Origin of the sequence: Nostoc sp., from assembly GCF_036919895.1 — a bacterium.
Classification (GTDB): Bacteria; Cyanobacteriota; Cyanobacteriia; order Cyanobacteriales; family Nostocaceae; genus Nostoc.
In genome coordinates this window covers 1-57,671 of sequence record NZ_JBALBW010000032.1, presented here as the reverse complement: position 1 = coordinate 57,671, position 57,671 = coordinate 1, and the positions used below count along the sequence as shown (strand labels likewise).

The 57,671-nt window shown below is 41.2% G+C and carries 47 protein-coding genes, 2 tRNA genes and 1 other annotated feature (1 of these 50 running past the window's edge); of the genes, 19 read left to right on the top strand and 30 right to left on the bottom strand.

From position 1 onward, the window contains the following. The 3 genes from V7K55_RS06170 to V7K55_RS06160 all read right to left on the bottom strand — a co-directional run. On the bottom strand, positions 1 to 69 hold the beginning of the coding sequence (locus V7K55_RS06170) for an SGNH/GDSL hydrolase family protein (RefSeq protein ID WP_334829245.1). 789 nt of this gene lie to the left of the window's left edge; the window shows 69 of its 858 coding nt (coding positions 1-69); it begins with the start codon at positions 67 to 69; its stop codon lies off the left edge, out of view. A gap of 108 nt (positions 70 to 177) precedes the next feature. Next, a complete protein-coding gene (locus V7K55_RS06165) occupies positions 178 to 1,602 on the bottom strand; it encodes an ammonium transporter (protein WP_442949070.1) in 1,425 nt (474 codons plus the stop codon). Positions 1,603 to 2,190: 588 nt separating this feature from the next. Beyond that, on the bottom strand, positions 2,191 to 2,514 hold the full coding sequence (locus V7K55_RS06160; protein WP_334829242.1) for a YnfA family protein: 324 nt from the start codon (positions 2,512 to 2,514) through the stop codon (positions 2,191 to 2,193). 266 nt (positions 2,515 to 2,780) lie between these two features. Here V7K55_RS06160 and V7K55_RS06155 point away from each other — a divergent pair, with 266 nt between their 5' ends. The 4 genes from V7K55_RS06155 (at position 2,781) to V7K55_RS06140 (ending at position 10,244) form a co-directional block, all read left to right on the top strand. Then, positions 2,781 to 7,460, top strand: a complete 4,680-nt coding sequence (locus V7K55_RS06155; RefSeq protein WP_334829240.1) for a GAF domain-containing protein — start codon at positions 2,781 to 2,783, stop codon at positions 7,458 to 7,460. Between the two features lie 245 nt (positions 7,461 to 7,705). Further along, positions 7,706 to 8,128 (top strand): DUF4363 domain-containing protein, encoded by a 423-nt coding sequence (locus V7K55_RS06150; protein ID WP_334829238.1) that lies wholly within the window; start codon positions 7,706 to 7,708, stop codon positions 8,126 to 8,128. Between the two features lie 317 nt (positions 8,129 to 8,445). After that, positions 8,446 to 8,727 carry a peptidase gene (locus V7K55_RS06145; RefSeq protein ID WP_334829236.1) on the top strand — a complete coding sequence of 94 codons (282 nt, stop codon included), beginning with the start codon at positions 8,446 to 8,448 and terminating at the stop codon, positions 8,725 to 8,727. 536 nt (positions 8,728 to 9,263) lie between these two features. Further along, positions 9,264 to 10,244 carry an RNA polymerase sigma factor, RpoD/SigA family gene (locus V7K55_RS06140; RefSeq protein WP_334829234.1) on the top strand — a complete coding sequence of 327 codons (981 nt, stop codon included), beginning with the start codon at positions 9,264 to 9,266 and terminating at the stop codon, positions 10,242 to 10,244. A gap of 311 nt (positions 10,245 to 10,555) precedes the next feature. Here V7K55_RS06140 and V7K55_RS06135 read toward each other — a convergent pair whose 3' ends face one another. The 4 genes from V7K55_RS06135 to V7K55_RS06120 form a co-directional block, all read right to left on the bottom strand. After that, the gene (locus V7K55_RS06135; RefSeq protein WP_334829232.1) at positions 10,556 to 11,194 is read right to left on the bottom strand and encodes a HesA/MoeB/ThiF family protein; all 639 of its coding nucleotides are present in this window, start codon (positions 11,192 to 11,194) and stop codon (positions 10,556 to 10,558) included. A gap of 8 nt (positions 11,195 to 11,202) precedes the next feature. Further along, the gene (locus V7K55_RS06130; protein WP_334829230.1) at positions 11,203 to 12,033 is read right to left on the bottom strand and encodes a hypothetical protein; all 831 of its coding nucleotides are present in this window, start codon (positions 12,031 to 12,033) and stop codon (positions 11,203 to 11,205) included. 136 nt (positions 12,034 to 12,169) lie between these two features. Further along, positions 12,170 to 12,225: a sequence feature (23S ribosomal RNA rRNA prediction is too short), on the bottom strand. 212 nt (positions 12,226 to 12,437) lie between these two features. Then, complete coding sequence (locus V7K55_RS06125; RefSeq protein ID WP_334829228.1) at positions 12,438 to 12,938, bottom strand: transposase; 501 nt, start codon at positions 12,936 to 12,938, stop codon at positions 12,438 to 12,440. A gap of 59 nt (positions 12,939 to 12,997) precedes the next feature. Further along, positions 12,998 to 13,384, bottom strand: a complete 387-nt coding sequence (locus V7K55_RS06120; protein WP_334829226.1) for a helix-turn-helix domain-containing protein — start codon at positions 13,382 to 13,384, stop codon at positions 12,998 to 13,000. A 237-nt stretch (positions 13,385 to 13,621) separates the two neighbouring features. On the opposite strand from V7K55_RS06120, the gene V7K55_RS06115 reads away from it, so the two are divergent. Further along, positions 13,622 to 15,622 carry an ATP-dependent nuclease gene (locus V7K55_RS06115; protein WP_334829224.1) on the top strand — a complete coding sequence of 667 codons (2,001 nt, stop codon included), beginning with the start codon at positions 13,622 to 13,624 and terminating at the stop codon, positions 15,620 to 15,622. Between the two features lie 81 nt (positions 15,623 to 15,703). On the opposite strand, the gene V7K55_RS06110 is transcribed toward V7K55_RS06115, so the two are convergent. The 6 genes from V7K55_RS06110 to V7K55_RS06085 all read right to left on the bottom strand — a co-directional run bounded on the left by V7K55_RS06110 (position 15,704) and on the right by V7K55_RS06085 (position 19,170). Continuing rightward, complete coding sequence (locus V7K55_RS06110; protein ID WP_334829222.1) at positions 15,704 to 17,137, bottom strand: vWA domain-containing protein; 1,434 nt, start codon at positions 17,135 to 17,137, stop codon at positions 15,704 to 15,706. Positions 17,138 to 17,399: 262 nt separating this feature from the next. Continuing rightward, positions 17,400 to 17,579, bottom strand: coding sequence for a hypothetical protein (locus tag V7K55_RS06105; RefSeq protein ID WP_334829220.1), 180 nt, complete (start codon positions 17,577 to 17,579; stop codon positions 17,400 to 17,402). Positions 17,580 to 17,692: 113 nt separating this feature from the next. After that, a tRNA-Leu gene (locus V7K55_RS06100) sits at positions 17,693 to 17,761 on the bottom strand. Positions 17,762 to 17,793: 32 nt separating this feature from the next. Next, positions 17,794 to 18,519: a hypothetical protein gene (locus tag V7K55_RS06095; RefSeq protein WP_334829218.1), complete on the bottom strand. Its 726-nt coding sequence runs from the start codon at positions 18,517 to 18,519 to the stop codon at positions 17,794 to 17,796. Between the two features lie 268 nt (positions 18,520 to 18,787). After that, positions 18,788 to 18,988: a hypothetical protein gene (locus V7K55_RS06090; RefSeq protein ID WP_334829216.1), complete on the bottom strand. Its 201-nt coding sequence runs from the start codon at positions 18,986 to 18,988 to the stop codon at positions 18,788 to 18,790. 112 nt (positions 18,989 to 19,100) lie between these two features. Continuing rightward, positions 19,101 to 19,170 (bottom strand) — tRNA-OTHER (locus V7K55_RS06085). Positions 19,171 to 19,661: 491 nt separating this feature from the next. Here V7K55_RS06085 and V7K55_RS06080 point away from each other — a divergent pair. Further along, on the top strand, positions 19,662 to 19,826 hold the full coding sequence (locus V7K55_RS06080; RefSeq protein WP_334829214.1) for a hypothetical protein: 165 nt from the start codon (positions 19,662 to 19,664) through the stop codon (positions 19,824 to 19,826). A gap of 7 nt (positions 19,827 to 19,833) precedes the next feature. On the opposite strand, the gene V7K55_RS06075 is transcribed toward V7K55_RS06080, so the two are convergent. After that, entirely contained in the window at positions 19,834 to 20,151 is a 318-nt protein-coding gene (locus tag V7K55_RS06075; RefSeq protein WP_334829212.1) for a hypothetical protein, read from the bottom strand. A 250-nt stretch (positions 20,152 to 20,401) separates the two neighbouring features. On the opposite strand from V7K55_RS06075, the gene V7K55_RS06070 reads away from it, so the two are divergent. Further along, positions 20,402 to 20,971, top strand: a complete 570-nt coding sequence (locus V7K55_RS06070; protein ID WP_334829210.1) for a Rieske 2Fe-2S domain-containing protein — start codon at positions 20,402 to 20,404, stop codon at positions 20,969 to 20,971. A 25-nt stretch (positions 20,972 to 20,996) separates the two neighbouring features. On the opposite strand, the gene V7K55_RS06065 is transcribed toward V7K55_RS06070, so the two are convergent. The 5 genes from V7K55_RS06065 to V7K55_RS06045 all read right to left on the bottom strand — a co-directional run bounded on the left by V7K55_RS06065 (position 20,997) and on the right by V7K55_RS06045 (position 27,750). Continuing rightward, entirely contained in the window at positions 20,997 to 23,780 is a 2,784-nt protein-coding gene (locus tag V7K55_RS06065; RefSeq protein WP_334829208.1) for a GAF domain-containing protein, read from the bottom strand. A gap of 649 nt (positions 23,781 to 24,429) precedes the next feature. Continuing rightward, on the bottom strand, positions 24,430 to 24,669 hold the full coding sequence (locus tag V7K55_RS06060) for a hypothetical protein (protein WP_334829206.1): 240 nt from the start codon (positions 24,667 to 24,669) through the stop codon (positions 24,430 to 24,432). A 330-nt stretch (positions 24,670 to 24,999) separates the two neighbouring features. Further along, positions 25,000 to 25,470 carry an N-glycosidase gene (locus tag V7K55_RS06055; protein ID WP_334829204.1) on the bottom strand — a complete coding sequence of 157 codons (471 nt, stop codon included), beginning with the start codon at positions 25,468 to 25,470 and terminating at the stop codon, positions 25,000 to 25,002. An 88-nt stretch (positions 25,471 to 25,558) separates the two neighbouring features. After that, complete coding sequence (locus V7K55_RS06050; protein ID WP_334829202.1) at positions 25,559 to 27,049, bottom strand: ATP-binding protein; 1,491 nt, start codon at positions 27,047 to 27,049, stop codon at positions 25,559 to 25,561. Beyond that, a complete protein-coding gene (locus V7K55_RS06045) occupies positions 27,046 to 27,750 on the bottom strand; it encodes a response regulator transcription factor (protein WP_334829201.1) in 705 nt (234 codons plus the stop codon). The genes V7K55_RS06050 and V7K55_RS06045 overlap by 4 nt, the downstream gene beginning before the upstream one ends. A gap of 147 nt (positions 27,751 to 27,897) precedes the next feature. On the opposite strand from V7K55_RS06045, the gene V7K55_RS06040 reads away from it, so the two are divergent. After that, the gene (locus V7K55_RS06040; protein WP_334829199.1) at positions 27,898 to 28,566 is read left to right on the top strand and encodes a hypothetical protein; all 669 of its coding nucleotides are present in this window, start codon (positions 27,898 to 27,900) and stop codon (positions 28,564 to 28,566) included. 255 nt (positions 28,567 to 28,821) lie between these two features. Beyond that, positions 28,822 to 29,601 carry an intradiol ring-cleavage dioxygenase gene (locus V7K55_RS06035; RefSeq protein WP_334829198.1) on the top strand — a complete coding sequence of 260 codons (780 nt, stop codon included), beginning with the start codon at positions 28,822 to 28,824 and terminating at the stop codon, positions 29,599 to 29,601. 368 nt (positions 29,602 to 29,969) lie between these two features. On the opposite strand, the gene V7K55_RS06030 is transcribed toward V7K55_RS06035, so the two are convergent. The 8 genes from V7K55_RS06030 to V7K55_RS05995 form a co-directional block, all read right to left on the bottom strand. Continuing rightward, the gene (locus V7K55_RS06030; RefSeq protein WP_334829197.1) at positions 29,970 to 31,583 is read right to left on the bottom strand and encodes an iron uptake porin; all 1,614 of its coding nucleotides are present in this window, start codon (positions 31,581 to 31,583) and stop codon (positions 29,970 to 29,972) included. Between the two features lie 128 nt (positions 31,584 to 31,711). Continuing rightward, complete coding sequence (locus V7K55_RS06025) at positions 31,712 to 32,758, bottom strand: Gfo/Idh/MocA family oxidoreductase (protein WP_334829195.1); 1,047 nt, start codon at positions 32,756 to 32,758, stop codon at positions 31,712 to 31,714. Positions 32,759 to 33,147: 389 nt separating this feature from the next. Beyond that, entirely contained in the window at positions 33,148 to 34,548 is a 1,401-nt protein-coding gene (locus V7K55_RS06020) for a sugar porter family MFS transporter (protein WP_334829193.1), read from the bottom strand. A 112-nt stretch (positions 34,549 to 34,660) separates the two neighbouring features. Next, complete coding sequence (locus V7K55_RS06015; RefSeq protein ID WP_334829191.1) at positions 34,661 to 35,659, bottom strand: ABC transporter permease subunit; 999 nt, start codon at positions 35,657 to 35,659, stop codon at positions 34,661 to 34,663. Then, complete coding sequence (locus tag V7K55_RS06010) at positions 35,656 to 37,212, bottom strand: sugar ABC transporter ATP-binding protein (RefSeq protein WP_334829189.1); 1,557 nt, start codon at positions 37,210 to 37,212, stop codon at positions 35,656 to 35,658. The genes V7K55_RS06015 and V7K55_RS06010 overlap by 4 nt, the downstream gene beginning before the upstream one ends. Positions 37,213 to 37,632: 420 nt before the next feature. Continuing rightward, the gene (locus V7K55_RS06005) at positions 37,633 to 38,661 is read right to left on the bottom strand and encodes an ABC transporter substrate-binding protein (protein ID WP_334829187.1); all 1,029 of its coding nucleotides are present in this window, start codon (positions 38,659 to 38,661) and stop codon (positions 37,633 to 37,635) included. 88 nt (positions 38,662 to 38,749) lie between these two features. Further along, positions 38,750 to 39,757 carry an ABC transporter substrate-binding protein gene (locus V7K55_RS06000; protein WP_334829185.1) on the bottom strand — a complete coding sequence of 336 codons (1,008 nt, stop codon included), beginning with the start codon at positions 39,755 to 39,757 and terminating at the stop codon, positions 38,750 to 38,752. 796 nt (positions 39,758 to 40,553) lie between these two features. Continuing rightward, on the bottom strand, positions 40,554 to 41,450 hold the full coding sequence (locus tag V7K55_RS05995) for an inositol oxygenase family protein (RefSeq protein WP_334829183.1): 897 nt from the start codon (positions 41,448 to 41,450) through the stop codon (positions 40,554 to 40,556). 633 nt (positions 41,451 to 42,083) lie between these two features. Between V7K55_RS05995 and V7K55_RS05990 the strand changes: the two genes are divergently transcribed. Then, positions 42,084 to 42,404 (top strand): hypothetical protein, encoded by a 321-nt coding sequence (locus tag V7K55_RS05990; protein WP_334829181.1) that lies wholly within the window; start codon positions 42,084 to 42,086, stop codon positions 42,402 to 42,404. A gap of 433 nt (positions 42,405 to 42,837) precedes the next feature. Further along, positions 42,838 to 43,209 carry a DUF3011 domain-containing protein gene (locus V7K55_RS27465; protein WP_442949069.1) on the top strand — a complete coding sequence of 124 codons (372 nt, stop codon included), beginning with the start codon at positions 42,838 to 42,840 and terminating at the stop codon, positions 43,207 to 43,209. An 18-nt stretch (positions 43,210 to 43,227) separates the two neighbouring features. On the opposite strand, the gene V7K55_RS27460 is transcribed toward V7K55_RS27465, so the two are convergent. Next, positions 43,228 to 43,362 (bottom strand): hypothetical protein, encoded by a 135-nt coding sequence (locus V7K55_RS27460; protein WP_442949068.1) that lies wholly within the window; start codon positions 43,360 to 43,362, stop codon positions 43,228 to 43,230. 189 nt (positions 43,363 to 43,551) lie between these two features. Then, on the bottom strand, positions 43,552 to 44,772 hold the full coding sequence (gene chrA / locus V7K55_RS05980) for a chromate efflux transporter (RefSeq protein ID WP_334829177.1): 1,221 nt from the start codon (positions 44,770 to 44,772) through the stop codon (positions 43,552 to 43,554). Positions 44,773 to 45,128: 356 nt separating this feature from the next. Between chrA and V7K55_RS05975 the strand changes: the two genes are divergently transcribed. Continuing rightward, the gene (locus V7K55_RS05975) at positions 45,129 to 46,883 is read left to right on the top strand and encodes an asparagine synthetase B family protein (RefSeq protein WP_334829175.1); all 1,755 of its coding nucleotides are present in this window, start codon (positions 45,129 to 45,131) and stop codon (positions 46,881 to 46,883) included. Between the two features lie 363 nt (positions 46,884 to 47,246). After that, positions 47,247 to 47,495, top strand: coding sequence for a DUF7219 family protein (locus V7K55_RS05970; RefSeq protein WP_334829173.1), 249 nt, complete (start codon positions 47,247 to 47,249; stop codon positions 47,493 to 47,495). A gap of 55 nt (positions 47,496 to 47,550) precedes the next feature. Here the strand turns inward: V7K55_RS05970 and V7K55_RS05965 are convergent, their stop codons facing one another. After that, entirely contained in the window at positions 47,551 to 48,582 is a 1,032-nt protein-coding gene (locus V7K55_RS05965; RefSeq protein ID WP_334829171.1) for a VOC family protein, read from the bottom strand. A gap of 199 nt (positions 48,583 to 48,781) precedes the next feature. Here V7K55_RS05965 and V7K55_RS05960 point away from each other — a divergent pair, with 199 nt between their 5' ends. The 6 genes from V7K55_RS05960 to V7K55_RS05935 all read left to right on the top strand — a co-directional run bounded on the left by V7K55_RS05960 (position 48,782) and on the right by V7K55_RS05935 (position 57,571). Next, positions 48,782 to 49,405, top strand: coding sequence for a DUF3859 domain-containing protein (locus V7K55_RS05960; RefSeq protein ID WP_334829169.1), 624 nt, complete (start codon positions 48,782 to 48,784; stop codon positions 49,403 to 49,405). 5 nt (positions 49,406 to 49,410) lie between these two features. Then, a complete protein-coding gene (locus tag V7K55_RS05955) occupies positions 49,411 to 51,189 on the top strand; it encodes an asparagine synthetase B family protein (RefSeq protein WP_334829167.1) in 1,779 nt (592 codons plus the stop codon). Further along, positions 51,177 to 52,445 carry a diaminopimelate decarboxylase family protein gene (locus V7K55_RS05950; RefSeq protein ID WP_334829165.1) on the top strand — a complete coding sequence of 423 codons (1,269 nt, stop codon included), beginning with the start codon at positions 51,177 to 51,179 and terminating at the stop codon, positions 52,443 to 52,445. Before V7K55_RS05955 ends, V7K55_RS05950 begins: the two co-directional genes overlap by 13 nt. A 134-nt stretch (positions 52,446 to 52,579) precedes the next feature. Continuing rightward, entirely contained in the window at positions 52,580 to 53,734 is a 1,155-nt protein-coding gene (locus V7K55_RS05945) for a hypothetical protein (protein WP_334829163.1), read from the top strand. Positions 53,735 to 54,350: 616 nt separating this feature from the next. Continuing rightward, positions 54,351 to 55,706 (top strand): cytochrome P450, encoded by a 1,356-nt coding sequence (locus V7K55_RS05940; RefSeq protein WP_334829161.1) that lies wholly within the window; start codon positions 54,351 to 54,353, stop codon positions 55,704 to 55,706. A gap of 101 nt (positions 55,707 to 55,807) precedes the next feature. Then, the gene (locus V7K55_RS05935) at positions 55,808 to 57,571 is read left to right on the top strand and encodes a lipoxygenase family protein (protein ID WP_334829159.1); all 1,764 of its coding nucleotides are present in this window, start codon (positions 55,808 to 55,810) and stop codon (positions 57,569 to 57,571) included. Positions 57,572 to 57,671 lie beyond the last annotated feature (100 nt).

Below are 57,671 nucleotides of genomic sequence, written 5' to 3'. Positions count from 1 at the left end.
CATTAGGATGCCGTTGGTTAACAGCGAGAAAAATGCCCAGATAGGGAAGGTTTTTGCAGAAGTAGACACGACTAGCGAAATTTACTAATTATTTGAATCAAATTTTAACGCTAGCGATCGCAAATCAGCCCAATTTTGGATTTTTCTTTCAATCCAAAATTGAATAACTCGGCCCTCCTAAATGGGACGATCGCCAAACTCGGAGTTGTAACCTTCTTCACCGTGTTCGTTGATATCCAAACCTTGCAATTCAGCTTCCTCTTTGACACGCAGTCCGACTGTAGCATCGAGAACCTTGAGAATAATCCACGTACCAACACCTGCGATCAGATAGGCAACGGCAATTGCTGCTAGTTCAACTCCCAATTCACCAAAATTACCACGCAGTACTCCGTCTTTACCTCCCCCGTTAACTTGAGTTGTGGCAAAGATGGCCGTTAAAATTGCCCCCACTGTACCACCAACCCCATGTACGGGAAATGTATCTAAAGCATCGTCAATTTGCAGCTTATGCTTGAAACTCACAGCGTAGAAGCAAACAAAGGCGGTGATGAAACCAACTAAAATCGCTGATAGCGGTGTGACAAATCCGGCGGCGGGGGTGATGCCGACTAAACCAGCAACGGCTCCTGTAGCTGCTCCCACAGCTGTCGGTTTACCTCGTAAAACTGCTTCCAAAATTAGCCACATTAAAGCTGCCGCAGCCGCCGCAGTATTGGTGGCAACAAAGGCTGTTGTTGCTAAATTTGTTGTTAAGTTCCCAGAAGTTCCACTGGCGACAGATAGGGCGCTACCAGCGTTGAAACCGAACCAGCCAAACCAGAGTAAGCCAGCACCCAGCAAGATGAAAGGAACGTTGTGTGGGGGACTAAGGCGATCGGGATGGGTTTTCCGAGGGCCAAGAACGATCGCTGCTACCAAAGCTGAAACGCCAGAACTAATATGAACTACTGTGCCACCTGCAAAGTCGAGGGCACCCAATCCACCGTATAAACCCAAGAATCCACCTTTCGCCCATACCATGTGGGCTAGGGGGGCGTAAACAAAGGTTGACCACAGCAGCACAAACAGACAATAAGCGCGGAAACTCATCCGCTCAACGAGCGCCCCAGAAATTAAGGCTGGGGTGATAATGGCAAACATGGCTTGATAAATCGTGAATGCCTGGTGGGGAATCGTTCCGGCATAAGAGACGACATCAGCATATTTGGGGTCTCCTGCTTTCAGGACATCTTCATAAGGCAGATGCGGCAAGTAGCCTTGAGTCTCTAAACCGACACCGTTCAACCCAAACCATTGCAACCCACCAATAAAGGGCAACCCTGGTGCAAAGGAAAGACTATAACCCCAAAGAATCCAGGTAACTCCCACGATCGCCATCAACACAAAGCTCATCATCAATGTGTTTAGGATATTGCGCGATCGGACAAATCCACCATAGAAAAACGCTAATCCTGGTGTCATTAACAGCACAAGTGCTGCTGAAATCAGCATAAATGCCGTATCTCCAGTATCAGCAGCAGGCACAGCCGCTGGTGTTTGGGCAAAAGCATTGCCCATCAGCGGCCCTCCCAAAAAGAGTAGGGTGATAACCCCAATCATCACAACTTTTTTCAACACTTCTTTTTCTTCCTAAACACCAATAATTTGTATACTTAACTACATTTGATTACTTCTGTCCGCACATTTTTGTCTTTAAAGTTACTTAAGTGGAGTTTTCTGGAAATGTTAACAAAAATATAATCCTGATTGTTAAAGCTAACTGGCAAAGTCTGTCATTTGTCATTAGTAAGGGCTTTAAGCCTGTTTATATTTCGTAACATTCTTGGGGGTTTTTCGCGCTAACTTACTTAGTTGCCAAGATTGAAATCAGGGTATGGTGTGAAATTTACATCTTTTTTTTTGAAGAATAGCATTTTATGGAACCGCTACAAAATCACCAATTTTTAGTTACCTACTGTTACAAACCAAGATACTTGTGAGACTTTACAATATTTGTGAATTCTCAGAGAATTTACATAAATATGTTGTGAATTATTTTGATATCTTTCGTACAAGCGCATTTTTACTTAAATAAATGCGCTTGTACGATTAGTTGCAAAAAAACTTTGCGATTTGGCGTGAGGTTATTATCTGTTTAAAAGGGAATAATATAAAAGTTATTGGTCGAAAATAATTTAGTACTTTTACTTAAGTTCTGGGTGCAAACATGATAATTAAAACACCTACCAAAGCTAAACAAGCTCCTATTAGCTCGTAGCGGTCTGGAGTTACCCCGTCTACCTTCCAACCCCAAAGCATTGCCATTACAATAAACACACCGCCGTAAGCCGCATACACTCTGCCAAAATTTGCCGATTGGAGAGTTGCAATCACCCCATAGAAGGCTAAAGCCATTCCCCCCAATATGCCCCACCAGAATGGCTTGTCTTCGCGTAACCACAACCAGATTAGGTAGCTACCCCCAATTTCAAATAAACCAGCCCAGAAAAAATACAGCAGAGACTTAATCATTACGATCGATTTTTTAATCAGGTCGAACTCAGTAAAATTACGCTAACGCTTTTAACTAAACTATTGTCATTAATTAAAGTAAGTTTGTTGAACAAATTGGTTACTGGGGACTGGCGACTGGCGACTGGCGACTGGCGACTGGGTACTAAGGAATGGGGAGAAACAAGATAAGGACTTCTTTTTTATTTAATAATTCCCCCTAACCCCCAATCTCCAGTCCCTAATCCCCATTCCCTAATCCCCCAGAATGTAGATAAGGCTTAAGGATGAAAGCACCATTACCTGATAACGAAGCACAGAGAATCGAGACGCTTTTGGAGTATAAGATTCTCGATACGCCACCTGAAGCCGCTTTTGACGACCTCACCCGTTTAGCATCGTATATTTGTCAGACTCCTATTGCCTTAATTAGCTTAATTGATACAAATCGCCAGTGGTTCAAGTCAAAAGTCGGCTTAGATGCTCTAGAAACACATCGAAATTTGGCATTCTGTGCCCATGCCATTCTACAGCCTGATGTTTTTGTTGTGCCTGATGCAACAGATGATGAACGGTTCGCCACCAACCCACTAGTAACATCTGACCCAAATATTCGCTTTTATGCTGGCGTACCTCTGACTAATCCAGAGGGATATGCGTTGGGAACCCTGTGTGTAATTGACTACGTACCACGCGAACTTACCCCAGATCAGATAGAGGCATTACGAACATTAGGTCGTCAAGTCATCAAGCAACTGGAATTACGCCGAAATTTAGCAAGTTTGGTACTTGCGACTAAAAAAGGCAAGCAGGCACAGAAGGTAAGCAAAGGATTTTTTAAAAAGATTGCGGCAGGTTTTGGTCTAGCGTCAGTAATTTTAGTTTTGATTGGTGTAGTTTCCTATCAAAATACAAGAGTATCTATTAATAATCGCAGTATAGTAAAAAATACTTATAAAAAAATCAACACCCTAGAAGAACTACTATCTCAGATCAAGGATGCGGAGACTGGGCAACATAATTATATTCTCACTGGCAAAGAAAATTATCTAAAACCTTATCAAGAAGCAGTTGCCAACATCGATCGAGAAATTGCCAAACTAAAAAATTTATCTACAGATCAACCAAACCAAGAAAAGCAGATTTCAACCCTTGAATCACTGATTACAGCTAAACTTGCTGAACTAAAACAGACTATTGACTTACGCCAAAATAAGGGATTAGAGGCGGCGTTGCAGGTACTACTGACAGATAAAAGTCAAAATCTCATGGATGATATCCGCAAGGTGAGCAATGAGATAGAGAATGAGGAAAGGGAGCGGCATCAGCAACTTTCACAAGCAGCAAAAGCTTGGACTCGCAAAACAACTGTGACAATTGCGATCGCTATTTGCCTAAGTTTTATCGTTCTTGTTGTAGTTTACTACTTTATCTATCGTGAAGTCACTGAGCGCAAAAGGACAGAAGAAACCTTAAATCATGAACGCAATTTTATCTCAGCAGTCCTTGATACAGCCAGCGCGTTGGTAATAGTTCTCGATTCTCAAGGGCAAATCGTTCGTTTCAATCAAGCTTGTGAGCAAATAACGGGTTACTCCTTCGATGAGGTGAGGGGTAGGTATTTCTGGAACTTGCTCTTACTTCCTGAAGAAGTAGAGTCAGTTAAAGCAGTTTTTGAGGAATTGCTAAATGGTAGAGGCTTTCTGGAGAAAGAGAACCATTGGGTAATGAAGGATGGTAGTCGCCGACTAATTGCCTGGTCGAATACCTTTTTAAAAGACTACGAAGGGTCAGTGGAATACATCGTTGGCACTGGTACTGACATCACCGATCGCAAGCGATCGCAACAGCAGCTAATTGCACAATATGCTGCAACCCGCGTTTTGGCAGAGTCCACAACGATCGGCGAGGCTACCCCCCAAATCTTACAAGGAATCTGTGAGAGTTTGGGATGGGATTTAGGGGAAATTTGGATGGTGGATCGGCAAGCAAATGTGCTGCGTCTTTTGGACATCTGGCATAAAGCCTCCCTTGAGGTGCAAGAATTTACAGCACTGAAACGGCAAACCACCTTTATAAAAGGAGTTGGACTACCTGGGCGTGTCTGGGCTAATTCTGAACCTGTTTGGCTTAGTGATATCGTCAAGGATCTGAATTTCCCTCACTTCCAAATCGCCGATCGAGTAGGATTACACGCCGCTTTCGGTTTTCCAATCCGCAGTGGTAACAAAATCTTCGGTGTGATTACCTGCTTCAATCGTGAAGTCCAACCACCCGATCCAGATTTAGCCAAAACGATGAATTCTATCGGTGAGCAAGTAGGGCAGTTTATTCAAAGGAAACAGGCTGAAGAGGAATTGCAACGCCAAAATTTGCGATCGCAACTATTCACCGAAATCACCCTTAAGATTCGCCAGTCTTTGCAAATCGAAGAAATTCTCCAAATTACTGTCGAAGAGGTACAAAAGATTCTCCAGACTGACCGAGTTTTGATTTATCAGCTTTTACCAGATGAATCTGCAACCACGATCACGGAAGCAGTAGTTTCTGGCTTACCGACAATCAAGGAGCAAAACATCTCCGGCCCATACTTTAGAGCAGAATATCTCCAGCAGTACTATCTACAGCAGTACCGTCAAGGACGGATTTTCGGGCTGGCTGAATTGGATCTGCTGGAACTCCAACAAAGCAATCTGGAATTGTTACAGCAGTTTGGAGTCAAAGTTAATCTGGTTGTACCCATACTTGTCAAAGACGAACTTCGCGGTTTGCTTATAGTCCATCAGTGTGATGATTCTCACCAATGGTCTAGTTTTGAAACCGATCTTTTGCGGCAAATAGCCGACCAAGTAGGTATTGCCTTAGCCCAAGCCCAACTATTAGCAGCAGAAACTCGTCAGCGACAAGAACTTGAAATTGCCCGTCGCCAAGCTGAATTAGCTTCTCAGACTAAAAGTGCCTTTTTAGCAAACATAAGTCATGAAATTCGCACTCCGATGAATGCTGTTTTGGGGATGACCAGTTTGGTATTAGATACTCCCTTAGACGCAGAACAGCGAGATTTTATTGAAACAATTCGGATTAGTGGAGACGCTCTTTTAAGTTTAATCAATGAGATTTTGGATCTTTCCAAACTGGAAGTTGGAGAGATGGCTCTAGAAACTCTAGATTTTGACCTATCTACTTGTGTTGAAGAACTGTTAGATTTATTGGCTCCCTCAGCCCATAATAAAGGATTGGAAATTGCCGCACTAATCGATCGCAATGTCCCCATCTACCTCAAAGGGGATGCTGGTAGACTGCGGCAAATTCTGATGAACTTGATGAGCAACGCTATTAAGTTCACTAGCAGTGGTGAAGTATTTGTGGAAGCAGAATTATCTTCCCTTTCCTCGACTACAGCCACCATTCATTTTGCCATCACTGATACAGGTCTTGGTATTAGCCCTGAAGACCAACGCAAACTCTTTATGCCATTTACTCAAGTGGATGCTTCTACCACTCGTAAGTATGGTGGTACTGGTTTAGGATTAGCCATCTGTAAACAACTGGTGACTTTAATGGGAGGATTAATTGGGGTAGAAAGTCAGATGGGGAAAGGATCTAAGTTTTGGTTTGAAGTCCCTTTTGCCAAGCAACTTGACCCTGTTTTACCAAAATGCGAAGACGGGCTTTTGAACAATCGTCGCTTGTTAGTGGTAGATAGCAATGCTACTAATTGCAAAATTGTCTACCATCAAGCTACTAGGTGGGGAATGCAGGTAGATCGAGTTGACAGTATTCCTGCTGCCCTAAAAGCTATTCAAGAAGCTTGTGAGCAGAGGAAGTCCTATGATGTCGTCTTGGTTGATATGCAGGTGCCTCAAACAAATGGCATGACTTTAGAAGAACAAATTAAAGCCAATTCTGCAATTGCTGAGATCCCTTTGATTGTGCTTACCTCTATCGATCAACGCGCTCAAGTGCAACGGGCGCTGAAAGTAGGATTTGCTGCTTATTTAGTCAAACCCCTTAAGCCATCTCGACTCCTTGATACTATTATGACTATTCTAAAAACTCAGCCGGAAGCGGAACAAGGGGCTAGAGACTTAAGGCTAGATGCTACTAAAGAAATTGTAAGTACAGAAACTTCCAGCATTCTTAATTCTTCCGTTAATGCCTCTACTAAATCTAAGTTAAGAATTCTCTTAGCTGAAGACAATTTAGTGAATCAAAAAGTAGCCTTAAAGCAACTCCAGAGTTTGGGCTACAAAGCTGATGTCGTTGCCAATGGCAAGGAAGTCTTGGAGTTATTAGAAAAAATTCCTTACGATTTGATTTTAATGGATTGCCAAATGCCAATTCTTGATGGTTTAGAAACTACAAAAGAAATTCATCGTTGGCAAAAGGATATTTTTGCTCTGCGTCGTCGTCCTGTGGTAATTGCAATGACGGCTAATGCAATGAAAGAAGACGAACAAATGTGTCTCAATGCAGGAATGGATGACTATCTGAGTAAGCCAGTATTTAAAGAAAAATTAGCTGCGACTCTAGAGCATTGGACAGGTGTGATCTGCTCACAACAAGAAGCAGTTGTGTATGAACAGACAGTTACCAGCACAAACAAAGGCACTGTTGACCTAGCAATTGATTGGGAACACTTGCATCGAATATCGGGAAATGACGCAGAATTTGAATTAAGTTTATTGCAAGTATGCGTTGAAGATATTAAACCCCGTTTAGAGATAATTATTGCAGCGATCGCGGCTGATGACTTTGGACAAATTGTGCGAGAAACTCATCATCTCAAAGGGGCGAGTACCAACATTGGAGCCAGAGGTATGTATCTAGCGGCTGACAAACTAGAAAAATTAGCTTACCATCAACAGCTTAGAGATGCTAATAACTTAATTTTAGAGTTAAAAGAATTTGTCAACTCCATTGAAGATTTTTTAATAAGAAGTAATTCAGGAGTCAGGGGTCAATAGTTTTGTTTTGCATGAAGCAGTAGTGGATATATTTTATACCTGGCTTACTTGGAAACTACTGTAAAATGCAAAAACTGCCTTGATATATACGTACCAGGATAATATTATACAAATGTTTCCAAGATTTTCGTAAAAAAATCTGCATCTAATCTTCCAATATCTCCAGCAACACTAGACGACAGGTTTGCTGATATAGTAACTGATACCGTCGGTACTTGACGATTTATCATTATTCAAGAGGTCTTATGAAACGCTTAATCTACATCATCCCTGTTACCGCAATTGGTTTACTGACATTGGTCGGATGCAACAGCGATCAAAAATCTACTACCCAGACTCCTGCTACCACTGAAACAACTGCGGCGACAACAGGATCAAAAACTCCTGTTGCTACACAGGGAGGTTTTGATACTTTGGTCGGTGTAGTTTCAAGTACAAAAACTGCGGTTCAAGCTGGAAAATTTGATATAGCTCAACAGGAATTTAATAAGTTTGAAAACGCTTGGTCTAAGGTTGAGGATGGTGTCAAAACTAAATCTTCAAAAACCTATAATGTAATCGAAGATACTGCGACCCAGGTGAAGGGTTCGCTGAAAGCTAAAGATAAAGCGAAATCTCTTAAAGGGTTACAAACGCTCAACACAAATATCGCCACGGTTTCTAAGTAATATCATGTCCGCTAAATTACCCATAAGAAAAGAACCCCACCCCTTAATCCCCTCCCCGCAAGCGGGGAGGGGAGACAAAGTTATGCTTTGGCGGGGTGGGGTTCTTCGGGTCTAATAAGCAATCAAGCGGACATGATATAAGAAGTGAGAACCACGAATTAGCAGTTTTTTCAACGAAGATCGGCGAGAATCCGACTCTTTTAATGGATGTCCAACGATAGCCGCCCGCCGATTTAGTCATTAGTCAAAAGTCATTGCTACTAATGACTTTTGACTAACAATATAATGACTTTGATTTTCCCAGGAGATTTTGGATAATGCGTTCATTTCGCAAATACCACCGGACTCTAGCGATTATTTTGGCTTTACCGCTTGCTTTAACATTATTAACTGGTATTGCAGTTACGCTGGTAGGTGAATGGTCAGCTAACCTTGGAGTTCCTCGTAGTCTACTGCTTTCGATTCATCGTGGTGAAATCTTCGGTTTAGAGGGAATCTACCCGATTTTGAACGGACTAGGGCTATTGGGGTTGTTGGTTACTGGATTAAGTATGACTAGTTTGTTTGGTAAGAAAAAGCCAAAATCTGGAAATAATTAGTTAAGAGCGATCGCAATCTTTTAAAGTATAAAAACAAGTAAGTTCCCCTGCGATCGCAAAGAATCCAAAGGAAAAATCAATCAAAAAGCCTTACTTTTAACATACATCTTTTTTCCCCTCTTGCAAAAGCTACTTTTGCAAGAGACTCCATAAGTTGCACCCACAAGGAGCAATGAAATATTTCCTCTCCCTGCGCCCGATTCCCTCACTAAATCGAAATTCCATAGAATTTGGACAGACATAACTTTTTCAATTCTTTGACAAGCTCCTGTCACATCAAGCTCTTAATTTTAAAATATTAGTCTTGGCGAAATAATAGTTATACATGACAAGAATCAGAAAATATTTCCCAATTCTTTACTTTTACCTTTGAAAGTAAAGTTGCAAACCGATTGCACTCATAAGTAAAGTTAGCGCCTTAATTATCAAAAATCAGAATTTCAGTCTAATTTCATTTCTGAATGTCATACTAATTATGTCAGATTGAAATTTCTTTCCCTCTAAAGCAACAAGTATTTCTCAAAGTTCAAATAACTATGAATAATCTATCTTACCAGCCTCTAAAAAATGAAAAACCTTTATCTACTGTTGATGCAGTGCGGACTTATCTTCACGAGATTGGACGTATACCTTTATTGACTAATGAGCAAGAGATTAATTTTGCCAAGCAAGTTCAAAAGATGATGGCTTTACTGGCTGCAAAAGAAAAATTAGCTATTCAATTAAAACGTCAGCCAACACAACAAGAGTGGATTGAAAATACAAATATCGGTGAAAATTCACTGCTGCAACAGCTAGCTCAGGGACATCAAGCCAAGCAGAAAATGATTAAAGCTAACCTGCGGCTTGTAGTATCTATTGCTAAAAAGTATCAAAGACATAACCTAGATTTTCTCGACTTAATTCAAGAAGGAAGTTTAGGTTTAGAGCGAGGAGTTGAAAAATTTGACCCTACGAAAGGATATAAATTTTCAACTTATGGCTATTGGTGGATTCGTCAGGCAATTACACGAGCGATCGCCGAACAAGGACGTACTATCCGCTTGCCTATTCATATTACAGAAAAACTTAACAAAATCAAGCGGATTCAACGCGAACTAACTCAAAAGTTAGGTCGTACTCCGACAGCAGTTGATATCGCTGAAGAACTATCTTTAGATCCAAAACAAATTCGAGATTATTTACTCTTAGCACGTCAACCTGTCTCGCTAGAATTACGAGTTGGCTCAGAAAAAGATATAGAATTACAAGATATGTTGGAGGATGATGGACTGTCTCCAGAATTATACGCTGACCAAAAATTTCTCCAACAAAATCTTCAAACTTTATTGTCAAAATTAAATCCCCAACAACGAGAAATATTAACTTTACGTTTTGGTTTAACAGATGATAATGAACTTTCTTTAGCTGAGATTGGTCAACGTATGGGTATTAGTCGAGAACGAGTGCGACAGATAGAGCAACAAGCTTTGGGTAGTCTAAGAAGACATAAGGATAAGATACACAGCTATCTATAGTAATCCGATTTGATTCCTGTTCGCGTAGCGTGGCGTAGCCATAATTATCTGCGTAGGTAGGGAACAGGGAATAGGGAACTCTTAACAGAAAAGAAGGGTATAGATGTGTACTGAATCTTGTTCAAAAATCAAATCTGAGTCCTATAGCTAATTTCGTAATTCGTCATGACGCTCGTTCGCGCCAGCGTGCCGTAGGCAAGACTCGCTAACGTAATTCGTAATGGGGATTTATACCCTGCGACAAAACTTACTGCTTGTTAGTTGCTCTTTAATTAAACTCGCATAATTTTATAAATTCTGATAATCGCAATCTATAAAAATAGAGATTGAACAGTCAGATCCTTCTGGGTAATGCTGAAGTTACGCTGTTCTGCTGTGGTAATGAATGAAACGATCGCCTCACACGCCACAGCAACAGTTAACATCACCAGGTTTCGCGCCAACGGATAATCACAGACATCATCATTCACTTCAGAAGGAACGCGATAAACGTCATTCCAAATAACTTCTGCATAATCAGCCGATAGTCCAGCATGAAGACAAGGTATGCTTAATTGTTCAGCATAATCTTTCACTGCTTGACGTGCCACACTATTATCAAAGACATCGACAATTAACTGGCTGTCTTTGAGTAATTGAGTTGTATTTGCTGGTGTTAACTCCTTTGTCTTAGCATCAACTTTAGTACCAATTGCTCGGTATAAATTGTTTGCCAAAATCTTCGCCTTGAACGCTCCCACATCAGAACGGTAGTAAGGCTGAGTTGAAAGGTTACGTTCTTCAATGCGATCGCGATCTATGACTGTAAGTTTATCAAAACCAGACCGAGCTAAGTTTTCTGCAATGTTAGCTCCTAATGCCCCAGCACCACAAATGGTTACAGGATAGTTTTTCAGCTTTGTCATTACAGCATTGGTGCGGTAAAGCTGTTCGTGAAAAAAGATGCTCATTGTTCTCACTACTCTTGTTGTTCTATGACAGCCACTAAGGATTGCAAGTCAAAATCGCGATCGCGTCCACTTAGGCAAATACCAGAACTAACAACAGTCAAGTCAGTTTTAGCGATCGCACTACTATGGCGAACCCCATCAGCAGTTGTCCAATCGACTGTCCAGTAGTCGCTGCGATCGTGGAATTGGTTTAATTTACCGCCGCCCATTTGCAATGCCTTTCTCAATCGCTTTTCATCCTGTTGGGGTTGAGTAAATCCCTCAATGCGCCGAGTTGCTAATTCATACACAGTGCGGATTTCTGGAGTCATGCCTTTGAATTGCAATTCGTCAGCCGGAATGAGTTGCTTCATTGCAGATTGCAGAGTTTCCACAATTACCGGATCGGTACGACGATCGATTTCCTCGAACCAGCAAGACTGTCCGTTCCATCGGGCAATGATTTGGTCAAAGGCGATACCCTCAGTAACTAAGTGGACTGCGATCGGCTTAACTACCTTCAACCGTTGACGCACATCTGCTTCATTCGCAGGGTATGCCAACCAAGTTTGTTTTTGCAGTTGGTGTGCTAACCGCAGCCGTATTTGGGGAAAGTGTTGCAGGTATTCGGCAATTTGAGGAAAGTCTGCTTCTTCTACAACCGTTGCTGTTTTCTCATCCACAGGCTGAAAGATGCCCCAACCTTCAAATTTACTAGGCTTTGGCGTGAAGGTGTAAACCATCCCGGCTACTCGTGTGCGAACTCGTCCACCTTTGACACAGGGTGCAAGGAATTGGGTGGTATGTAACTGTGCTTCTGCGATCGCAATTTGGTTGATTAGCTTAAATATATTAGTCATAACTAATACTCTTTTTCAACAGAATGCTATAGATGCAATTCCAGAAACCGAAATGAAATCTAAATTACGAATTACGAATTAATGTGCGTGCAAGTTGGTGGAGCATTGCGTGTTCTCAGTTACTAGAGGGACTCCTCTGGTGAGTTGTTACACACTCTTTAAAGGATGGCTGCTTTTAAGCCAACTTCCCAGGTTCTTCGCACTCCCGGTTCACACACGCCCACTGTATTTGACAGTGTTACCTTCCTCTCGTACTAGTATGTAGGCTCCACAAGTTGGGGCACGCAGGATATTTATATAATACAATATACTACATAAATTTGAATAGATGAAAAGAGAGATTTTGGAGTAGAGCGATCGTTGCTACTTCATGCTGTTCATCAGTATTACAGCACTTACGGCTGTTATGAGGTACAGTAGCAGCAACTAGTAAACCAGTTTCTTAAATGTTGAGGATTTATTAATTGGAGTGCAACTGAGATTAATTTATCAACCATTTCTGTTGTAGTTGGAGCAAAAGTGCGTAAAAAAGATTTAAGTTGTGACCACCATAATTCAATTGGATTAAAATCGGGGGAGTATGAGGATAAACAAATAACTTTCGCACCGACAGCTTCAATCATTGGCACAATTGAATCTAGTTTATGTGCAGATAAATTATCCATCACCACCACTGCTCCTGACCATAAATTTGGCGCTAAAAACTTCTCAATAAATAATTCAAATGCAACACCATCCATTGAACCATTCATCGTCATTAATGCAACTACTTTTTTAATACTAATTGCTCCAATTACTGTAACTTTTGATCCACGGTAGAAGGGGTTAAGAGAGTAAGCTCTTGTTCCCATTTGTGAACGGGCATGAGTCCTCGTTAACCCAAGTAGGACACCAGTTTCATCCAAAAATACTAAGTTTTCTGGCTCTATATGTTTGACATGCTCCCAATAATCTAATCTTAAATTTAGGACTCAATAGTCCCCGCTTGAGTACTCCGCTTTGTTTTTTTTTTACGATTTAATCCTAATTTCTGTAACGCCCGACACATTGCACTTTGACCTACCCAATTGCCAGTCTTGTCTGCAAAGAATTCACACAACTCTATCAATGTTGCATCTGGATGTGCTTCAACTAATTCCCTTAAGTCTACTTCAGCATTTGTTAAATGACTAAATTGTGGTTTCCCTCGCGGCTTGGGTTCTAAATTTCCTTCAAGTTTTTGTTGCTTTACAAGCTTTTGCACTAAACTCTTTGAGACGGAAAATATGTTAGCTACTTTCCTGATTGAGATGTTTTTTTGAAGATGTGCTGCAACTATTTTTTCTCGAAGCTCGACAGAGTAGGACTTCATTTAAAGGTATTTATACTTTAATTTACTGTACCTCATAATAGACGCAAGTGCTGTAACTGATTGAGTTAAGCGATCACTCGCATTTTCGTAACACATACAACATTAAAACTACATCCAACAAGCTCAGTTACTGAGTAACATTTATTATATTTCAAAAAATAGTACATATATACTTGTTGTCAGTTTTAGATTAGACTACACTAAGACTGTGGTAATTTATTGAAGATTAAAGACCTAATGAAAGTAAGTAGTTTGGAAATCAAAAATGTAAAAAGTTTTCAGGAAACAACAATACTTTGCTTTGATACCAAGTTCAATATATTAGTTGGGCCTAATGGTGGTGGAAAAAGTAATCTTTTAGACATTATAAATATAATTTTACGAAATTTCTTTTTGATTACCTATAAAATAACTTCTCACAGAGACGAGTATAACTATTTTGAGAATATTCACCAACATTCACCATTTCAACAAATAAATACAGCTTTAGAAAAGTTCATAGGAGATGTTTCAGATTCATATATAAAAATAAAATTAAAAATAGAGAATCAAGATATCAATAATATTATACTTTTGAAAAAACATAAGGAAGATATAAAGACAGCTTTATCCTCTTATCAAGGAAATTGGTTAACCCAAGTAGATGAAATCGAGCAATGGGATTTAAGTTGTATCTCTCCAAATCAAGAAGTTACGTATTCTATTAGAAATAATACTATTGAAGATCTAAGCTATGGAACTCCAGAGCATATATTTTATAGATTTTTGTGTTTATTTCAACTATTTATGATAGCTGCAAAAAAAGTTAATAATATAAAATTAAGTCCTAGATATGTTTACTTCTCGCCCTATAGAGGAGAAACACAGCTAAATCTTCAAGCTAGCCTGTCAAGTGAAAATTACTATGATTTATTAGCAAATTATTCTAGTACAACATCCAAGACCTCAACCTCTTTAATGAAGCTTTCATCACTTTATTTTGCTGAAAAGAAAAGATTATATGAGAATTCTGCACTAAATCAAGGTTATCAGGATAAGTGGAATAATGATGAGGAAGTTAAATTAGTAACAAAGTATTTAAGTAAACTAGGATACTCCTGGGATTTAAAACTCAAAGATGCAAACAAAAATATTTATGAGATTACTTTAAGTAAGGAGGGAAAAACTTTTGACATAACACAAGCCAGTTCAGGTGAAAAGGAAATCCTCAATTTTCTATTAGGTATTTTTGCATTCAATATAAAAGATGGTTTAGTTATAGTTGATGAGCCAGAAGTGCATTTACATCCTAGATGGCAATCAATTCTAATTGAGCTATTCTTCGATTTAGCTAATACTACAGGAAATCAATTTATTTTATCAACTCACTCTGCTGTATTTATTAATCAAAAAACTATTTCAAATATTATAAGAGTTTATAAATTTGATTCTATAAGTATAGTTGCAACTATTAATAGAGATAATCTTCTTGCTAGCAAAGATTTGTTACACATAATTAATAGTCATAATAATGAAAAAATATTTTTTGCTGATAAGGTAGTACTTGTTGAAGGAGTTACAGATAGGCTTTTCTTTGAGAAACTCATTAACGTTTATCAACTATTGTTTATAGAAACCCCTGAAGTTATAGAAGTTTTAGAGGTTTATGGAAAAGAAAATTTAGAAAAATATAGAAATTTCTTACAAGCTATTTCTGTTCCTAATTTCATAGTTGCTGATTATGACTACCTTCAAAACATAGGGAATGAAGATATTAAGAATCTTTTTGTTGTTGATCATTCCAAAATAGATCAGCAAGTTATAAAACATAAGAAGAGTATAGATGGTCAGACACTCTCTCAACAGTTAGAACAAGCTATAAATAACGGAGATATAGAATCATTAAAAAATCTTTATCAGTATATAAAATCACGAAAAAGAAAAATTAAGGACAATCTTACGTCTGAGGAATCTATTTTGATTGAAGAGTTTCTTAGTCAAAAAGAAAGTCAGGATATATTTATACTGAGAAATGGAGAAATTGAAGATTATTTGCCAGATGGGAATAAAACACTTGAAAAGCTGATTGGTCTTCTAAAAGATAAAGACTATTTAAATTTTATAGTTGCCCAAAATTATAGTAAGCAAAGGCAAGAACTGACAAAAATTATCTTTTCTGTTCTTAAAATTTCATCTAAACAAGATCAAGAAGTCATTCTTTCTTTAAAAGATTATCAAATTAATGATGCTAGGGAGTAAATCAGATTGTGAGGTAAAGCTTTATTTATTGAGTTTCTGAGTGCAGTAAACATTGCTAACGCACTCAGAAAAATATCAATATTACTTATCCTCTCTTACAGGCAACGGCATATCCAAAATCTCCATCAGCAAATCCAGACGAGAGGGGCGCGTTAGAAGTGGGACGAGATTCGGCAAGCTGTAGTAATCACCCGCAAAAGTAAACGTATCTACAGGTGCTTGCTGCTGCTTCAATTGACTCTCCACCCAGTCGTAATGACCACCTACACGGACAATCACCACATTGGGCATTATCGCCAACTCCCGGCAGTAGTTCTTGTAGACTTCACCGAAGTAAGGAGCCGCATTTTCGCCCTCATCCGTCACTATGATAATCTGGTCAACTACCTGCTTCTTCTTCCGCATTGCTTCCAATGCACAGCCGATACTAGTACCACCGCCTGCATTGATGTGCTGGAAGGCACGCTCCCAGTCGGTCAACTCCTTGCCCTTTGCAGTAACAGCGTAAGGAATGGTGTCAAAGGCGTAGACAAACAGTTCTGCCTTAGTGATACCAGAGATTAGGGCAGCGAGTTGCTTACCGATCGCGATCGCATTTTCCATTGAACCAGACTTATCCACCAATAAAGCAGTTGGACGTGCGATCGCACCACGCCGCTTTACCTGTTCGTTTGTCACCTTTTCCAGTTTAGCAACGGTGTCTGCGTCAAAATCTCCTGCGTCTGCCGCAATCTGTGCTTTGAATGCTGAGACACGCGTACTCTTAGATGCTGCCTCCAGCTTAGAATCAATCAGCTTTTTGACTTCTGGATGATCCATTGCACCTCTAGTCTGAAGAGACTTGAGGTTATTGATCGCTTCTTGAGGAGTCATGCTGTTGATTAACGCCACCAAGACAACTGGTGTGAGTTGCTTGATTGCACCAACTGCGATCGCGTAGGGAATTTTGAACTCCACAATCAGCCGTGCCTGTTCTGCGGCATTTTCTGCTTTAGCAAGCTGCTTCAGCACATTTGCTAAGGAACCCTCTGGAGGAGTATCGCCAAACAGAATCGCATTTGCCCGTTCATTTGGCTTGATGTGCAGTGAAGCATATAAGTGCTTCATTGCCTTACGACCTCGCAAAGCGGCGCGATCGAACAGAGCCGGATTGCTCTCCCGTACCTTCAAGTAACGCCGTACCGCAGTCCGAGCGGAACGAGGTAGTTTATTCTGCTGCTGCTTCATGAAGTCCACCACACGAGCCACCTGATAGGGCGGAAACTCTTGCAGCATCATAAATCCAGCATCCCGGTGTTCAATTAAATTGCTGGTGAGTAAATGAGCTAAGAATACTTCTTTATGATCGCGGACATCGCCATGACGCTGATACCAGACTGCTAAATGTCCATAGAAAAGGGGATCGAGTTCAACAATTAACTTGTGAATTTCTGCGACTTGCTCAAGTTTGCGGTGAGGAGTTGTCAGCAAACTATTGAGCATTTCTAGACGCAGATCGCGTTCTGCGGTTTTCATGGGAACCTCCTTTAGGAATTTTGGATTTTGGATTTTAGATTTTGGATTGCAATCTAAAATCCAAAATTGCAGGAGGCAGATGTTGCACGCGGGGCGATCAAGTCACCGTGCAAGTTGTAGAAGCATTGAGTATAACTTTTTCAAAATTATGTAAGCTTCTGCGATCGGGGCGCGGCAACAACTGCCAGTTTTGATGTAAATCGAAATCGTTAGTACTACTCCCTAAAAGTAGTAGCTGCGTAAACTGCCATCATATCTGCCGCTATTGCGACAGCACTTCTTGAAAGCAGCGACCAGAACCACAAAGACAAAGGTCATTGTTACCAAGCTTTTCTTGTAGTTCCTTGTCGCCATGAACAAGGCGATGACCACGTTTAACAGCTTTTTCAGATGGGAAGCCACGACGACGTTTGCTCGATGGTTCAAAAGCAGAAATCGTCAAATTCGTCGAAATCTTCAGGCTCGATGTTGAAAAAATTAATCTTTTTCATCGTTCTCACCTCCATATTTAAATGAAATAAAATCACCTCATGCAAGTCGAAAAAGCTGTTGATTCACACACGGGATTTGAACCCGTAGTTGCTTGATCTTAAGTCAAGTGCCTTACCATTCGGCTAGTATGTAAGCTTTTTCAGTTAGGGCACGAAGTGAAAATTTTATTTTTTAGAAAGTTGATTTAAAACAAATCTAATTTCTTTCTTGTTACACTGCTTTTTACTAACAGCGTAAATCCTTTGACCTCTATATATTGCAGCAAAATAATTAATTCTACCATTGACAGCATCCATCACATAATGAGTTGGTACTGGCGGAATATCTTCAAAGGTAATTAAATACCAAATCTCATTTAGCTTTTGGTATTCATGATAATTATCAATGATGAGAATATCGGTTTGTTCCGGTTTTTGCTTCTGCTTTCGAGATACTTTCTCGACTGCACAAAGAATTCCGGTTTCAGGATGGATATAGAAGCGATCGCGGTGGTTTGTATTTAGCTGCATTCCATACCCTTGGTAAGGCTTGCTATAAAAACCACCATCAATTATTTCTACATGGCGTTCAACGTAGTCCCACACATGACCGATAACATGCTGTCCTGCCATTGTGTTGGGATCTAATCGTTGACACAGTTGGCTGTAAACCTCATTCCAAGGCTGTCCAACTTGCGATCGCAAAAACCGACGCAGAGGGCCGAGATGGTCTGAAAGATACTTGGATTTATTTATTGGTTTAATCAGGTAAGGATTCAACAATCCATCCTGAATTGCATCCTCGGTGATTTTGTATAATTGCTTCTTAAAGCCAGTTACCTTTTTAAGGCTAATTCTCCTCCCACCGCGAGGACGCTCAATCACAATCTCGCTCAAACGATGTTCGCTCATATCTCACGTTGTTTAAATTCAGTTGTTCTAATTGAGTTGTTATTAAACATGAGTTAGCTAACATCATTGAACTCGCCTCTGTATTGAGTAAAGGTTATAGATAAATACAATTCAAATAATTGAAATTCCGCGCAAGTTAGCAAAGCAGTTTTCACAATTGCCTATACCAATTTGGCTACGCTCCCATCAAAGGGAGCGGCAGGAATCGAACCTGCATTCCGTTGCCGGAGTGTGTGTAGACTTCACAAGTTAGGGCGCGGAATAAAATTCAACCATAGACAGCTTCAGGGCGGACGATCAAATCGCCACTAGGACGGCGATCGATTATGTAAGCAGAAAGGCGATCGCTATTCACCTCTAAATATCGAGCAACGCGCTCTTTCACCGCCACATCATTCATCCCTGCTGCAATTCCCAATTGGGTTTTTGGGACATCAACAGAACGTCCTTCAAATCGAATATGAACCATTGCAATCACCTCATTTTTAATTACGAATTTGTATTAGTGGATTTGATCGGGATTGAACCGATACCCTCCCTGTGAGAGTTACACTCACACCTCATGCAAGTTAAAAAAGCTGTGGTAACACCGCAGGAATTGAACCTGCACTTATCGTTGAAATACGATCGCTCTACCATTGAGCAAGTATGTAAGCTTTTTCTGTCAGGGCACAAGTGAAATCTGGGAACTCTACCGTTAGAGCTATAGACCCAAGTTTGTATAATTGCGATGCTCTCAATCTTGCGAAGGAAGCGTCTACACAACTTCAAGCGCAGTCAAATTTGGTGGAGCCATCGGGAATTGAACCCGAATCCTGCAACCGTCCGTTTGTTGGCTTCGGAGCAGTCGAACACCAATCGCGGTCCCAAAAGTGGCATCTATGCAATTGTCAAGCTTCTGAGAGCTTTTATTTTTCATACTACAAATGTAGTATATATCCGACATTATGTCAAGGCGTACTACAAATTTCGCTTTATGTCCCACTACAGCCAAAATGCTGCCATCTTTGATAACCGATTGGCAAGCTGTACGGCTTCACTTGCGTCATTATCATCATTAGCGACGCAACCTCTAAAGGAATTTATCAGTTACCTGCGATAAACTTTTGAGCTTGTTCAATGGCAGCGTTTAACTCTTCCTGATGCTCCGTGTAAATGCCCACACAGGAAGATTTTTCAACTTACCTGCTGCTTGTGGATTCCCACCGCCACAAATAGGCGCGATCGCAGCTCCATCCAAAAATACAGATACGGGGACGCAAAGAAATAACTCTCCGTGTCCCCGTGTCTCCGTGTCTCTTCAATGAGTGACTACTACCAAATCCGATTTCCATTTTCGTCAACTCGTGCTTGCCGAATTACGTCGGAAATTTCTTCAGCATCTTTAACGTGGTGGAGTGCCTTCTTTTCTCCGTTAGGTTCATCCACAACGAAGTAAGTCGGGACTGTGATTCTATCGCCTGTAATATCTGGTACATCATCAAGAGCTTTCTGTTGAGCTTTTTCTTCAACAGATTGAGACTCATCAGCAATCTTATCTCCAGGATTTGCAGTTAAGTTTCTTTCCTTCACATTGGGTTCTTCGCTAGAATGCGAATCTTTACTCACTGGTTGATTATTCTCAGTCGTCATAGCTTTTTCAGGTATTAATGTATGCTTTACCAATAACACTGTAGAAAATCCCAGATACAAGGTGTTCTTTCTCTAGAGAGACTTTGAGAATAGATTTGACAAGAACACTTCTTAAGTTAGATATTTTTTGTTGGCATTACTATTTAGTCCTAAATACGGTATTTTTACGGCTCAACAACTTAAAAACGAAGAATGATTCTAAGCGATCGCACCGTAATATGTTACTAGACCTTTCTTGGTAAATCGGGTCATGAAAGAAAATTTTTCTCCAAATGCCAAAATTCCAGCTAGTATAAAAACGCGCCGCGATTTTTTAACTTACACGCTAGGTGGTACAGCAGCATCATTAGCGATCGGATATCTATTTCCCAAAGTTAGCCAAGGTCATGAGATCAGCCTAGAAACCCTTTGCTCTCTGTATCCAAAGAATTCGCGCTGTCAAAATTATCTTCCCGGATCTCTAGCACGAGACAAAGACGGTAAAGAAATTCAGGCTAATGCATTATTGACAACCGCAAAGCCTGGAATTCCGATTCTTGTAAAAGGCTTACCAGACAATAGCGTTGATTATCTGATCGTTCAAGATGGGCCAAAGATTGCTGAGTACGGTATTAATCCAACTTGTACCCATTTAGGATGTACAGTTGAGTGGAATCTTGAGAAGAATCACTTTATTTGTCCTTGTCATGGATCTCAATACGATTCTCAGGGTCGAGTCGTTCATGGCCCAGCCAAACGCTCTTTACCACTTATCACTGTAGTAGTCAAGCAAAACCAAGTTAGTTTAGTCGATCGCAAACCTGCTGTAGATCCTCGTTAACCTATACGACTACTATCAAATTAGATTAGCGATCTATTTTGGCTGGAGGCTTGACAGGGATTTCAATCCAGAACTCTGTACCTTTGCCAGGTTCTGAAATGCACTCCATTATTCCACCATGTTTTTCGACAATAATCTGATAGCTGATTGCTAATCCCAGTCCTGTACCCCTACCCACAGGTTTGGTAGTATAAAACGGGTCAAAAATCCGCTTTTTTACCTCTACGGCCATTCCAGGCCCATTGTCACTAATACGAATCAATAGCCGAGAGTTATCTGCTGAAACTCTAGTGGAAATATGGATAGTAGGCATTGGGGATGGCTTATTCTCTTTGTTCCCATTTCCCATCGCCCCTAATCCCCATTCCGTATTGCCCCTAATCTCCAGAGGAAACCCCGAATTCACCATTTCCAAAGCATCTATAGCATTTGTGAAAATATTCATAAATACCTGATTCATTTGTCCGGCATAACATTCTACTTTTGGGATGTTGCCATAGTCTTTGATTATCTTAATGCCTGGAAATTCACCATTTGCTTTCAGCTGATATTGTAAAATTAGTAAAGTGTTGTCAATGCCTTCATGCAAGTCAACGCGCTTGTTTTCAGCCTCATCCAAGCGAGAAAAATTGCGTAACGACAGTACTATTGAACGGATGCGATCGCTTCCTACTTGCATTGAGGTAATGACTTTTGGCAGGTCTTCTACCAAAAACTCAAAATCGATTGAAGCGATCGCAGCGCTAATTTCACTATGAGGATCGGGATAGTGTAGCTGGTAGAGGCGTAAAATTTCTAGTAGTTGTTCGATGTAGTCACTGGCGTGGCACAGATTACCGTAGATAAAGTTAACGGGGTTGTTGATTTCGTGGGCGATACCAGCCACTAACTGTCCTAAGCCAGACATTTTTTCGGTTTGAACCAATCTTGTCTGTGTTTCTTGGAGTTTGTGTAGAGTATGTCCTAACTGTACAGCTTGATTTCTGGCTTCCGTTTCGGCAGTATGGGTTTGTTCGTAGAGTTGTGCTTGTTGAATAGCGATCGCAGCTTGATCTCCTAACTGTTGCAATAAATCAATTTCTGCATCCTGCCAAATTCTGGGAGCATTACATTCATGGGCAATTAGTAAGCCCCATAGTTCCATACCTATATTAATCGGAACTGTTAAGCTAGCTTGAATTTGCAGATTTTGTAAAAACTCTCGATGACAATCACTTAAAGAATCTGTTGAAACGTTGTTAATTGACCGTATCCTACCCTGAGAGTATAAATATCTATAGTCATTAGGAAAGCATTCCAGTGGTGCATTCAGTCCCAAAACTGACTGCCAATTACCATTAATCTCTTCCACAGTGACCGATTTACTGTTCAGTTGAAAAATCACTACCCGGTCTGAATTTAGCAGTGAGCGAACTTCGCAGACGATAGTTTGCAGGGTTGTTTGCAAGTCCAACGTGCGGCGAATCTGCTCTGTGACTTGCTTGATTACCTTAGTGAGTATTAATGATTTTTCTAGTTCAGCAGTTTGTTCTTGCACCCGCAGTTCTAGGTTGGCATTCAGGGCTTGTACCTCTTTATACATCTGCTGCTGCTGAATTGCCATTGAAAAATGATCGTACAAGGCTTGTGCCAATATCATGTCTTCCGGCTTCCACTCAGCCGCTTGCCCCTTTTTTTGCTCTCGCCAAACCTCAAAGGAAAGCTGGGGTAACAGTTGTCGCCGATTTGCGTCACATTGTCCCGCCCACAATATCTCGGTTTCAAATTCAGCGCGAAAAATGCTTAATACACCGATAAATTTTTCCCGGTAATGTAGAGGAATCACCATCAGGCCGCGAATTTGAGTAGAACGGAATGCTAAAGCCAAAACTCGCAAATGCGGTTCTTTATAGAGGTCAGTCGTTGCCCAAATATTACCTGGTTTACACTCAGCCATCCAGTTTTGCCATGTAGGATGCTGTTCAATAATGCTGTTATCTAATTCGTAGGGTAGTGTGGGTTGATCGCCCCAGGTGTATAGTTCCCGACTATTTTCAATGTAAAGCCTGCCACCGACTCCACTGAATGCGGTAATAACTTCTTCAAGCGCCCCCTGTAACTGGATTGTTGGTAGTTTATGTAAGAGTGTGGTGACTTGGTTAATAGTAGCTTCTTGTTTTTGCTGAGTCAGGGCTGTAGTGAGTAAATTACTTTGAGCGATCGCGATCGCCACTTGGTCAGCAACTTGCTGTAATACTTTTAGTTCCCGCTTCAAAATCTTTTGCGGTTCACTGTGGTGAGATACCAACAATCCCCACAATTTAGGCTTTACCGATTGTTCTTGGGGATCGCAATCTAAAATTGGGATGACTAAAGAAGATTGCACACTCATTGCTTTTAAGTATTGAATATGACATGGGTCTACTTGTCGATAGTAAATATTAGTTTGTAGGCGTTTGCCAGTTTCTGTTGATTGTAGAGGCGATAGCCCAATCTTCCCATTTGCGACATCGACAATCGAACGTTGCCCCGTTAACAAAAACATCTCTCTGGCCGCTTCGGGGATATCATGAACTGGGAAGCGCAACCCCAATAACGATGGCAAACGTTCGTTATAAATAGATTCAGCAATGACTTCACCACTACCATCAGCATCAAACCGATACATCTTGACTCGATCTGCATGTAAAAATAACCGCACTTCCGTAACGGTAGTTGTTAATATTTCTTGAAGATCGAGCGATCGCCTAATCTGTTTGATCATCCGGTGCAGCAAGCTTTCTTTGTCTAAGCTTTGCTGTAACCGGTTGGGTTTATCAGTAGATGTCATTGTTTGTATACACCATGACTTAAGTATAGTTTTTCTTATAATTTGTCCCTAATGATAAATTTCAACTTCCAACACCTTGATTTTCATTCCATTTTCAAGAAATTCCTGCTAGAAATGTTTGGCCAGAAGCATACATCTATTGAGAATATTTTTGGAAATGGATCGGAGGATAGATATTTTAAAAGTATTAGATATCTTGCTTTATATCCGTAGTCCTTCAAAAGTCGATTTAGGTAGATATCAAACTACTTAATACATAACTAGTCGCTTTTCAAACATCCTCTCAAGGAGACAATAAAGAAAAATTTTATCATTGACACCTTATTGATTTTATATTCTCAGTCATTAAAAGATTTCAGTATTTTTACTTAAATAGTAGCTTCATCATTGCCTCAAATTAAAAATATTTTTTACGATTCTTGTCCCCGAAGCTTCTCCAAAAATGTATTAGTTCACCTTAAAAGCTATACATTAGCCGGATGTTTCTTAAGATTTGTAATAGCGATCGATATTGCAAATTTTGAAGCCTTAAATATCCGTTATCTATTCTCAATACTGTGAATTTTTATTGATAAAATAATGGCTAATTTATCAAATAAGCTAGAGACAAAAACATTTCAAGCCTGATATAGTAATGGGTTTAATATTTTCAATCCACAATATTATTAATAACAACAAGGTTATTTATAGGATTACTATTTGATTTTTGAATGAAATTAGGTATTGTAGAGGAGCCAGTGCGTTGCGGTGAATCCAGCGCTGTAGGCGGGTTTCCCGCCGTAGGCGACTGGTGAACCCGAAGGGAGGTTCCCGACGCTCGATAACTCGCTAACGCTACGCTATCCGTTGTAGCAACTGGCGTTGTGTTAGAACGGAGTTTGTAACGCACTGTTATCAAGGGTTTGATGCCTTACTCTCCGTGCTAACACATCCTACAGATATTTTCAGAAATAAAACCGGATTCCTATATAGCAACAGCCAAGGTGGTTAGGACATCAAAAGATGATGAAACTTAGACACAAAAAAACTTTTCATCCAGTTCCCAGTCCCTAGTCCCCAATCCCTTGCTATATCTCCTTTTTAAGTAGGGTTAGTTAGGTTGAATTTTGAACAGAAGCGGATTAAATTATTGGTGATTTCCCTCCAAACTTTTGAATGGGAATGTCCTATTACTCTTCTAATTGCTGATTTTATGTTGAATGTAACTATTTTGATGAAATTATTCGTAAATTCCCTTTAAAGAGAGTAAATTACGGATTTCTTCACGAACACTCATGAGAGTTTTACCGAGATAGTTTTGACCTGCTTTATTAGCACCGCAGCCCCAAAAAGAATCGGTTGGGGAATTTTCAACCAAAAGCTTATCACCAGTCTTCAGCAGAACTTCTCTAATATCAGCATGAGTGAGAAACTTTTTGAGTAAAGCTTCTCGCATAATTTGAGTTTTGACCAAATCCCAGTCTTGACGGAGTTGGCGAGTGCTACATCTTCCCAAGGCAGCAGCCTCTTCTGGCGTGGCGGCAGTATGGATGAGGGGTATAATTGCCGCATCATTGCTGCCAACAAACTTTTGCGCTTGATAATAATGCTCAACCGTCGCCCAGTAAGTGTCCTGGATGTGGATTTCGTGGGGAGAAAAGTTAGAAAAACAGCCGTAAGGCTGCCAAACTTTATAAAAGTAAATGGTCATTTGAAAATTACTCTTTCATCTATAGCAATCCTATTTGATTTGTGAGAATTGCAACCTAAAACCGAGCTTATAAGGATTCCAAATTCTGTCACTTCATCGGTAAGGTGAGGGTGAAAGCTGTTTGACCAAAAGCTTTTGAGTCCAGGGTGAGGTCGCCATGATGTGCCCTAGCAATTTCACGAGCTAGGCTGAGTCCCAGTCCAATGCCTTCTATCTTGCGGGTTCGAGCCGGATCGCCGCGATAGAAGCGGTCAAAAATGCGTAGACGATCGCTCACTGGAATATCTTTGGATGCATTGGCAATGGTGACGTGGAGAGTTGTTTGAGTTTGATGAGCGCGGATCTTTATCCAGCCGTTGGCGAGATTGTATTTTATAGCATTACTGAACAGGTTTTGCAAAACTTGAATCAGAAGATCGCGATCGCCCTGTAGGCGCAGTCCATCACTAAAGTCAGTTTGCACATTCAACTGAGGAGCCAGCATTTCCACATCTTCTAGCATCTCCATTAGCAACTCAGACATATCCACTTCAACCAAATACAAGCTCATTTTTCCGGCATCAGCCAGAGATAGCAGCAAGAGTTTTCGCATAATTCCACTCAAGCGGCGTACCTCATCCAATAGGTTACTTAAGCGCTGTTGTACTTCACTTCCCGGATTTACCTGTTGCAGCGTTCGTTCCAATTCGCCTTGTAAAATAGTCAGTGGGGTTTTCAGTTCATGAGCCGCGTCACCACTAAAGCGGGAAGCTTGGGTAAAACTGCGTTCCAAACGTTCCAGCATCAGGTTAAATACCTGAATTAACTCGACAAACTCAACATCAGTTGTTCCAATAGGAATCCGTTGATCTAGCCCTTTGACAGTTACTTGTTGAATAGCACCCGTTAATTCATGGACGGGACGCAAAGCACCACCAGAAACCAACCACGCACCAACCGCAACCAGCAGCAGCGATCCTGGAATTGAAACTAGGAAAATATTCCGAATAGTAGCCATTTCTTGATCGACGGCTTGCAGATTCACAGCAATACCAACCTGAGCATTGGGAAATTTAGTTGCTCCAATCCGCCAAGCTGCTTTTGTTGTCTGTTCAGTGACAAATTTAGGTGGACGTGGACGAAGAAAGGGCGGCGATTCAACATTTCTATTGGAGGGTGGCGGTGGTTCTCTCTGCGGGGGTGGTGGTAAAGGTATCAACTGAAGACGCTTAAGCAGCAGGTGATTTACCTCAACGTCAGCAGGTAGAGAGTTAGATTGATAAAGGATGTTGCCGTTTGCATCAAGCACCAGTAGGGCGACGGGGGTTTTTGTATTGGTTCCGAAGCCATCAGATAATGAATCCTTGTAAAATTGCCATCGGAAAGGTCGGCTTTCTTGTCCCTGAATTTTGGGAGGTTCCCCCCGTGGTGGCAAGTTTGGAGTTGCCCGCATCAAGTGATTTAACAGTTCTGCATCAAGACGGCTGATTTTAGCATTGTAAATTTGAAACCAGGAGACTGCGCCAAACCCTACTAATGTGGTTCCAGCTAGAGCCGCAGATAACAGGGCAATTCGGAGGCGAAACGAAGGGAGCTTCATGAGCTAGACTCTGGTTTACGAAACCGATATCCAACCCCTCGAATGCTTTCAATCCAGACTGCTTCATCAATGGGGTCAATTTTTTTCCGAATTCGCTGGATACAAACATCTACGACGTTGGTGTTGGGGTTAAAGTCATAGCCCCAAACATGCTCCAGAATTTGGGTGCGGGTGAAAACCCTTCCAGGAGAGCGCATCAGATACTCTAGAAGATTAAACTCGCGGCTGGTGAGTTCTATCGCTTGGCGATCGCAAGTGACTTCTCTGGTGATCCGGTCGAGTTTGATCGGCCCAACACTAAGGAGATTTTGGCGTAGGCGTAGCCCGTCGGAGCCATCGCTCACACTCCGGCGAACAACGGCATGAATTCTAGCCGCTAACTCTTCTACAAAAAATGGTTTAGCGATATAGTCATCGGCTCCTAAATTTAGCCCTTCTAAGCGATCGTCTAGTTCATTCCGAGCCGTCAACAAAATTACCGGAGCATTCCTACCTTGCCGCCGCAAGAGTTTCAGAATTGATAGTCCATCTTTTCCCGGCACCATAATATCAAGGACAAGAACATCATATTCATTTTCCAATGCCCGCAGATATCCTTCATCACCGTTGTCGCAGTAGTCTACAACAAATCCCTGCTCCTTTAGTCCAGCCCGGACGAAGTTAGCAATTTTCGCTTCATCTTCGACAAATAAAACGTTCACAAGCATTTATTAGTTTATATATTGTTCCATTCTAGATTCATTACCTTTTTGCTTAAATTACAAAACTGTAATTTACAAGCAGGGCAAACTGTAATTTTGGTTCAGTTAAATCAGAAATGTAAACAATCTATCTTTAGGAGAACAATAATGAATATTCGTAGAATACTAGTTGCAACAGCAATTCCAGTTCTGGTTGGCACATTTGGTTTTATTTCCCTAAATCAGGCTTATGCCGCTAATCAATCTCCTCAAATTGCACAGGCGCAACAACCACCCAACCAACCACCAGATGGACAACGGCGACCTCCTCGACCAGATTTTGCAGCGGCTGCAACCAAGTTAGGAGTTAGCGAACAACAGTTAAAAGATGCCTTGGGTGTTCCTGCTAATCCTCCAAGTGGCGATGTCTACGACGGGCTACGCCTACGCAATCAGCAACGCCCACCTCGTCCTGATTTTAAGGCAGCTGCAACCAAGTTAGGAGTTAGCGAACAACAGTTAAAGGATGCGTTGGGTGTTCCTGCTAATCCTCCAAGTGGCGATCGCAATCAGCGCCCACACCGACCAGATTTTGCAGCGGCTGCAACCAAGTTAGGAGTTAGCGAACAACAGTTAAAAGATGCCTTGGGTGTCCCTGCTAATCCTCCAAGTGGCGATGTCTACGACGGGCTACGCCTACGCAATCAGCAACGCCCACCCCGACCTGACTTGAAAGCAGCTGCGGCAAAACTGGGTGTCACTGAACAACAGTTGATAGATGCGTTGGGTATTCCGCCTCATCCTCCTGGTGGCGATCGCCCGAACCCAGCAAAATAGCTAAATATCCCACTATTTCTTGTGGGGTGGGTATCTCAACCGTCATATTGAATTGGGCAGGCTAGAGAACTTAATATCATGTCCGCTTGATTACTTGTTAAACCCGAAGAACCCCACCCCGCCAAAGCTGCGCTTTGTCTCCCCTCCCCGCACGCGGGGAGGGGTGCAATGACTGTGGGAATCATAACTAATTAACCGGACATGATATTACCCCACAAGATTGGAAAATTTATTTGTTGGAGTTCCCTTATCTAAATGAAGGACAAAATGAGAATTGCTGATTATCAAATATTGAGTCGAAGAAAGGCACTTGCTCTATTTAGAGCGATCGGAACTGCAATCTTTGTAGTTGGATGCACACCGAAAAAGTCCAGATCCACACAGGCGCAATCGAGTGTGGCCGTCCCAGCATCATCTTTAGCCAATGGTACATTGTCTGCGTGTGTCGTAACTCCAGAGCAGACCGAAGGGCCGTATTTTGTAGACGAAAAGCTCAACCGCTCCGATATCCGTTCCGATCCGGCAGATGGTTCAGTTAAAGACGGTGTACCACTCCAACTAACGTTGCGGGTTTCGCAGATTGGCAATACTGGTTGTGTGCCACGCGCAGGTGCGATCGTGGATATTTGGCACTGTGATGCGTTAGGCGTTTATTCAGATGTGACAGACTCAGGTTTTAGTACTGTTGGCAAAAAGTTCCTGCGCGGCTATCAAGTCACGGACGCAAATGGAACCGTCGAGTTTACAACTATTTATCCTGGTTGGTATGAAGGTAGAACCGTCCATATCCACTTTAAGGTTCGCACAGATGGGTCATCAGCCCAAAATTATGAGTTTACATCACAGCTATACTTTGATGACTCGATCACAGATCGAGTACACACTCAAAAACCATACGCCAGCAAGGGACAACGCAACTTAAAGAACGCTGGAGACGGAATTTTTCAGGATGGCGGCGAACAAATGTTGCTCAACCTGACTAAAACAAGCCTTGGCTACGCAGCAACCTCTGATGTTGGGCTTCAAATGGCTTAACTTAGCTTACAAGATTAGCGATCGCCAAAAGTTGTAGACACAAGTTCTAAAAACCTAGCTTGATGAGGCTTTCCTTATTCTTATTACAAAGCATAAAAATAAGAGAAATACCACTGTCAGTCAATGCAATGTCATTGTCAGTCAATGCAATGTCATTGTCAATCAATGCAATGCTATTGTCAGTCAATGCAATGCTATTGTTAGTCAATGCAATGCTATTGCAATAATTTGGGAGCTAGGGCGGGCGACAAAACCAAGTACTAGGTGGGATTTCGAGACTTGTGTGTACACCGTAGGCTTGCGGGGAGGGGTTCTTTTATTATGGGTAATTTGGCGGGCATGATTATTAGTCAACTAAAGCATTGACATTAAAAATCAAAGGTTGTGCGAAGCACACCCACATACTGCGTATCATTTCTGCTATCGTTTTCCGGGTTGAGAATCACCCAAAAACCAGGAGTCACTGAGATGTTGTCATTTAGCCGATAACGATAAAATGCTTCAATATGGTAAGCGTTGTCTCGCTCTTGACGGACATCACTGTTAGAAACATGGGGCGGTATACCAAAGAGAATTCCCGGCAGATTACCTCTACCACCCACATCAGGAAACGACATCCCAATCGCCCCAAACCAGACATTGGCATTGTCACCATTGTTCACAAACAGAGAATCTGTTCCACCTCTGCCATTGGAAATATCACTCAAACCAGAACTCTTAGCATTTGCCCAAATATATCCACCCCAAGCGTGGATTTGGAAATTCGGGGAGAAGCGATAGTATCCCTGTGTGCCGACAATATCGTTGGAAGTAGCAATGTTGTTGCCAAAGGGAGCGTTTGATAAAACGCTACCCGTTCCAGCGGAGAGATCGATTACTCCAGCAGGGCTATAGCCATGAGAGTAGGCAACACCAATAGCTCCTTGCTTACCATAATAGGCTAAGTGCGCTAGGGCATTGTAGCCGCCATCAAATAAGCCGTTGCTCCCCGATGGCGTATTGGGACTGCTTGCTAAATAGCCCAAGGTGAGAACCAAGTCTTTGGTAATGTTCCAGTTAGCGGCTGCACCCCCGCCACCTCGTCGGAATAAGGGACTGTACGATCCAAATAGTGAGGGAACCCCATTGCCATCGTCAGCAATTGTGGCGGGAGTGACGGTGGTTGTAATGTCGGTGTAACCAATGCCTGTAGGCCCAACAACGAAGTTAAGGGAATCACTGACTGGGAAGTAATAACGAATGTGGGGGACAAAAAGTGTATCGTTGCTGTCATAATCGAAGTTCAGGCGTGTCATCCCTGTGCCTGTAGCTGTGGCAATTTGGCTTACACCATTGGAATTCGCAAAGTTGCCAAATTCTAACCGGACTCGCAACAAATCTTTGCCTGTAAAACTGCTCTCAAAGTTGAGACGACCCCGATTTGAAAAGTAGAGATTGGATTCATCGCGATCGCCACCGACTCTATTACCAAAGGTATCACTAATGGCGGTAATAATTTGAGCATTCAACCTAGTAGTTGTGGAAAACTGCTGCGCCTCCAAGGTTGCTGTATGTGCTTCTAAGGTATCTACTCGTCCGCGCAGAGTTGTTAATTCTGTGGCAAAGTCTTGCTGCAAAAGTTGCAGCACTGCCAAATCTTGCTTATTAACTAAATCGCTAGTAGCTGTGGAAATTAACTCATTAATCCGATCCAAACAAGCATTTAAACCTGCGGCAAATTCATAACGGGTTAAGGCACGATTACCGCGATAGGTGGAATTGGGATAACCTGCAATACAGCCGTAGCGTTCCACCAGCGATTGCAATGCACCAAATGCCCAATCGGTCGGTTGTACATCAGAAAACTGAGAAACAGAAGTGACTTGTCCCTGCAAATTACTATTAACATCTGCTGCATGAGAATCATCTTCTGGAGATGCTGCTAAAACTGCTGGAATTGACAAGAATAGAAGAAAAAAGCTATGAAAAATAATTTTTAGCATTGGCTTATTAATTGAAAATGGTTTAATTCTGAATTTGTAACGAAAGAGATTCTACTCAAAGCAAAGCTTACAGATTATGAGATAATCAGCATTCAAGTTACATATTTTGAGTTGGGGTTTTAGGTCTTTTAAAGCAACGTTATGACTTTTTGCTCATTGTCGCTTTTAATAGCCGCTTCTATAATTCGCATGACATTAATTCCATCTTCAGCAGTAACAGCTACTGGTTGATTATTAACAATGTATTTGTATACTGCATCGTAATAACCTAAATAGCTACCCTGCGAACTTTGGACTTTTTCTCGAATTACTTTTGTGTCTTTTTCTGTATGCAGCAAGCCATATTCACTTTCCGGCTCTGTATACCAATCAAGTGTGTTGGGCTTCATACCCGCCACTAAATACTCTTCTTGTTTATCGGCTCTGCTTTTAAGAAAAGAACCCTTAGTGCCATGTATGATATAGGCAGGTGCAGGTTCACGCACAAGGAAACCTGCTTTTAATTTGACGCGCAGTTTGTCGTAATATAGTATCAACTCGAAATAATCATCTACCTGCGATCGCAGCCTGGTTATGCGGATGTCTGCAAAAATAGCATACGGCATCCCAAATAAATGCAAAGCTTGGTCTATTAAGTGCGGCCCTAGATTGTTTAATATTCCTGCACCTGGACTTGGAACTTCTACGTGTTGTTTATGGCTGAGTGCTGGTTTATATTTTTGAAATTTAAATTCTGCTTCAATAATATCACCCAGCAAGCCTTCTTGGATAACTTTTTTTACTGTTTTAAAATCACTATCCCACCTGCGGTTTTGATACACAGATAATTTCTTTCCCTGTTTTAATGCCAATTCTTTCAGTTGTTCTGCTTCTTTAACTGTAGTGGTGAATGCTTTTTCTACCACTACATTTTTATCTGCAAGCAATGCCTGTTTAGCATAATCGTAATGGGTATAAGTGGGTGTATTCACGACCACCAATATTACTTGATCGTCTCCTAGTAATGCTTCTAAAGAAGGATAGCTTTTGACATCAGGATAATGTTTTTGTATCAGCTTTTTGCTTCTTTCCCAAGAACCAGCTAATTTAAATCCTGGATGCAAATCAATAAACGGCGCATGAAATACCATGCCGGACAAACCAGAAGAACAAAGAGCCGTATTGATAGTTTCCATATTTTTCGTGATTAACTGAAGCGAGAGTTTGTATTTAGTTGTTGTCTGATATTTATTTACTGGATGTAAAATCGCACAAGAGAGCAAGGGGAGAGAAAATACCTCTCCCAATACGGTTCAGTTAAGGCTAAAACTCTTTGTTAAAGTCAAATTTTTTAACGAACCACAGAGGCGCAGAGGGCACTGAGAGAAGAAAGAAATGCTTAACTGAACTGTATTAATACCTCTCCTCTTCTACAAACTGCGTAAAGCCTACGGCATAGTTTTTAGGACTTACGCAAAACATCTCTCAAACTCTGATTTCTCCGTGTCCTCTGCGCCTCTGCGGTTCGTTATTCCGTAACTTGTGCGTAAGTCCTAGTTTTGCTTAGAGCGCAGCCCATTACGAATTACATCTGTTCTAACTCAATTCCGTTGGTTTCTTTAACGAAAAAGAGAATGAAAAAGAATGAGGTAGCTGCTGCAATTGTATAAAGTCCGTATGCAGAACCTAGACCGAAATATTGCAGTATGGGAGGGAATGTTGTGGAGATAACGAAATTCGCAACCCATTGCATAGCAGCAGCAACTGAAAGTGCAGCACCTCGAATTTTGTTATTAAACATTTCTCCCAATAGCACCCAAACCACTGGCCCCCAAGAGAAACCGAAGCAAAATACATAGAGATTGGCTGCGAGGAGAGCCACAGTCCCGGCGCTTCCGGTGAGATTGGGGTTTCCAGCAGCATCTAGGGGAGCATTGCCAAAAAGATAAGCCATCGTCCCTAATGTTAAGGTCATGCCAATTGACCCTACTATCAGCAAGGGCTTGCGACCAAATTTATCTACGAAGGCGATCGCAATCAGTGTTGTAATAATGTTGACGGCTCCTGTAATCACCGTAATTGATAGGGAATCTTTTTCGGAAAAGCCGACAGCCCGCCACAAAACGCTGCTGTAATAGAAGATTACATTAATCCCAACAAATTGCTGGAGTACAGATAAGCCGATTCCTATCCAAACAATGGGGAGGAGTCCACCACTTCTGCTTAAGAGATCAGAGAACTTAGGCTGACGTTCTCGAAGCACTGTCTGCCGAATTTCTTCAATTTTTGGCATCACGTCACCCCCCAAAATCTTGGTCAGAACGTTAGCAGCTTCTGGTTCTCGTCCTTGAGCAACCAAGTATCGGGGAGATTCGGGAATCATTAAAGCAGACATTCCGTAAAGCACGGCTGGAGGAATTTCTGTCCAAAACATCCAACGCCAAGCAGGTATTCCAAACAAAAACGGCGATTCGGCTGAACCTGCTGATACAGCAATAAAGTAGTCGCATATCAGTGCAATGAAAATTCCAACTACGATCGCTAATTGTTGCAGAGATCCTAATCTTCCGCGCAAATGGGTAGGAGAACATTCGGCAATGTAAGCTGGGGCGATGACGCTAGCAACACCAACTGCAATCCCACCCAATAGCCGCCAAAAGATAAAATCCCAGATTCCGAAGGCAATCCCAGAGCCAATGGCACTGATGGTAAACAACACCGAAGCTGCTACCATTGCCTTGACTCGACCATAACGGTCTGCGATTTTTCCTGCATAGAAGGCTCCTACAGCAGACCCTAACAATGCTAGGGACACGGCAAGACCAGTTAACACACTGTTGGCGTTAAAGGCTTTGGCAATGGCTCCAACCGCGCCGTTAATTACTGCGGTATCAAAACCGAACAGAAAACCGCCGAGGGCCGCAGCACCAGCAATCAAAATCACATAAAACGTGTTGGATTTACGACGAGTAGTAGTAGATGTCATATATATTGGGGATTGGGAATGGGGAATTGGGAATGAGGAATTGGAAATGGGGAATTGGGAATTGGGCATTGCTATTTACCCCTGCTCCCCAGTCGCCAGTCCCCAATCCCCTTTACCGTCTAGAACGTCTGCGTAACCGATCGATCATTACTGCCAAAATAATTACTAGTCCTTTGACAACTAGTTGCCAGAAGTAAGATAGGTTCAACAAGGTTAAACCGTTGTTGAGAATCGCAATAATTAATGCACCGAGAAGAGTGCCGCCGATAGTACCAATACCACCTGTAAAGCTGGTTCCACCTAGAATAACAGCTGCGATCGCATCTAATTCATAACCCTGACCTAATACGCCACTGGCACTATAAAGACGGCTGGCGCTCATGATTCCTCCTAAACCCGCCAGTAATCCGCTAATACCATAAACGAATAGCAACACGCGATTGACTTTAATCCCTGTTAATCTGGCTGCCCTCTCGTTACCACCAACGGCATATATCTGCACTCCTAAAACAGTTTGCCGCAACACAAACCAGCTAGCGATTACGGTCAGTAGCGCAATTATCACTAGCCACGGCAGAGGGCCGACGTATGTATTACCCACCCAAGCAAAATTTATGTCACGGTTAATCAGGGTTGTACCCTTGGCAATTAAAAAGGCAACACCCCGCAGGGCTGTAAGTGAACCCAGCGTGACAATAAAGGGTGGCACATCCAAGAAGGTAATAAGCGCACCGTTCAGTAAGCCTAACAGCAATCCTGCCAGCAAAGCAGCAGGTACAGCCGCCCAACTTAAAGCCGGCAGTAGCGATACCAGCAATGCAACTACGGCAGACACAGCCAATATTGACCCAACTGAAAGGTCAATACCGCCGGTGAGAATTACAAAGGTCATTCCTGTCGCCAGCACAATATTAATTGATGCCTGACGCAAGATATTAATGATGTTACCGCCCGTGAGGAAGTTGGGAGAAAGGAATGCAAATAAGATGCAGATAATTACTAAAATTGGCAAAATACCCGCAACTTCCAAGAGAGTGCTGATTGATTTCCGGTTGCGGGATGCGGGATTGTTGGCTGATTTATTGATAGGCGGTCTGACTGTTTGACTCATAATGCTGATACCTCCGATGCTCCAGTTGCATAGTGCATAATCTTTTCTTGGGTGATTTCTTTGCCAAGACTGCCATCTAGTTCGCCTACCAGTTGTCCTTCTCGCATCACCAAGACGCGATCGCTCATACCAACAATTTCCGATAGTTCGCTGGAAACCATTAAAATAGCAACACCTTGCGCTGCTAATTCGCTCATAATTCGGTAAATTTCACTTTTGGCACCGATATCTACGCCGCGTGTCGGCTCATCTAACATCAACACTCGCGGTTTAATGGCTAACCAACGCGCTAGCAGTAGCTTCTGCTGATTACCACCAGAAAGATCGAGCGCTCTAATTTCCAAATTGGCTAGGCGGATATTAAAGTTTTCCACCGCCTCTGTTGACAGCCGATTCACTGAAGGCCAGTTAACAATTCCACCTCTTGCATCTTGCTTGAGTGTGTTGATGGCAATATTCTTGCGGGCGCTCATCTCCAGAAATAAACCTTGGTCTTTGCGGTCTTCTGGGACGTAGCCAATTCCCGCAGCGATCGCATCACTGGGCGTATTAATTTCCAGTTTTTTGCCATTTAAAAAGACTTCACCACTAGCTTTGCGGTCTGCACCAAAAATCAGCCGGGATAGTTCTGTACGTCCTGCACCAACCAACCCCGCTAAACCGAGAATTTCTCCAGCATGAAGTTCAAAACTAGCCGGCTCAATCTTCTTGCGGACATCGCTCATATTTCTGACTGACAGCACCACTGGGCCAGGATTCATTTGCCGTTGATGTTCGTAAAAGTCTTGCATGGAGCGACCGACCATCATTTGCACCAATCGCTGGGGAGAAATTTCACTGCGTGTCAAACTACCAATATATTGACCATCACGCAACACGCTAATCCGGTCAGCTAGAGCATAGATTTCTTCCATGCGATGGCTGATGTAAATAATGGCAATGCCATCATTGCGTAGTTTGCGAATGACCTCAAATAAATGGTCGCTTTCACGGTCAGATAAGGCTGCTGTTGGTTCGTCCATCACCAAAACGCGGCTTTTATCTTTTAGCGCTCGTGCAATTTCCACTTGCTGCTGTTCTGCAATGGACAAAGTACCAACTATAGTCTGCGCGGTAAAATTGGCTCCCAGACTCTCCAGTACTTCCTCTGCTTCAAGTTGCATTGCTTTGCGGTCTAAAAGCTGACCCCGCCGCAACTCGCTACCCATAAACATATTTTCGGTAACGGTTAAATTCGGTGCAACGTTCAGTTCTTGATAAATAAGATTAATACCCGATTTACGTGCTGTCGCCGGATCGGTAATTTTCAAAGATTGACCATTGATGCGAATTTCTCCTTCATCGGCAATGTAAGCCCCAGCCAGGATTTTCATCAATGTGCTTTTACCTGCTCCATTTTCACCCATAAGGGCGTGAACTTCTCCCGGATAAATGGTGAGATTAACATTTTGGAGCGCAGATACACCATGAAATCGTTTGGTAATTCCTTGCATTTCTAACACTGGGGTGCTAGTTGGTGTATCAGAAAGTGAGGTTTCAATATTGGTTGTCATGAGCAAAACCTGTAAAAACTATTTAAAATTTGCGAACCTGAATTAGAAATTAATAAATTCATATTTGATTGATCGCAAAATCATGTTTTAAAAGCTGACTAGGAGTGGAAAAGAGATATTTTCATCCTTTGTTGTTAACGTTAGTTTATAAAGATTGTTGGGAAAGTCTGAGTGCTAGAAATGTACACTCAGACTCTCCGATGATGGACATACATAGTGGTTCTTGATTTGGTACAGCAGAGTTTTAACCTCTTTATAAACCCATCTTTATATTAAATAAAAGACAGGAATAAAAATGAGGTTTCGTATTAATTTAAATGAAAACTGCCGGACATTCTAGGTATGTGCAAAAACTTTACAAATGCACCAAATGACTTATATCAAAAAACATAATTTCCAATTTCAAATTCACAATTTTTATTACTTCCAGCCTTTTTCTGTGCTGACGTTATCTTTTGTAATCAGCTTGACTGGAATCAAAATGGTAGGATTACTAGGTTTCTTACCATTTAAAATGTCGTTTCCAACTTGAACTGCTTTTTCGGCCATCCCTCGCGGATTTTGAGTAGCGGTTGCTGCATATATACCATCTTTAGCTGCGATCGCAGCTATTGCTTCTGGCGCACCATCAACCCCGACAATAAAGAAATCTTTACGTTGTGCTTGGTTCGCTGCTAGTTCTGCGCCGACTCCACTCGGATCGTTGATGGCAAAAACCGCATCAATTTTCGGAAAGGTTGTCAGCAAATCAGTCATAACTCTGAGTCCTCCATCCCGACTACCTTCTGCATTTTGGTTTTTGGAAAGGATTTTGATATCGGGATATTTGGACAGTACATTCTCGCAGCCACTAACTCGCTGAATCACCGAGTCTACTGGCGGGCCATTAACTATTACTACATTGCCTTTACCTTTGAGACGGTCAACAATATATTTGCAACTAACTTCTCCAGCTTGAACATTATTAGTAGTGATGGTGGCATCCACACCTCCTTCCGCACCTGTATCTACCGCAATGACAATTCTACCCGCTTGTTTCGCTTTTTCAATTGCTGGTTTAATGCCACTCTTATCAGCAGCATTGACGATAATAATATCAGTATTGGAAGCAGTGAAATTTTCAATTTGATTAGCTTGTTGATTCAGGTCATAGGCACTGGAAACTACGGTAACGTTAACATCCTTACCGCCGATTTTCTTTGCTTCTGACTCCACTGCTTGTCCCATAAGTACGAAGAAGGGATTACTTAAATCACCAACGGTAAAGGCAACTGATTTTAATTTTCCATTGCCAGTGGCAGTTTGAGTCTCAGCACTAGTATTTGTAGCAGATTTTGGATCGGGGTTAGTAGCAGCGTTGTTATCGGGGGAAGCATTTGTACAGCCGACAACACCACCACTGATGATACCTAGTAAGCTAGCTGCGATCGCAATCCTTTTCATATTCATAATATCTCCTAGATGTCTAAAAACAGGGTCAAGTATTGTAACCCTCTTGTATCCAGCCTTTTCCGTGTCTTGTAATTACGAACTATTCTTACCAGCCTTTATAGCTGCTGAGGTTCTCTCTAGTAACCAACTTGACTGGAATCAGAATGTCAGATGACTCAGGTTTTTTACCCTGAATGATATCGTTGCCAATCTGAACTGCTTTTTCAGCCATCCCTGCGGGATTTTGAGCCGCAGTTGCAGCAAATACACCATCTTTGTCTTCCATTGCTTTGGTTGCATCTGGCGAACCATCAACCCCAACAATAAAAAATTCTTTGCGTCTTGCTTGTCTTGCGGCTAAATCTGCGCCGACACCGCTTTGGTCGTTAGTGGCAAAAACGGCATCTATTTTCGGAAAGGTTGTGAGTAAATCGCTCATGACTCTTAGTCCTCCATCCCTTGTCCCTTCGGCATTTTGGTCTTTAGAGATGAGTTTGATATTAGGATATTTGGATAATGACTTCTCACAACCACTGACTCGCTGATTGATGGAGTCCATTGGAGTACCGTTGAGAATAACTACACTACCTTGACCTTTGATGCGATCGGCAATATATTGGCAAGCAACCTCACCAGCTTGGATATTGTTGGAACTAATCATTGCATCCACATCTGCATCAACGGCTGAATCTACTGCAATCACAACCCTACCTGCAAGCCTTGCTTGATCAATTACTGGTTTAACTCCTTTTTTATCAACAGCGCTGAGGATAATTAGGTCAGTATTCGCAGCCGTAAAATTTTCAATTTGGTTGCTTTGTTGGTTCAGATCGAAGCCACTGGAAACTGCATTAACCCTGATATTATCCCCAATTCTCTTAGCTTCTATCTCCGCTCCCTTCTGCACTGCATTATAAAAAGGGTTTCCCAAGTCACCCAAGGCGACACCAATTGTTTGCAATTTTCTATTTGGACTATTTACTTTAGTCTCTAAGCTAGTGTTGGTAGCAGTGTTAGTATCTGTATTCGTAGCAGAATTGTCATTTTGAGCGCTATTTGTGCAGCTAACAATAGTGAAACCTAGTATGCCAACTATGAGCAAAATTCTCTTCATATTCGTATATTTTTAACGACGGATTTAAATTTGAGAAAGGTCAGCAGAATCTAAACATCCGAGGCTATCACAATATCAACTAGGTCTAATAAATTCAGACCGAACCTAGTGATACTGCTAGCCTTGTCAATATCAACTATTCTTAAACGTCTTGTAAACTGACATATTTTGAGTTGCTAATATTCACTTCACTAAACTAGATGTTTTATTTTAAAGCAATTTTTTGACGGCTACTCAACGCCATGTAATTCACATTAATATGTTGTTGTAAAAATACTTTTCTAATGTGCCTACAATCAAACCACCTTTTTAGTAAAACTCTAGAAAAATGATATTCTTAAAAGTGCAAACTTATACTTGAACTATTTTCCGATCTTATCCCCCATTAGAACAAAAATGAATTTTCTTTATCGAACTTTACAAATTGAAGAAACATTTTTAATCTCTCTTTAGTCAAAACTCTCGAAATCATAGCATTTGTAAATATTAAGTATTTTTAAGCTTAGGTAGAATTCAAAAAACTTAACATTTATATATCCAAGCATCATAATGCAGCCTGGAGATTAGAGGATGACTAATTTTAGATTTTGGGTAATGAAGTTGAAGGATTCAAAATCCCAAGTTTAAACCTAGTTTTAGAGCTACTATCGAAAACCCTCAAATCCATTGCTCAGAAGAAATAGCTTTATTCATAAGGTTAATTTCAAATCCAAGGTTGATTGACTGCTGTTAACATCTTATAGAGAAATAGGGCTTTTTCTCGCAGAGCAATAGCCAGTTATCGAGTGTTATCAGTTTAAAACTTTAACGTCGCTGGTAAATATTTAGCCACTAAATCTTCATAGTATGGTCTTAATTTTTGCCAATCAGGAGGAGTAGTATTTTTTGAATATAAATCATAAGGATTGAATAAAATCACCCATTTAAACATTTCTTGATCGTGTTTATCCATCAAATGGTTATATGCGTTTTCACGGTGTTGAGGATAAAATGAGTGATAGCGAAGCATATACAACGCAGGTTCAGGTAAATGGTTTTTCATCATCTGATAGAAATACTCATCATGTCCCCATGACATGTGTACATTACTCAATCCACAATTCGGCTCGTAAATACCATATTTGGTATTGTAATTGGGATTATTGTAATCAGGGTTTTCTTTGAAAAATTCTGAGAAAACAATTTTATCAGAAAATGCACAACCCACAGGATAAGTATCACCAACGGTAGCCCATTGAGGCTCACCAAATAGGCAAAGCACCTTCCCCATATCATGAAAGAAGCCAGTAAGTACCATCCAGTCAGGATGACCATCGGCGCGAATGGCTTCTGATGTTTGCAATAAGTGCTGTAACTGATCCATGTCTGTATCAGGATCGGAATCATCGACTAATTGATTCAAAAATTCGACCGCATCCCAAACAGACATTTCTTTTTTATCAAACTTCAAAAATTCTTTTTCTTTTTGAAGTACAAAATTATATGTTTGATTAATATGATTTAACCGATAAAATTCTTTCACCGTGTCTCTGGTCGGTGTTTCGTAATTTCTGTACGCTTCAGTGGTTTTACCTTCTTTAACTATGCTGTCTGGATTGGGATAGCGATTGAGTAAATCTTTTTCCCACTCTTCTAGCGAATGCAAGGGATTGTATTGAGTTTGTTCGATGGAATTCTTTACAATTTGAGACATACGTTTTACCCGTCGATATTAATTTTTAAAATCGGACTTTGGGACTTTATGCACAGGTGTGCAGGAGTTGTTATGAATTTATTTTTGCACACGTGTGCAAAAGAGTGTGTTAAGTTTCTTTTCTATTTGTATGACTATGTACAACATCCTTAATTAAGGAAGTCCCTTATGCAATCTGGGTAGCGACAACCTTATACCAACAGATAATTCATCTGTTGGATATATTTTTGAATAAATAGCTTTATACACATCTGTGTAAAATCTATGTTAAGTTTTTTATCGGCTTTTCCTAAAGGATTGTTATAGCTGATTCGCAAACAAAAGCCTAACCCACATTTCTCACAAGCTTTAAGCGAAGAAGTGGCAGAGGGCGGAGGGGAAAGAAATTATACAATATCTCACCTCTGCTCCCCTGCTCCCCTGCACAATCTTTGAGAGATGTGGTGAGAAATCCGGGCTAAGACGTACCGAGGGTATCATCTATCTCAGGTAAGGTTTCGACCGTTAACCAATCCCGATCTTAGGGACAAAAGTAACCACTTAAACATGACTTTTTTCACAGGCGTGTGCCTAATGGCTTCGATTAGATTGAGTACATACAAATCAAGTAATGCAAAGCATATTACAAGATATATGAACCGCTTGAAATCTATTCTACTTGGAAGCTTATTAGCAGTTGCTTCAATTACTGCTATTTCTCAAAATGCTAATGCTGCTGAATTTAAATCCGATCGCGATCGTTTTAATAGTGATACTGTAGCTTTTAATAACAGCAAAGTCCAACACGAACGTCAAGTCCGCGAACAACGCGCTCGTGAATTGCGTGAACGTCAAGCTCGCGAACAACGCGCTCGTGAATTACGCGAACGTCAAGCGCGTCAATTGCGTGAACGTCAAGCCCGCGAACAACGCGCTCGTGAATTACGCGAACGTCAAGCTCGTTTTCATCACTAAGCTGTAAATTTCCCCTTATATTACTTTTAAGGAGAGTATTGCTACTCTCCTTTTTTTTTGTATAAATCTATAGGACTAATATTTGATTTCTGAAAAAGCTCCGTAGGGTGTGTTAGCGACAGCGTAACGCACCAAACCCTCGATAATGGTGCGTTACGCTGTCGCTAACACACCCTACATACCTAATTTTGTTCAAAAATCAAATAGTAATCCTATATTAAATATCTTCAGATATAGTTTTCTATCGGCTCGAATATTTTACAAAGTTAAATTAAAACTTAAATAATGATTATCTGCTTGATAGAAAATATTATACATAGTACTGTTGACATTGCAAAGAATCTTTGCATTTAATCTACTATAAAAACATTCCATAAAACAGTTCGCTACAATTACTATAGTATTTGATTGTTGAAGGGTTCTAACATTTATTATGGTAATACGTTTCCCCATAGTTGCTGCCACCTTTATGGTTGCCAGCGTTAGTCTAGCTACACTTTTGGGCATTGCATCTCCCGCTTCAGCCCAGGAGACAATCACTTGTTCAAGCAATAATAATCAGAGGAATACTTGTTCAATACCTAGTAGAGGCAGAGTCAGGCTTGTTAGACAATTGTCTAATGCCACTTGTAGAGGAAATTGGGGGTATAGGAATAATCGTGTTTGGGTGAGAAATGGTTGCCGAGCCGAGTTTTCAGTTGGCGATCGCAGAAACGGTAGAAACGGTAGAAATGACAGAAATGACAGAAATGACAGAAATGACAGAAACGATCGCTATGACAGAAATGACAGATATGATAGATAGGAAATTGGGTCTTTGGGGTTATTGTGCCGAGCAAAACAGGTGATAGCTAAAATTGTCTAGACTACCACCACGCGAAATAGGATCTTGGCGTTGCTGAATCATGGGATGATTTTGTTTAATGCGGAATAGTTTTTCAATGCTTCCAACTGCCAATTCATCTCGCAAATATGCAACGCCAAAATCTTAACCGTCACGAGCGATCGCTAATAAAGAGATGCCAACATGCGAGCAACGCGAAAAAGTGAGATCATCGTGACAAGAGCAGGGGTATTTTTTTGGGCAATTTCTAACAGATGTTCCCAATTAGATACTGTGTATTGATGTTTTGATAGATATGCAATTTCAACGAGTGTAGCCTAAGAGTGAAGTACCCCATCCAATAAAAGCGCTACCAAAGACTAGCCATGCAGCATTGATTCGGAAGTGAATAGCTAAAATGGCACAGACGATCGCGATCGCCAAGGCGAGAAAATCTACAAATGGGGCTTGTGGTAATGTTAAAGTGGCTGCCCCTAGTTGCAGGGTGGTAACGACCATTAGCACTACAGCACTAACATTCACCGCATCCAAAAATGCTCTAGTCCAAGAAGAGGCCCGTAAGCGGGGAATTAATGGATTCAGGGCAGCAACGAAAACAAAAGAAGGTAGAAAAATTCCGATTGTGGCAACAATTGCGCCAGGTATGCCAGCAATGATATAACCTATAAATGTAGCAGTAGAAAGTACTGGCCCAGGAGTAAGTTGACCAATTGCGATCGCATCTAGTAACTGTTCTTGTGTCAGCCAGCCGTATTCTTCAACTAATCCCCCTTGGATAAAAGCCACCAAAAGGTAGCCACCACCAAACAAGACACTACCGACTTTCAGAAAAAACCAACCCAACTGCCATAAAGAAACGTTTGTTACAGTAGATGCAGCCGCTACCGATGCCGCAACAACCGTTGATGTCTTTAAAGTCGCACCTGTGCTGAGACTAGCAAGCAGAAAGCTAGCTTTATCTCCTGATTTGTCGTTTTTATTTCCAGAATGTAACCAAATCATACCTAGCAATCCCCCAATTAATAGGGCAATTACTTCATTTAATTTGAATAATAATATCAGTAACGCCACAGCTAAAGCGATCGCTAGCAATTGGCGAGTTTTCACAGCCTTTTTTGCCAAACCCCAGAGGGCATTGATAATGATTGCTAAAACAGCCGATTTAATGCCATAGAGTAGGGGAGCAACTTGAGGTAGAGTACCGTAGGTAACATAAACCCAAGCAAACCCAGCAGTAATTAGAACCGCAGGTAAGATAAAACAGACACCTGAAACAATCAGCCCTAACCATCCTGCATAGATGTATCCTATATGGATAGCCATTTCTGTAGAATTTGGCCCAGGAATTAAATTAGTTGCGCCCAGCAAATCCAGAAAATGCTCCCTTGTTAACCACTGACGACGCTTAACCACTTCATCTTCAATCATGGCGATATGGGCAACCGGGCCCCCAAAGCCGATAACGCCCAGTTTAAAAAACAGTTTGGCGAGTTCGCCCAAACGACTTGGTGCTGAGTTAGTCATCTTTGCTAGGAAATATTTTTCATGCAGTTCTAGATTATTCTTAAAAGATTAAGGCTAACCTTTCAATGTGGGTAAAAATTTTACTCACGAAACTCTTTTGACTTTGTGTTTTCTGTGTCTCTACGGTTAAATAAAATACTTTTTAACCACAGATACACAGAGAAGCCAGTGCGTTGCGGGGGTGGAGGAGTTTGTAGCACCTGGCGCAACACAGAGAAATGAGGAGAAGAGAGTTTTTTCACCAGTTTTTGGGTATTTTTTATTTGGAAGTCCCTCAGCCTTTTTGGAGAGGTTTGTGTGTGGTCTATTTATTTCAAAACTGCCTAAAATTACTAATTATGCGTTGAAAATTTCCCATGCTATTTGATGCGTTTAAAAACCGTAAATCTCCTAAAATCGAATTCACCAAAACTGACCCAACCTGGCGCGTAGCTTGGGGAAAAGTTGATGAAAGTTATGAAAATATCGCTTGGCGAGATGAAAATTTTTCTGTCATCATACCACGTAGAGCTTCTGGATTTTTGACGGAAAAATTAGCAATCAGTTCTGGAGGAAGATTTGTTGTTGTTGGTGATGTTTGGTTAACTAACCGAGTGCAGTTACTACAAAAGTTAGACATTGAACCGGATAGCTTTAGAGAAACTTCTCTGCAAATAGTTGCTAATCTTTGGGAACGATGGGGATTTGAATGTCTTCGCCAACTTGTGGGGATGTTTGCGCTAGTGATTTGGGATCGAGAAAAACAGGTGTTGAAGTTAGTTCGCGATCGCATCGGTGTTCGTACACTCTACTACACTACCACTGGTTCGGTTCGTTGGATTGCGCCTCAACTGAGAACTTTATCACCTCACCGTTCATCCGATTTAGATTTGGTGGCGTTGCGAGATTATCTTTGCTGTGCCTTTGTTCCTGGCGAACGAACGCTTTGGGAACAGGTGCAGGAACTGCGACCTGGAACGGTTTTAGAATTTCCCGACCACAAAGTTGAAGCGTATTGGCAACTTCAAGAACAGATTGTAGCAGTAGATGAACCTTTATCATGGCATGGCGATCGCTTGCGAGAACTCCTAGAGCAAGTTGTTCAGGAATATTTACCATCAGCCAATGAACCCGTTGGCGTTTTTCTTTCTGGTGGTTTGGACTCTAGCGCTATCACTGCTTTAGTAGCGAAATTCCATAAAGCACCAGTTCACACCTTCTCGATTCATTTCGGTTCGGAATGTCCCAATGAGTTAGAATTTTCTAGTCTCGTTGCATCCCATTGCCACACGCAGCACCACATTTTAGAAATTACTTTTAAGGATATGTGGTCACGTCTGCCAGAAACAATGGCCTATTTAGATGACCCCATTGGCGACCCACTAACTGTTCCCAACCTTTTGCTAGGGCGATTGGCAAGAGAAAGCGTAGAAGTAGTTTTAAATGGTGAAGGTGGCGACCCCTGTTTTGGTGGGCCAAAAAATCAACCAATGCTAATTAATAGTTTATATGGTTCTGTCACCAATCAGGATGCTTTGCAAGCTTATTTAATTTCCTTTCAAAAGTGCGCTGTTGACTTACCACAACTTTTAAAACCAGAAGTTTGGACAGCAGTACAAACAGCACCTTGGGTTTTTGAAGAAGATTTATATTCCCAAGTCAGCTATCTGAATCGTTTGATGGCAATGAATATCAAATTTAAAGGCGCTGACCAAATTCTGACAAAAGTCAGTAACTTGACTCAAGCAGCTCTTCTGCACGGTCGTTCTCCCCTATTTGACCAACGAGTAGTAGATTTAAGCATGGAAATTCCTCCAGAGTATAAGCTTTCTGGAGTGGAAGAAAAAGCAGTCTTAAAGCAAGCTATAGCAAATATTCTACCAGAGGCAATTATTCATCGTCCCAAAAGCGGCATGATGGTTCCCGTGCAGTTAGGATTTCGGAAATATTGGCAGCAAGAAGCCAAAGATTTATTACTAAATCGGAATGCAGCTATCACTCCTTACTTAAACCAGTTACCTATTCGTAATTGGTTAAACTATCAAGGAGATACCTGGAGTCGTTATGGAGTAAAGCTTTGGTTACTTGTGAGTTTAGAAATTTGGTTACAGGTTAATCAAAAAGTGCAGTAGTGAAAGCAAGAAATGAATCCGCGACGACTAGAGCCAACTTTCGGAAGTAAATAAGTTTTTAGTAAGGATTTTAACCTTTGTCTTAATATAGCGGTTCTCAGTCAAGTGAATTACAAGAACCCCACCCCCAACCCCGTCCCCGCAAGCGATGAGGGGACTATGATCTAACTCATGTGATTAGGAAAGGCTATAAACACTAAAATACTTACTGCTTACGAACATATTTCTACTATGTAGTAGTCAATAAAATACTTTTTTACTACAATATAAACTTATTCTGGAATTAGAATTTTCTACTGTGTATTTACACGTAGATAAGAATAAAATCTAGAACTTTAATAAAAAATTACAGACAGCAAATTAATGACACAGCCTAACTCGCAAGATAAAAATAACTTTCTTTACCCTCGTAGTCGGTATTATGGTGAATTCCAGCCAGAGACTTTAGCATTTAATGCCAATCTCCAAGAATTTGCCCAAAGAATTAGTTATATCTCTTGTCTAGAAACAGGCGGAAAACTATCTCCAGAAGAAGCTTACGAGCAAATTAGGCTGCTTTGGAAAGAGTTGAAACATAGCAAAAAGGAACTGTCTATTGGCGTAAATAAATGAAAACTAGTTTTTGGGCATTAGGCATGGGCAATAACTAGCAATGCCCAATGCCGAGTTAATTAGCTTCTAGCAAAGTCCAGAAGTAGCCATCTGGCGCGACAAAGGAGAAACTCGTCTCGCCAAACTCATTACTAATAATATCTGTAACTTTTTGTGCCGTACTGGCTTTGATGCGATCGCAATACTCTTGTATTCCCTTAACCCGATAGGTATATAAAGACATACCCAAGCTACCTGGTTGGGCAGCCTCGAAGCGCGATTCTAAATTAAGAGATTCTGGAAATCGAACAATATAAAGTCTACCACTGCGTGCAGCCATCAAGTCAGACTTAGAAGAACGGGGATCGTCAAAAGTTGTAACAATAAACTTTTCACCAGGGTTAAGGTCAAAAATATCTCGACCAGCTGGCGAAGATTCATAGCTAGTTTCGACATCATCACGCACACGCAGCAAACCTAAAACTTCTTCATAAAACTTCAGGGTTTCTTTGCTGTCATCTTGAACGATGATTCCTATATGGGTAAACTGACTAGTCTTGAGAGCAGCATTCTGGTTCACTTGTCCGTAATGCGGCAGTGTATAGCCAAACCTTTGAAATAAAACCTGTCGAGCTAAAGGTTGCAATAGCAGCATTTCTCGCACACCAACTGCTGGCTCTATAAAAGGACGGCTTTTTCTCTCTTTGTTATAAATTACTTCCCAATAAGGGGGAGAGTGCCTAATAGGGAAACCTGCGGCTTTTGCATCCTCTATATGATTTAAAATACTTAATACATCTGTCGTTAAGCTTGTTGCCCAACGATTTCCTTTAATTTTCATTGATGCTATTCCCAAACCTGGATGGGTCGGATTTTGCCAAACCATCAGCCGAATCAAACCATGATCTGAATTTTGGTGGTCGAGGCGGATTGAGCGTAAAGACGAATTTACTCCATATAATTGATAAGCTACATCTGCGGTTAATTCACCCACTTCACCAATGCGATAGCCAAATTGCTCCCAATACTGAATTGCAGAAATTGGTTCCGGGATGCCAATACAGACTTCATAGATACCTTCAATTGCGGTTTGTTGTTCTTGAGTCATAGCAATTTGGGATTTTAGATTTTAGATTTGGTCAAAATAAATAAAGCTTTCGGAAAGATATCTCAGAAAGAATCTGAAAAGCAACATCTAACTTTTGTAGCTTATGATGTATTTACAAAAGTTTAGATGTCTAATGTAGAGTTATTCTGATTGCACGTAATCAGCGATCGCTATAAAGTTTTTTAACAGGAGTTAAGCTATGACGCAGCGACTGACTCAAGAACAATTATCACAAATAGTTACTGAAGTAGAAAGTCTGCAAGTGCGTCGAGAAGCGGAACTAGACCAACAGCAGGTTAGAGAAATTTTACAGGAGTTGAATTTACCGCCAGAGTTACTAGATGAAGCCCTGATTCAGTTAAATCGCCGCCAAGCACTGGAGGTACAACAACGCCGAAATCGATGGATTGCCTCTGGAGTGGTGGCATTATTAATCATACTGAGTGCATCTACAATATTTTTCATCCGGCAACAAAATTCTGCACTCTCTCGTGTTTCTGCTCAACAAGACCGCATCGCCTTGGTACAAAATACTGACGGTGACTTGAAGACAATTTCCCGCCAAACCAACCCAGAAGTTTTTTACCATGTCACCTTAAAGGATGCACCCTTGGGTAAAAAGCTGGCTCTCTCCTGTAATTGGATTGACCCAAGCGGTCAAATTGTCAAGCAAAACAAATATCAAACCCGCGAAATTAATACGTCTGTCTGGGATACCCAGTGTCGCTACACGATTAATCCGGCTGCAACTGTTGGCAATTGGCAGGTGCAGATGTTCCTGGAAGGTAGGCAGATTAGCGATGAAACCTTTGAAGTGAAATAGTCCAGATGGGCAACATCCCGCATCACTTTCTTGGCTATTGGGGTTACGGCGCTCAACATGAATTGGAAGCGCTGTTAAGTAGTATTCTGGAAAATCTCTCCCCGACAAAAGGGAAGGGGGTGAAAAGTCAGTTCTCTCCACAGAGAAATTATCCTCTTCCTATCTGGAATGTTGCTTATATAGGAATTGATGGAAATTCTCCACAGCTAGAAAATCAAATTGCTGCTATTTCGGCATCAGGATTATTCACTTCACCCGACGCTTGGGTAAATCTCCAAGAAAATAACTGCCTAATTTTGGGTAGAGAACCTTTCGGAAAGATGCCTTTGTATTGGACTCAGCAAGGACAAGCAATCTGGTTTGCATCGCAACTGCAACTACTCTTACCGATATTACAACAGTCAGAAGTTAGCATTGCTGGATTATCCGGCTACAGCTGTTTTTCTTACGTTCCCACACCTCTAACCCCTGTTAAGGAAGTGTTTGCCGTGACGCCGGGAACTGAATTAGTTTGGCAGAGCGATCGCCAATCAGGTATTTTGCGATCGCCTAAATCTAAAAATATCCACTCGTGGCGGGAAGCCCCAAAACAGTTAACAGATGAAGTTACAGCAATTACCGAATTGCAAACCCTTCTTAAAAACTCCATTGAACGACAGATTGCCGATTTAAAGGATGAGCCTGTTGGGGTGTTTCTCTCTGGCGGACTCGATTCTTCAGTGGTGGCGGCGCTGTTGGTACAAGCAGGAGTGAAAGTCCGCGCCTACACTCTAGATTTTGGTGACGTAGGCATTCCAGAATATCCATACTCTGAACAAGTCGCCCAGTTTCTCAAAATTCCGCTGATTAAAGTTGCAGTAACCCCAAATTCCATTAAAAATGCCCTAATTCCCACTGTGCAAGCATTAGATTTGCCCTTTGGAGATGGCGTGTGTGTGCCGTTATATCTTCTATCTGAAAGGGCGAGTCAGGAAACTCAGGTAATTTTTAACGGCGAAGGTGGAGATCAATTATTTGCCGGTTGGACAAACAAACCTTTAATTGCCGCAGGTGTTTATCAGTCAGAAAATCCCGCCGGACAGGAAACTTTTATCCAGCAATATCTCCGCACCTTTCACCGTCTTGGAGGATACGAATCTCAAGTTTATCAGCCAGAGGTCTATGCAGAGATCCAAAATTTGCCTCCCGAAGATTGGCTATTGGCGGCTCTTGATGACAAAGAGTGTCCATCTTTGCTGCATCGCTTGCGCCGTGCCAGTTTGATGCTCAAAGGGGCGCAGAATATCCATCCCCGTGCGACTGCATTGGGGTTTGCTCATGGGTTATGGGTGCGATCGCCTTTTTGTGATTTACCTCTAGCAGAATGGACATTTAGCCTATCTGGAGAACTCTGTTTGCAGGGAGCTTGTGAAAAATATATCCTCAAACGTGCCATAGAAAACTGGCTCCCGCCCGAAATTGTTTGGCGACAAAAGCGGGGGATGGGGGTTCCCTTAACTTCTTGGTGTTTAAATGATTTTTGGCATCAGCTAGGCATCTGGCTCAATCCAGAAATACTTCGCGCCAACAATCACTTTTATCCTCAAATTGCAGCACAAATCGTTAATGGCAAACTCGGAGCAGCTATTCAAGGGCGGCGGATTGGTGAGACTCTCTGGTTACTTATTATGTGGCAACTTTGGCGATCGCATGTTTTAAATGAAGAACGAAGTAAACAGTCCTGGGATCATCCTTTTTGGTTGCCTCGTCGGCTATGGAGGAGTTATAAACGATGGCAAGATTAGATAAAAAAGAGACGCAATTAATCTCCTCATTTTCCCTATTTTCTGGAGAAGTTGCCCAGGAGTTAGTAAATACTTATGGTTCTCCCCTTTATGTTTATAATGGCGATCGCTTGCGCGAAACTATTGAGCGCATTACTAAGGCTATCAGCTATCCGCACACGCAATTTCGGTTTGCCAGCGTTACCAATGGTAATATTGCGCTGTTAAAAATTTTTCGCTCATTTGGGTGGGGACTTCACGCTAATACTCCAGGAGATATTTATCTGGGATTGCAAGCTGGTTTCGATCCTAGTGAGATTGTTTATAGTGGCAGTAATTTGAATCGGGATGAGATGCTACAAGTCTTAAATTGGGGAGTTACAACTCTCAATCTCGATAGCCTCGCTCAGTTGCAGTTGTGCTGCGAAGTCTTCGCCAATCGGATAAGTTCACTTCTGCCCCTCTGCTCCTCTGCCCCTCTGCCCCCCTGCCACTTTTTGAGGCTGGGTTTACGCCTGAATTTACCAGAAATTACTGGCGATAGCCGAATTGGTGTGCGTCCTGAAGAATTTGCTGATGCGATCGCTTTAACCCATAATTTTGGACTAAAGCTCAGTGGTTTACACTTCTATCGAGGGACTGGAACTAATGCTACAACCGCTTTCACCCAAGTGATTGATACGCTAATCGCCACAGCCCAACTTTTACCTGATTGGGAATATTTAGATTTTGGCGGTGGCTTTGGCTATCCTTATCACCACAACAAAACAGCATTTGACTGGGAAATATTTGGGGCTGAGTTAACCGAGAGAATTAGGCGTTTAGGGCGGAAAATTGATTTGGTGATTGAACCGGGACGAAGTGCGATCGCCGGATGTGCAACTCTGCTAGCTCAAGTTGTTTCGATAAAATGGCAAGGAGAAAAACAGATTATTGGAGTTGATACCACAGTTGCTAATCTTTCAGTACCTTCAGTACACGGCGGCTACCGAGAAATTATCACTTGGAAGCAAGCAGACAATCCATTCACAACTGATATTTGTGGTAACACTACATATTCACGAGATTATCTAGGGAAAAATTGCCAACTTCCAGCGCTAGAAATTGGTGATATCGTTGCCATTTTAGATGTAGGTGCTTATGGTTATGCCATGTCGTCTCACTTTTTACACCGCCCCAAACCTGCGGAAGTTTTGCTAGAAAATGGCACACATCGCCTGATTCGCCAACGGGAAGACTATAGTGTTTTGCTAACAAATCAGATGCTTGATAACTAACAATTAATAAATAATATTGAGCAACCATTATGAAGTGTATTAACTGCGGAACTGACAACAAACTAAAAGATCGGACAGCTAATCAAGGTCGGTGTATAAAATGCAATCACACCTTTGCCTTTGAACCAACCAGTATGAGTAATATTAAGATTACCGATCCTTTTTTTGCAAAGGCGATCGCTGATATTTCTGCAAATAACACCTTATTTTTTACACCCAAACAACTGCTTTATTTTCTAGATAATCGTCTCAGATCAAAATCTTTTTCTAAATTTAGCTGGTTATTTATATATATATTTCTGAATTTCTTTACATTTTTTTTAATCATTGGCCCGCTTCTCGTAAATATTGTGTTTATTTTGATATTTTTAAAACGAACCAATTCAGTTAAACTCAACAATAAAGTTCGCAAACAAAATGCTAAAAATTTACAAGTTATAGGAGGGATTATCCTTGTTATAGGAACTTTGCTAAGTCTCGCTTCAAACTCATTCAGCTTCTTTACCATTGTTGTTATTTTGGGGATGCTGCCTATATATTTAGGAACCCGACAGCTAGGGAGAATTGGATTTTTAACACAAGAATTTTTATTTCCTGAATCTCAGCTTAAAGATTTGCTAACTCGCTGGCAACAAATAAATGGTTCAATTCTCAAAATTCTCCCTCCCCCAAACCAGGGAAATACACCAGCTACAGTTAATCCTGATGTGACTGCTTATAGTTTTGATAGATTAGTCGTTTGTGATAGTGCCGCCATTGCTCAATTATTAATTGCTAATAATTTCCACTTTGAAAATAACTGTGCAATTCTCAGCATTACTGGATATCCTCAAAGCATTTTTGACAGTACAATGCAAATGCTGCGCCGTAATCCCGATTTGAAAGTCTATGCAGTGCATGATTGCAATCCACGAGGTATTGGTTTAGTTCATCGTCTTAGAACCAATGCTAGTTGGTTTCTCAATAGCGAGGTTTCGATTATTGATATCGGATTAACACCACGTCAAATTATCGCTACTAAGCGCGGAATGTTCATTCAATCTTCTCCTGAATCAGTGCAAGCAGCTAAACAATTACCTGAAGAAATTCGTCAAAGTTTATCTACTGAAGAATTAGCCTGGTTAGAATCTGGAAAGTTTGTAGAATTGGAATCTTTCACTCCCCAAAGAATAATTAAAGTTGTACAAAAGGGTATTGCTGGCAGTCCAGATATAGAAACTGATGACAGTAACTTGCTTTTAGTAGGGGATAGAGGTAGCGATATGTATGTTGTTCAAAGTTTTGGTTAATATAGCCACACATCCCAAGTGGGTAAAATGCTCCTCAGATTGGAAAGCCGCTAGATAACAATAGAAAGTTAAGTTCCTTTTAGAGAGCATTAGTCTTGGAACTCACCATTCGCGTAATCAAGAATGAATTTGATAAAATAGGGGGTATGTGAAAAAGCACGCTTTCCTAAAACAGGTGATTGCCTTTGCCACTACGCGCTCCGCGCAATCGCCAACCCTTGTCACAACTACTTATATATTTGACGTAGTATAGGAATGTGATTTGATTTATGAAAAAATCTAAGTATATGTAGGGTGTGTTAGGCGTAAGCCGTAACGCACCTGATTCCAAGGTTTTTAGTGCCGTACTCTCCGTGCTACACACCCTATGTATCTTTTCAAAAATCAAATACTAGTCCTATATAAGAAACAGAAATTACTCAGTAATGAATTATTTGGTACTAGTAGCACCGTTCCAATGTGGTGGAAGCATTCTTATTGATTTTAGGCAAGTTTTTCTGGAATTCGCTTCTTTGCATTTGTAGCTCTGTACAAATAGTAAGTAGGAAATATAAAGATTTATAACTAATTTACTTGCTAGGAATAGTGCTTTTTACAAACCTACTAGATACCAACTATGACAGAGCAAAATAAGAGTTTTCTAGAACAATTAAAAGAAGCTGTAGATAACAATCCCAACCCAATTGCATCTGCTCAAGCACAAATGCAGCTAATTGGTAAATGGATCGCAATTTCCCCAGTAGAGTTTTTCAATGAACTTCGTGAAAAATCCCCGATTTTGAAAGCACCCGCCTTTACCCTAGTAACATCTTATGAAGATATTCAAGACGTATTGACCCTCAATGAAATCTTCACTACCGATTTACTGAAACAAAATATGTTGAAGTTCATCGGTAATACAGTGGTGCAACTACCACCTTCACCAGAGTACGAACAGCGTAAATCAATTCTCCGTCTAGCTTTCCCTATGGCGGATATCTCTCGGTATCGTCAAATTTTGCTTGAAGAAGCAGCAACTCTGCTACAAAATGTCAAAGAAGATACCTCCTTTGATCTAGTTGACTATGCTAAAAAACTCCCGGCTACGGCAATATCACGGTATCTAGGTTTGCAAGGATTACCCATAGACAAATTAGTTCAGTGGCTACATGACATCAATGAGGGCGCAGTCAGAAATCTGGGCAACTCTCCCGAACTCAACGCAAATGCTACAGCTGCCAGTGATGAATTGAAACCAAAAATCAGAGAAATTCTTAAAGCCACTCGCGCAAAATTAGCGGGCGGCAATCCTGTACCTAAACCAAGTTTTTGGGAACATCTATTTGGACTAGTTAAAATTCAACCAGAGATACACCCTCCATCAAATCCTAACGTGTTAGAGCGTTATTTGCTGATGCAGTCTGTGCCAACGACTTACACCACCGATGAGGACATCGTTAGTAGTCTATTCTTTATGATGTCAGCCTGTGTTGATTTGACATCCATTGCTATCACTAATGTGATAATAGAATTAATGAAACGTCCTGAGATTTTTCAAGAAGCGATCGCAGCATCACAGCAAGATCGGGATGATGCTATTGCCGGGTATGTTTGGGAATCCCTACGCTTTAGACAACCTTCACCGGGCATAATTAACACTTGTGTACAGGACTATACTCTGGGTAAGGGAACTGACTATGAGCAAACCATCAAAGCCGGGACTCAAGTTTTAGCTTGCAGTATAGCCGCTATGCACGATCCCAGTGTCATTGATGCACCACAAGAATTTAAAGTCGGACGACCCCCTCATTTAGCCTATACCTTTTTTGAAGCTGGACTACACACCTGTCACGGTAAATACTTCTCAATGGTACAGATTCCCCTAGCGGTAAAACAAGTGTTGCGGTTAGGTATTCTCGAAAATGTTGATCCTCTACCTATTGTGCAGGGTTATCCCAATAAACCTTTTCATATCAAGGTTACTCGTTCCTAACCTTAAGGATGAATTCAAAATTCATAAAACCCTGATGACTAATTTCTGGGTCTTTAATCTTAGTGTAATAATTTCGTTCTATTAGTTTAAGGATAGTAATCATGGCTATTACCTTGTCTGGGAAAGATTCAGCTACCGAATATGAATGGAAACTAAACCCTGCCTATGTACCACCACACATCAAGAATTTACCAGAGAAACAGGGCTTTTCTCTTGCTAAGATTATCAGATTTCAATGGATAGTTGTTAAAGGAGTCTTAGGTGTTGCTCTGGTGGAATTTTTCCTCTTTTTTAAGCTAGTTCGAGAAGGAAAAATTAAATTTCAAAGAACGGCAGATTTAGGTTTGGCTGAAGGTCTGAAATTACTGAACAAATGGAATAAAATCGAAGAACTAGATGATTTTTTCCAGCCTTGGACAAGCTTTGAGAAACCCAAGGTAGCCAATACCTGGACTACAGATGCTGAATTTGGCAGAGAACGCATCTATGGTATCAATCCAGCTTTTATTCGTAAGTGTAAAGCGGAAGATTTACGCAGTGATGGAAATTTTCCTGTTACCGATGCAATCATTAGTGGTTTGCTACCCCAGGGAAGCAGTCTAGCGACGGAATTGGCAAACAATCGTTTATATATAATGGATTACAAAATCCTCACTGACATTATTACCAATGAACTCGAAGATCAACTGGGTAAATATCCGCTTGCCCCCCTATGTTTACTCCACGTTAATCAAAAAGACCAATTAATGCCTTTGGCCATTCGTCTTCAGCAAGGAAACAGTTTTCATGACCTGAACAAAAACCCTATCTTCACCCTTCAATCTTCACCAGAAAATTGGTTGACTGCCAAAATGGCCGTATCGAGTGCCGATATTGCCTATCAAGGGATAGTATCACACTTAATGGATACCCATTTAATTATTGAAACCTTTGCGGTTGCTTCCTATCGCCAACTCTCACCTCAGCATATTGTCTTACAGATACTCCAATCACATTTTTTTAATACCTTTGCTATTAATGAAATGGCGCGAGGTATTTTCTTAGGTCATGAGGGCTTTTTTGATGTTACAGGCGCTTTAGGATTTACCGGTTCTAATGAGTTACTGAGACGGGCATACACAGGTAATGGCAAAAACTATCAAGGTGAACCACATATATTCTATCGTCGAGCTTTACCTATCGCCTTAGCTGCTCGTGATGTCGCTGACTTGCCGAATTATTATTATCGGGATGATGCCATTACCATTTGGGATGCGATTCAAACCTATGTTACCGACATTCTGCGGTTATATTACAAGTCCAAAGAAGATTTGGTGAATGATGCTGAGTTGCAAGCATGGAAAAATGAACTCGTCAGCCCCGATTTCGGCAGAATTCAAGGTTTACTTTCCCCAGAAAAATCCGCTCAAATTACTGGGTCTCTCACGGAATTAAACGATCTCATTGCCATCATTACCAACGTGATTTTTACAGCGACCGCACAACATTCGGCTGTTAATTTTAGTCAGTATGAGTATGCTTCCTGGGTGCCAAATATGCCTTTTGCTATTTATCAACCTTTTGATGATTTGTTAGAAAAGCAACAGTCAACAGTAAATTTAGTTGACAGATTGCCTAACAGATTACAATCGTTTAAACAAATTGTGTTAGTCAAGGCTTTGAGTATGCCCGTACCACTTAGCAGTGAATCCTTGTTAACTATGGCTAATCCTTTTAAAGATGAAGCTGCCAGAAAAGTTTTTCAAGATTTTCAAAAGGTGCGATTAAGGAAGATTGAAGAACAGATAATCCAACGTAATACTTCTCTTGAATATCCTTATGTTCGTCTTTTACCATCTCAAATCGCACAGAGTATTGCTATCTAGTGGTCTTTGACATCCTCCTCAGCCTGAAGGCGTGAGGATTCCAATCTAATCAAACAGACTTAACTGTATGAATTCCTGGCGGGTTGACGCTTCACAGGAT

Coding starts and splice junctions, on each gene's coding strand:
- V7K55_RS06165 (WP_442949070.1), bottom strand. CDS start 1,602: ATGATTGGGGTTATCACCCTACTCTTTTTGGGAGGGCCGCTGATGGGC.
- V7K55_RS06160 (WP_334829242.1), bottom strand. CDS start 2,514: ATGATTAAGTCTCTGCTGTATTTTTTCTGGGCTGGTTTATTTGAAATT.
- V7K55_RS06155 (WP_334829240.1), top strand. CDS start 2,781: ATGAAAGCACCATTACCTGATAACGAAGCACAGAGAATCGAGACGCTT.
- V7K55_RS06150 (WP_334829238.1), top strand. CDS start 7,706: ATGAAACGCTTAATCTACATCATCCCTGTTACCGCAATTGGTTTACTG.
- V7K55_RS06145 (WP_334829236.1), top strand. CDS start 8,446: ATGCGTTCATTTCGCAAATACCACCGGACTCTAGCGATTATTTTGGCT.
- V7K55_RS06140 (WP_334829234.1), top strand. CDS start 9,264: ATGAATAATCTATCTTACCAGCCTCTAAAAAATGAAAAACCTTTATCT.
- V7K55_RS06135 (WP_334829232.1), bottom strand. CDS start 11,194: ATGAGCATCTTTTTTCACGAACAGCTTTACCGCACCAATGCTGTAATG.
- V7K55_RS06130 (WP_334829230.1), bottom strand. CDS start 12,033: ATGACTAATATATTTAAGCTAATCAACCAAATTGCGATCGCAGAAGCA.
- V7K55_RS06120 (WP_334829226.1), bottom strand. CDS start 13,384: ATGAAGTCCTACTCTGTCGAGCTTCGAGAAAAAATAGTTGCAGCACAT.
- V7K55_RS06115 (WP_334829224.1), top strand. CDS start 13,622: ATGAAAGTAAGTAGTTTGGAAATCAAAAATGTAAAAAGTTTTCAGGAA.
- V7K55_RS06110 (WP_334829222.1), bottom strand. CDS start 17,137: ATGAAAACCGCAGAACGCGATCTGCGTCTAGAAATGCTCAATAGTTTG.
- V7K55_RS06095 (WP_334829218.1), bottom strand. CDS start 18,519: ATGAGCGAACATCGTTTGAGCGAGATTGTGATTGAGCGTCCTCGCGGT.
- V7K55_RS06090 (WP_334829216.1), bottom strand. CDS start 18,988: ATGGTTCATATTCGATTTGAAGGACGTTCTGTTGATGTCCCAAAAACC.
- V7K55_RS06080 (WP_334829214.1), top strand. CDS start 19,662: ATGCTCCGTGTAAATGCCCACACAGGAAGATTTTTCAACTTACCTGCT.
- V7K55_RS06075 (WP_334829212.1), bottom strand. CDS start 20,151: ATGACGACTGAGAATAATCAACCAGTGAGTAAAGATTCGCATTCTAGC.
- V7K55_RS06070 (WP_334829210.1), top strand. CDS start 20,402: ATGAAAGAAAATTTTTCTCCAAATGCCAAAATTCCAGCTAGTATAAAA.
- V7K55_RS06065 (WP_334829208.1), bottom strand. CDS start 23,780: ATGACATCTACTGATAAACCCAACCGGTTACAGCAAAGCTTAGACAAA.
- V7K55_RS06055 (WP_334829204.1), bottom strand. CDS start 25,470: ATGACCATTTACTTTTATAAAGTTTGGCAGCCTTACGGCTGTTTTTCT.
- V7K55_RS06050 (WP_334829202.1), bottom strand. CDS start 27,049: ATGAAGCTCCCTTCGTTTCGCCTCCGAATTGCCCTGTTATCTGCGGCT.
- V7K55_RS06040 (WP_334829199.1), top strand. CDS start 27,898: ATGAATATTCGTAGAATACTAGTTGCAACAGCAATTCCAGTTCTGGTT.
- V7K55_RS06035 (WP_334829198.1), top strand. CDS start 28,822: ATGAAGGACAAAATGAGAATTGCTGATTATCAAATATTGAGTCGAAGA.
- V7K55_RS06030 (WP_334829197.1), bottom strand. CDS start 31,583: ATGCTAAAAATTATTTTTCATAGCTTTTTTCTTCTATTCTTGTCAATT.
- V7K55_RS06025 (WP_334829195.1), bottom strand. CDS start 32,758: ATGGAAACTATCAATACGGCTCTTTGTTCTTCTGGTTTGTCCGGCATG.
- V7K55_RS06020 (WP_334829193.1), bottom strand. CDS start 34,548: ATGACATCTACTACTACTCGTCGTAAATCCAACACGTTTTATGTGATT.
- V7K55_RS06015 (WP_334829191.1), bottom strand. CDS start 35,659: ATGAGTCAAACAGTCAGACCGCCTATCAATAAATCAGCCAACAATCCC.
- V7K55_RS06010 (WP_334829189.1), bottom strand. CDS start 37,212: ATGACAACCAATATTGAAACCTCACTTTCTGATACACCAACTAGCACC.
- V7K55_RS06005 (WP_334829187.1), bottom strand. CDS start 38,661: ATGAATATGAAAAGGATTGCGATCGCAGCTAGCTTACTAGGTATCATC.
- V7K55_RS06000 (WP_334829185.1), bottom strand. CDS start 39,757: ATGAAGAGAATTTTGCTCATAGTTGGCATACTAGGTTTCACTATTGTT.
- V7K55_RS05995 (WP_334829183.1), bottom strand. CDS start 41,450: ATGTCTCAAATTGTAAAGAATTCCATCGAACAAACTCAATACAATCCC.
- V7K55_RS05990 (WP_334829181.1), top strand. CDS start 42,084: ATGAACCGCTTGAAATCTATTCTACTTGGAAGCTTATTAGCAGTTGCT.
- V7K55_RS27465 (WP_442949069.1), top strand. CDS start 42,838: ATGGTAATACGTTTCCCCATAGTTGCTGCCACCTTTATGGTTGCCAGC.
- chrA (WP_334829177.1), bottom strand. CDS start 44,772: ATGACTAACTCAGCACCAAGTCGTTTGGGCGAACTCGCCAAACTGTTT.
- V7K55_RS05975 (WP_334829175.1), top strand. CDS start 45,129: ATGCTATTTGATGCGTTTAAAAACCGTAAATCTCCTAAAATCGAATTC.
- V7K55_RS05970 (WP_334829173.1), top strand. CDS start 47,247: ATGACACAGCCTAACTCGCAAGATAAAAATAACTTTCTTTACCCTCGT.
- V7K55_RS05965 (WP_334829171.1), bottom strand. CDS start 48,582: ATGACTCAAGAACAACAAACCGCAATTGAAGGTATCTATGAAGTCTGT.
- V7K55_RS05960 (WP_334829169.1), top strand. CDS start 48,782: ATGACGCAGCGACTGACTCAAGAACAATTATCACAAATAGTTACTGAA.
- V7K55_RS05955 (WP_334829167.1), top strand. CDS start 49,411: ATGGGCAACATCCCGCATCACTTTCTTGGCTATTGGGGTTACGGCGCT.
- V7K55_RS05950 (WP_334829165.1), top strand. CDS start 51,177: ATGGCAAGATTAGATAAAAAAGAGACGCAATTAATCTCCTCATTTTCC.
- V7K55_RS05945 (WP_334829163.1), top strand. CDS start 52,580: ATGAGTAATATTAAGATTACCGATCCTTTTTTTGCAAAGGCGATCGCT.
- V7K55_RS05940 (WP_334829161.1), top strand. CDS start 54,351: ATGACAGAGCAAAATAAGAGTTTTCTAGAACAATTAAAAGAAGCTGTA.
- V7K55_RS05935 (WP_334829159.1), top strand. CDS start 55,808: ATGGCTATTACCTTGTCTGGGAAAGATTCAGCTACCGAATATGAATGG.